The 57,671-nt window shown below is 68.7% G+C and carries 47 protein-coding genes, 1 tRNA gene and 1 pseudogene (1 of these 49 running past the window's edge); 12 read left to right on the top strand and 37 right to left on the bottom strand.

Going from position 1 to position 57,671, the window contains the following annotated elements:
• The 3 genes from VF632_RS14465 to VF632_RS14455 form a co-directional block, all read left to right on the top strand.
• A protein-coding gene (locus tag VF632_RS14465) for a hypothetical protein (RefSeq protein ID WP_331023619.1) crosses the window boundary here: on the top strand, window positions 1-14 show its 3' portion. The gene continues 2,089 nt to the left of window position 1, outside the view; only the last 14 of its 2,103 coding nucleotides appear in the window; its start codon lies beyond the left edge, outside the window; its stop codon occupies window positions 12-14.
• Window positions 15-46: 32 nt separating this feature from the next.
• Window positions 47-4,336: a DUF6603 domain-containing protein gene (locus VF632_RS14460; RefSeq protein WP_331023618.1), complete on the top strand. Its 4,290-nt coding sequence runs from the start codon at window positions 47-49 to the stop codon at window positions 4,334-4,336.
• An 87-nt stretch (window positions 4,337-4,423) separates the two neighbouring features.
• Window positions 4,424-5,125: a hypothetical protein gene (locus tag VF632_RS14455; protein WP_331023617.1), complete on the top strand. Its 702-nt coding sequence runs from the start codon at window positions 4,424-4,426 to the stop codon at window positions 5,123-5,125.
• A 449-nt stretch (window positions 5,126-5,574) separates the two neighbouring features.
• Here VF632_RS14455 and VF632_RS14450 read toward each other — a convergent pair whose 3' ends face one another.
• The 12 genes from VF632_RS14450 to VF632_RS14395 form a co-directional block, all read right to left on the bottom strand.
• Entirely contained in the window at window positions 5,575-6,438 is an 864-nt protein-coding gene (locus VF632_RS14450) for a hypothetical protein (protein ID WP_331023616.1), read from the bottom strand.
• A 56-nt stretch (window positions 6,439-6,494) separates the two neighbouring features.
• Window positions 6,495-7,640, bottom strand: coding sequence for a sensor protein KdpD (locus VF632_RS14445; RefSeq protein ID WP_331023615.1), 1,146 nt, complete (start codon window positions 7,638-7,640; stop codon window positions 6,495-6,497).
• Between the two features lie 16 nt (window positions 7,641-7,656).
• Complete coding sequence (locus VF632_RS14440; RefSeq protein ID WP_331023614.1) at window positions 7,657-8,748, bottom strand: porin; 1,092 nt, start codon at window positions 8,746-8,748, stop codon at window positions 7,657-7,659.
• Window positions 8,749-8,803: 55 nt separating this feature from the next.
• On the bottom strand, window positions 8,804-9,412 hold the full coding sequence (kdpC, locus tag VF632_RS14435) for a potassium-transporting ATPase subunit KdpC (RefSeq protein ID WP_414682898.1): 609 nt from the start codon (window positions 9,410-9,412) through the stop codon (window positions 8,804-8,806).
• Window positions 9,413-9,440: 28 nt separating this feature from the next.
• Entirely contained in the window at window positions 9,441-11,570 is a 2,130-nt protein-coding gene (gene kdpB / locus VF632_RS14430) for a potassium-transporting ATPase subunit KdpB (protein ID WP_331023612.1), read from the bottom strand.
• Window positions 11,570-13,288, bottom strand: a complete 1,719-nt coding sequence (gene kdpA / locus VF632_RS14425; RefSeq protein ID WP_331023611.1) for a potassium-transporting ATPase subunit KdpA — start codon at window positions 13,286-13,288, stop codon at window positions 11,570-11,572. Before kdpA ends, kdpB begins: the two co-directional genes overlap by 1 nt.
• A gap of 1 nt (window position 13,289) precedes the next feature.
• The gene (gene kdpF, locus VF632_RS14420; protein ID WP_331023610.1) at window positions 13,290-13,379 is read right to left on the bottom strand and encodes a K(+)-transporting ATPase subunit F; all 90 of its coding nucleotides are present in this window, start codon (window positions 13,377-13,379) and stop codon (window positions 13,290-13,292) included.
• 187 nt (window positions 13,380-13,566) lie between these two features.
• The gene (locus tag VF632_RS14415) at window positions 13,567-14,088 is read right to left on the bottom strand and encodes a hypothetical protein (protein WP_331023609.1); all 522 of its coding nucleotides are present in this window, start codon (window positions 14,086-14,088) and stop codon (window positions 13,567-13,569) included.
• 247 nt (window positions 14,089-14,335) lie between these two features.
• On the bottom strand, window positions 14,336-14,557 hold the full coding sequence (locus VF632_RS14410) for a hypothetical protein (RefSeq protein WP_331023608.1): 222 nt from the start codon (window positions 14,555-14,557) through the stop codon (window positions 14,336-14,338).
• A gap of 97 nt (window positions 14,558-14,654) precedes the next feature.
• Window positions 14,655-16,220, bottom strand: a complete 1,566-nt coding sequence (locus tag VF632_RS14405) for a sensor histidine kinase (RefSeq protein ID WP_331023607.1) — start codon at window positions 16,218-16,220, stop codon at window positions 14,655-14,657.
• Window positions 16,221-16,224: 4 nt separating this feature from the next.
• Window positions 16,225-16,920, bottom strand: a complete 696-nt coding sequence (locus VF632_RS14400; RefSeq protein ID WP_331023606.1) for a response regulator — start codon at window positions 16,918-16,920, stop codon at window positions 16,225-16,227.
• 12 nt (window positions 16,921-16,932) lie between these two features.
• Window positions 16,933-18,831 carry a potassium transporter Kup gene (locus VF632_RS14395; protein WP_414682897.1) on the bottom strand — a complete coding sequence of 633 codons (1,899 nt, stop codon included), beginning with the start codon at window positions 18,829-18,831 and terminating at the stop codon, window positions 16,933-16,935.
• An 823-nt stretch (window positions 18,832-19,654) separates the two neighbouring features.
• Here VF632_RS14395 and VF632_RS14390 point away from each other — a divergent pair.
• Window positions 19,655-20,860 (top strand): hypothetical protein, encoded by a 1,206-nt coding sequence (locus VF632_RS14390; RefSeq protein ID WP_331023604.1) that lies wholly within the window; start codon window positions 19,655-19,657, stop codon window positions 20,858-20,860.
• 17 nt (window positions 20,861-20,877) lie between these two features.
• Here the strand turns inward: VF632_RS14390 and VF632_RS14385 are convergent, their stop codons facing one another.
• The gene (locus VF632_RS14385) at window positions 20,878-21,153 is read right to left on the bottom strand and encodes a hypothetical protein (RefSeq protein ID WP_331023603.1); all 276 of its coding nucleotides are present in this window, start codon (window positions 21,151-21,153) and stop codon (window positions 20,878-20,880) included.
• A 361-nt stretch (window positions 21,154-21,514) separates the two neighbouring features.
• On the opposite strand from VF632_RS14385, the gene VF632_RS14380 reads away from it, so the two are divergent.
• Genes VF632_RS14380 through VF632_RS14365 form a run of 4 tightly spaced genes read left to right on the top strand, consistent with a single transcriptional unit; the run spans window position 21,515 to window position 24,433 of the window.
• Window positions 21,515-22,858: a hypothetical protein gene (locus tag VF632_RS14380; RefSeq protein ID WP_331023602.1), complete on the top strand. Its 1,344-nt coding sequence runs from the start codon at window positions 21,515-21,517 to the stop codon at window positions 22,856-22,858.
• 22 nt (window positions 22,859-22,880) lie between these two features.
• Window positions 22,881-23,957, top strand: a complete 1,077-nt coding sequence (locus VF632_RS14375) for an HNH endonuclease (RefSeq protein WP_331023601.1) — start codon at window positions 22,881-22,883, stop codon at window positions 23,955-23,957.
• Complete coding sequence (locus VF632_RS14370) at window positions 23,941-24,252, top strand: hypothetical protein (protein ID WP_331023600.1); 312 nt, start codon at window positions 23,941-23,943, stop codon at window positions 24,250-24,252. The genes VF632_RS14375 and VF632_RS14370 overlap by 17 nt, the downstream gene beginning before the upstream one ends.
• A gap of 4 nt (window positions 24,253-24,256) precedes the next feature.
• Window positions 24,257-24,433, top strand: a complete 177-nt coding sequence (locus tag VF632_RS14365) for a hypothetical protein (RefSeq protein ID WP_331023599.1) — start codon at window positions 24,257-24,259, stop codon at window positions 24,431-24,433.
• Between the two features lie 598 nt (window positions 24,434-25,031).
• Here VF632_RS14365 and VF632_RS14360 read toward each other — a convergent pair.
• The 6 genes from VF632_RS14360 to VF632_RS14335 form a co-directional block, all read right to left on the bottom strand.
• Entirely contained in the window at window positions 25,032-26,756 is a 1,725-nt protein-coding gene (locus tag VF632_RS14360) for a serine hydrolase (RefSeq protein WP_331023598.1), read from the bottom strand.
• A 230-nt stretch (window positions 26,757-26,986) separates the two neighbouring features.
• Window positions 26,987-27,901 (bottom strand): LytTR family DNA-binding domain-containing protein, encoded by a 915-nt coding sequence (locus tag VF632_RS14355; protein ID WP_331023597.1) that lies wholly within the window; start codon window positions 27,899-27,901, stop codon window positions 26,987-26,989.
• A gap of 308 nt (window positions 27,902-28,209) precedes the next feature.
• Window positions 28,210-30,063 (bottom strand): glutamine--fructose-6-phosphate transaminase (isomerizing), encoded by a 1,854-nt coding sequence (gene glmS / locus VF632_RS14350; protein ID WP_331023596.1) that lies wholly within the window; start codon window positions 30,061-30,063, stop codon window positions 28,210-28,212.
• Between the two features lie 119 nt (window positions 30,064-30,182).
• Complete coding sequence (glmM, locus tag VF632_RS14345) at window positions 30,183-31,550, bottom strand: phosphoglucosamine mutase (protein ID WP_331023595.1); 1,368 nt, start codon at window positions 31,548-31,550, stop codon at window positions 30,183-30,185.
• Between the two features lie 80 nt (window positions 31,551-31,630).
• Entirely contained in the window at window positions 31,631-32,617 is a 987-nt protein-coding gene (gene yedA / locus VF632_RS14340) for a drug/metabolite exporter YedA (RefSeq protein WP_331023594.1), read from the bottom strand.
• Entirely contained in the window at window positions 32,614-33,084 is a 471-nt protein-coding gene (locus VF632_RS14335; RefSeq protein WP_331023593.1) for an Lrp/AsnC family transcriptional regulator, read from the bottom strand. Before VF632_RS14335 ends, yedA begins: the two co-directional genes overlap by 4 nt.
• A gap of 196 nt (window positions 33,085-33,280) precedes the next feature.
• Between VF632_RS14335 and VF632_RS14330 the strand changes: the two genes are divergently transcribed.
• Both VF632_RS14330 and VF632_RS14325 read left to right on the top strand, forming a co-directional pair.
• Window positions 33,281-34,447, top strand: coding sequence for a cystathionine gamma-synthase (locus VF632_RS14330; protein WP_331023592.1), 1,167 nt, complete (start codon window positions 33,281-33,283; stop codon window positions 34,445-34,447).
• Between the two features lie 848 nt (window positions 34,448-35,295).
• Window positions 35,296-35,793, top strand: a complete 498-nt coding sequence (locus tag VF632_RS14325; protein ID WP_331023591.1) for a nuclear transport factor 2 family protein — start codon at window positions 35,296-35,298, stop codon at window positions 35,791-35,793.
• A 159-nt stretch (window positions 35,794-35,952) separates the two neighbouring features.
• Here VF632_RS14325 and VF632_RS14320 read toward each other — a convergent pair.
• The 5 genes from VF632_RS14320 to VF632_RS14300 form a co-directional block, all read right to left on the bottom strand.
• Window positions 35,953-36,025 (bottom strand) — tRNA-Lys (locus tag VF632_RS14320).
• 46 nt (window positions 36,026-36,071) lie between these two features.
• Complete coding sequence (locus VF632_RS14315) at window positions 36,072-36,521, bottom strand: nuclear transport factor 2 family protein (protein WP_331023590.1); 450 nt, start codon at window positions 36,519-36,521, stop codon at window positions 36,072-36,074.
• Window positions 36,522-36,695: 174 nt separating this feature from the next.
• The gene (locus tag VF632_RS14310; protein ID WP_331023589.1) at window positions 36,696-37,268 is read right to left on the bottom strand and encodes a DUF4126 domain-containing protein; all 573 of its coding nucleotides are present in this window, start codon (window positions 37,266-37,268) and stop codon (window positions 36,696-36,698) included.
• A gap of 152 nt (window positions 37,269-37,420) precedes the next feature.
• Window positions 37,421-39,031 (bottom strand): hypothetical protein, encoded by a 1,611-nt coding sequence (locus VF632_RS14305; RefSeq protein WP_331023588.1) that lies wholly within the window; start codon window positions 39,029-39,031, stop codon window positions 37,421-37,423.
• A complete protein-coding gene (locus tag VF632_RS14300; RefSeq protein WP_331023587.1) occupies window positions 39,024-42,290 on the bottom strand; it encodes a serine/threonine-protein kinase in 3,267 nt (1,088 codons plus the stop codon). The genes VF632_RS14305 and VF632_RS14300 overlap by 8 nt, the downstream gene beginning before the upstream one ends.
• Before the next feature lie 217 nt (window positions 42,291-42,507).
• On the opposite strand from VF632_RS14300, the gene VF632_RS14295 reads away from it, so the two are divergent.
• The gene (locus VF632_RS14295) at window positions 42,508-43,566 is read left to right on the top strand and encodes a PA0069 family radical SAM protein (protein WP_331023586.1); all 1,059 of its coding nucleotides are present in this window, start codon (window positions 42,508-42,510) and stop codon (window positions 43,564-43,566) included.
• A gap of 263 nt (window positions 43,567-43,829) precedes the next feature.
• A complete protein-coding gene (locus VF632_RS14290) occupies window positions 43,830-44,708 on the top strand; it encodes a hypothetical protein (protein ID WP_331023585.1) in 879 nt (292 codons plus the stop codon).
• Between the two features lie 107 nt (window positions 44,709-44,815).
• On the opposite strand, the gene VF632_RS14285 is transcribed toward VF632_RS14290, so the two are convergent.
• From VF632_RS14285 to VF632_RS14225, 13 genes and pseudogenes are all read right to left on the bottom strand, one after another.
• The gene (locus VF632_RS14285) at window positions 44,816-45,592 is read right to left on the bottom strand and encodes a hypothetical protein (protein ID WP_331023584.1); all 777 of its coding nucleotides are present in this window, start codon (window positions 45,590-45,592) and stop codon (window positions 44,816-44,818) included.
• A 595-nt stretch (window positions 45,593-46,187) separates the two neighbouring features.
• Entirely contained in the window at window positions 46,188-47,333 is a 1,146-nt protein-coding gene (locus VF632_RS14280; RefSeq protein WP_331023583.1) for a PQQ-binding-like beta-propeller repeat protein, read from the bottom strand.
• A 581-nt stretch (window positions 47,334-47,914) separates the two neighbouring features.
• On the bottom strand, window positions 47,915-48,466 hold the full coding sequence (gene frr, locus VF632_RS14275; protein WP_331023582.1) for a ribosome recycling factor: 552 nt from the start codon (window positions 48,464-48,466) through the stop codon (window positions 47,915-47,917).
• A 52-nt stretch (window positions 48,467-48,518) separates the two neighbouring features.
• On the bottom strand, window positions 48,519-49,262 hold the full coding sequence (pyrH, locus tag VF632_RS14270; RefSeq protein ID WP_331023626.1) for a UMP kinase: 744 nt from the start codon (window positions 49,260-49,262) through the stop codon (window positions 48,519-48,521).
• Complete coding sequence (tsf, locus tag VF632_RS14265) at window positions 49,262-49,861, bottom strand: translation elongation factor Ts (protein ID WP_331023581.1); 600 nt, start codon at window positions 49,859-49,861, stop codon at window positions 49,262-49,264. Before tsf ends, pyrH begins: the two co-directional genes overlap by 1 nt.
• 198 nt (window positions 49,862-50,059) lie before the next feature.
• On the bottom strand, window positions 50,060-50,938 hold the full coding sequence (rpsB, locus tag VF632_RS14260; protein ID WP_331023580.1) for a 30S ribosomal protein S2: 879 nt from the start codon (window positions 50,936-50,938) through the stop codon (window positions 50,060-50,062).
• Window positions 50,939-51,150: 212 nt separating this feature from the next.
• On the bottom strand, window positions 51,151-51,543 hold the full coding sequence (rpsI, locus tag VF632_RS14255; RefSeq protein ID WP_331023579.1) for a 30S ribosomal protein S9: 393 nt from the start codon (window positions 51,541-51,543) through the stop codon (window positions 51,151-51,153).
• A gap of 5 nt (window positions 51,544-51,548) precedes the next feature.
• The gene (gene rplM, locus VF632_RS14250; RefSeq protein ID WP_331023578.1) at window positions 51,549-51,977 is read right to left on the bottom strand and encodes a 50S ribosomal protein L13; all 429 of its coding nucleotides are present in this window, start codon (window positions 51,975-51,977) and stop codon (window positions 51,549-51,551) included.
• Window positions 51,978-52,204: 227 nt separating this feature from the next.
• Complete coding sequence (locus VF632_RS14245) at window positions 52,205-53,062, bottom strand: RNA polymerase sigma factor RpoD/SigA (protein WP_331023577.1); 858 nt, start codon at window positions 53,060-53,062, stop codon at window positions 52,205-52,207.
• A gap of 201 nt (window positions 53,063-53,263) precedes the next feature.
• Complete coding sequence (gene lepB / locus VF632_RS14240) at window positions 53,264-54,043, bottom strand: signal peptidase I (protein ID WP_331023576.1); 780 nt, start codon at window positions 54,041-54,043, stop codon at window positions 53,264-53,266.
• A 136-nt stretch (window positions 54,044-54,179) separates the two neighbouring features.
• The gene (locus VF632_RS14235) at window positions 54,180-56,678 is read right to left on the bottom strand and encodes a BamA/TamA family outer membrane protein (protein WP_331023575.1); all 2,499 of its coding nucleotides are present in this window, start codon (window positions 56,676-56,678) and stop codon (window positions 54,180-54,182) included.
• Window positions 56,679-56,743: 65 nt separating this feature from the next.
• Window positions 56,744-56,911, bottom strand: coding sequence for a hypothetical protein (locus VF632_RS14230; protein WP_331023574.1), 168 nt, complete (start codon window positions 56,909-56,911; stop codon window positions 56,744-56,746).
• 154 nt (window positions 56,912-57,065) lie between these two features.
• A pseudogene (locus tag VF632_RS14225) lies at window positions 57,066-57,671 on the bottom strand (hypothetical protein); the annotation flags it as partial.

The raw sequence follows: 57,671 nt of genomic DNA, 5'->3' as shown, positions 1-57,671 counted from the left end.
ACGCAGGGACTTGAACGCATCGGAAAAACCGCCCCAAGGAACCGATATGACCATCCTCGAGCTCTACGGCCAACTGCTCCCCTACGCGGGAAAAACCCTGGACATCCCCGGTCCGGTTTTCCCAGCGTCCCAGAACATCGCCGGATTCTGCGCCAACCTGCTCTCCGGCAATGCCATGGCCGTAGACGTGGACGCCGATGGCGTGGTCCTCTCCCAGGATCAGCAAACCGTATCGCTTTCGGGCACGACCGCTTCTTTCGGTTTCGGGACCTTCACGGTGGGCATGGTCTTCACCCTGGCTCTGGAGCAATACTCGGCAGACATATCCATCGATTTCGCCTCCCAGCCGCTCACCCTTCCCGGGATCGACTGGTTCACCTTGTCGGATCCGGGTTTCACCTTCACGGTGGGGAACGCCCCCGTGCCGGTCGTCGGGACGATCGGCGGGAACGTCGCCATCAACGGAGTCACCTCTCGCCTGACCATGGAGGTGCCCGTCGCCGCCGGTTACTGGCATTTCAAGGCCACGTTCGTCGATCCCCTCACCATCGCCGAGGTTTTCACGTTCATCGGCAGCGTAAACATCGGCGACGCCCTGCAATCCCCCTTCAAGGATATCGTGTCCACCGTGGGGGTGAAGCAGGTGGGATTCGTCTGCTCCCTCGCGCCACCCGGGCTCGTGAGCACCCAGATCCTCATCGGCACGCCCGACGGCTGGCAGGGCTGGAACTTCGCGCCCGGGGTGGGCATCACCTCGGCCGATCTGTCCATGGTTATCGGCGGATCCGGCGGGATCACCTATGACGTCGCCGGCTCGATCGTCGTGGGAGGGATCGAAATCGATCTTTCCGCGATGTTTCCCGGGGCGGGCCAAGGCTGGACTTTCGCAGGGCAGACCCAGGAAGGCGAACACCTGCCGCTGACGGGGCTGATCGCGGAGTTGTGCAAAGACTGGGGTGTCACGCTTCCGGACGGGTTCCCCAGCATCGATTTCATGAACCTGTTCTTCTCCTTCAACGCCGACGCCGGTTCTTTCATGTTCGGGGGAGAGCTGGATATCGGAAACTCCGAGCCGTTCTCGATCGCCGGCAACGAGTTCCAAATCCAGTTCGCCCTGCAGGTCGGAACCCAGGTGGCGGCGGGTGTCCGAGGCTACAACGGCTTCCTTTCCGGCACCCTGACGATGGGAACGGAACAGGTCGGGGTCGAATACGATTTCAGTTCCGACGACAAGCGTTTGATCGGCTACTGGACGGAAACGGGTCAGGGCTCGGTGGGGCTCGCCGACATCGCGAAGACCTTCGGGAACGCCGATCTCGTCAGCCTCCTCTCGGACATCCCTCCCGACATGGACCTGGGCCTGACCAGCCTGTCCTTCGCCTACGATTTCACCCGCACGGAGCTCATCCTCACCGCCGTTTCCAAGAATTACGGCGCGCTGGTGTTCACGGCCAGCAAGCCGGCCACGCAATGGATCTACACCTTCCTCGTGGCGGTCGGCCGCTTCGACCTGACCGGCCTTCCCCTCATCGGCGAGGACGTGGGCGCCCTGGGCCCGTTCGAGATCGACGATTTCAACCTCCTGGTCTGCTCCGGCCCGCTCGCCGCCGATGATGTCGGCAATCTCAACGCGCTCATCCAGGCCGCCGGGGCCGCCACCGGCGCCACCCTGCCGACCCTGCCCGACAACCCCGCCGGCCTACAGCGGGGCGTCAACCTCAGCATGACCTTCCAGGTGGCGGGCTATACGGCGCCGGTCGCCGTGGGCACGGCCACACCGTCTTCGGGCTCTGGCTCGCAATCCCTCGTCTCGCTGCCCACCCCGCAATCGCCGGCGTCCCTCGCCCCGGCCTCCGGAGCCGGCGATGCGGGCAATAACCTGCAGACCCAGAACGGGTACTGGATCAATCTCCAGAAGGCATTCGGGCCGGTCTACATGGACAAGATCGGCTTCGCGTATAGCCAGGGCGTCCTCGATATCTCCTTCAATTTCTCGTTGAAGCTGGGGGCCATGACCCTCACTTTGGACGGCCTTTCGGCCGGCTCCCCGCTCACCACCTTCGCCCCCGTGTTCGGCTTGCAGGGGCTGGGACTCACCTTCAGCTCGGGGGCGGTGGAGATCTCGGGAGGATTCGTGCGGCAGGAGGTGACGGGCCCGAACGGGGAGGACCTCACCGAATACAATGGCCAGGCGCTGATCAAGACCGGGGACTTCGCGTTGTCCGCCCTGGGCAGCTACGCCAGGGTCGACGGTGAGACTTCGATGTTCATCTTCGCGACGGTCCTGGGCCCCTTCGGCGGGCCCCCGGCTTTCTTCATCACCGGCCTGGCGGCCGGGTTCGGCTACAACCGCGGCCTGGCCCTGCCTTCCATCGATCAGGTCGCCACCTTCCCCCTGGTCAGCGGCTTCGTGCCGGGCCAGAGCAGCCCCTTCAGCGGCAGCGATCCGAACCAGGCCCTGCAGGTCCTGGTCTCCCAGAACGTGGTGCCGGTGTCCATCGGCGAGAACTGGCTGGCGGCGGGCGTCCAGTTCACCTCGTTCCAGATGCTGCAGTCCTTTGCCCTGGTCTCGGTGGAGTTCGGGAGCTCCCTGGAAATCGCGTTGCTGGGCCTGACCACCGCGTCGATCCCCACCGGCGATCCCCGGCCCCTGCTCTTCGCGCAGCTCGCCCTGGAAGTGCGCATCCTTCCCGACGACGGCCTCGTGGCGGTGGATGCCAAGCTCACCTCCAATTCGTACCTGCTCGATCCGTCCTGCCATCTCACGGGCGGCTTCGCCTTCTACGTCTGGTTCGGGAACAACCCCAACGCGGGCGATTTCGTGGTCACCCTGGGCGGGTACCATCCCAACTTCAACAAGCCGCCGTGGTATCCCGACGTGCCCCGGCTGGGGTTCAACTGGGTGGTGACCCCGGAGCTCACCATCAAGGGGGGCATGTACTTCGCCCTCACGCCGGTATGCCTCATGGCGGGCGGCAGCCTGGAAGCCCTGTGGCAAAGCGGGGACCTGAAATGCTGGTTCGACGTCGGGGCCGACTTCCTGATCATGTGGAAGCCGTACCACTACGAGATTGACGTCTACCTTTCCTTCGGGGTCTCGTACACCTTCCGCATCAACCTGCTGTTCACCCATGTCACCGTGACCATCTCGGTGAGCCTGGGCGCCGACCTCAGCATCTGGGGACCGGCCTTCTCCGGCGTCGCGCACATCCACCTGTGGATCGTCTCTTTCACCGTATCCTTCGGGGCGAGCTCGTCGCAGAAGCCGCCGCCCATCCCCTGGTCCGAGTTCGAGCAATCCTTTCTGCCGCCGGCCGCGCCACCCGATTCCCTGCTGCAGCAGACACGGCTGGCAAAACGGACGGCGAACGCAGAAGCGCTCCGGGCCGCGCCGTCGTCTCCCATGGCCACGGTTTCCGCAAGGCCATCATCCCTGAAGGCGACGGCCGCGAAGGCGGCGCCCATGGCGGACGCGTTCTTCCTGGCCGACCCGCCGGCTCCGCCCGCCCCGGACCCGGCGCCCACGCCGTCTCCCGCGCCCGTCACGTCCACCCAGTTCCAGGTCTGGAACCTGAGCGCACCCCTGGGGCTCATCCAGAACGTGGCCCAGGGCGCGGAGAATCCGGACGACATCGACTGGATCGTGAGCCCGGACGGGACCCAGCTCCAGGCCCTGACCACCATCCCCGCCAAGACCTACACCCTCGTCATCGAAGGCACGGATCAACAGGGGAACCCCGTCCCGGTGGACCCCGGGCAGGTCGTCATCACCAACCAGGCCGATCTGGACGCCCGCAATGTCAGCTTCGGCGTGGGGCCTTCCAGCGTACACCCGGACGATTTCTCGTCGGCCGTCACCTTGACCCTGTCCTATTGGGACGCGCCCATCGGGGACAAGCAGGTCTTCTACGTCACCGCCCTGATCCAGAACGCGCCCAAAGCCCTGTGGATTCCCGGGGAGCCGGATATCGGGGCCGATTCGACCCTGGTCCCGGACGTGCTGCTCGGCTTCCAGATCACCGCCAGGGAGGTCCAGCCCGAGGAGACGCCATGGGCCGACCTCGCGCAGCTCGGATTCAACGATTACGGCTACGTACCCTCCCTGGACTGGTCGGGCGCGGCGCCGGTAGCCGGGCCCGATGAGCCGGCCGATCCGATGGGGCGGCTGCAAGCCACCATCGCCGCCGCGCCCTCCCGTGCCGGGATCGTGGAGGCCCTGCTCGCCAACGGCGTGGAAATCGATCGCGACATCGACGTGCAGCACATGGCTATGGAGGCCGGCGACGTCCTCCTGGCTCCCCCCATCTTCGCCTATGAATACGCCCTCCCCGCCTGAGCGGATCGGGGAAACGGCGGGAGGCGCGGATGCAGGGCGCGGACGGGCCCCCGCCGCGATCCGTCACGCAAGAAGGAAGGAGTCGGCATGAATATCCCGAGCATCCGCACGGCCGCAGTCATCGCATCCCTGTTCGCGCTCGCGCATTGCAGCGAGACAACGCGGCCGGAAAAAAAAGGCTGCCCCTGCCTTTCGGCGCGGCAGGACCTGATCGCCGACACCCTGGGAGGGCTGCTCGCGGGGATCGTCCGCACCGGCACGGCCAACGGGTTCCCCGGGGGATTCGCGCGCAGCTGCGATTCCATCCGCTATACGTACTTCACGTGGTTGTCGATCGCGACTCCGGCGCGGCCGGATTCCCAGATCACCCTGAACAACCCGCCCGTAGATGTCCGGATCGATCGGGCCGGCGGAAGCCTGATGTATGAGGCCCGCATGGAGGGGGGGGAACTTGCCAAGGACACGGTGCCCACGAGGTGGATCGGCAACCCGGCCGTGTGCCTGCCCAACGTGGAGAAAGTCGTCGTCGACTCCATCGACGCGCGGCTCCTGTCGTTGCTGAATTTTCCGGCCTGGAAGCTGCAACCCTCGGTGGCGAAGGTCTCCGCTTCCTGTACTACCCTGGATGCCGAACTCGCCCTGGCCGATCCGTCCCATCCCCGCAAACTTTCCTTCGGCATCTCGGCGACGGCCCATGGGGACTCGCTTGCGGTGACGGCCAGTCTGGGAGGGCAATCCTTCCCGCTCTTCCAATCCGGCGCCTGGTGCCAAACGCTGGGCGTCCGCTGAAGCCCAGCCCCACAAATGCGAGACGCCGCCTCTCTTTCCGAGTGGCGGCGTCTCCGTCAGCAGCCGAGTTTATTTTTGAGCAGCCGACTTTACGTACCAGTAGCCGAGTTTACTTCGGGCAGGCGAGTGTTCGATCTCCGAACGCGGTTCGTTGCTCCTGCTGCCATCGCCTACCAAGGCGCCGGAAGGCCGCTTCAGCCAAGCGATGGCAGCGCCAGCCCGGAGTCCTGTCGCCTGGTTGGTGAAGTTGCTTCCGGCAAGTCCATGTGTGCCCGATCCAACTGAGATGCCTCCGCCCAGACCCGGGGAGATCCACTGCCCGGTCACCCGGAGAATCCGATCACCCGGGTAAGGACCGAATCAGTTGTGTCTTTTCGGATCGAACAACGCTCGAGACAATTACGGCGGGTCCCGCATCAGTTCGCACGGAGCTCCACCGGCCCGTCGGGCTAACGACTCACCGTACCGAGGTGGATCTCTACCATGCCGGCCGAGGCGGCTACCATACCACCCTGCAGGTGCAACAGTCGCTGAGCGAGCGGAAACGCCTCGTCCAAGTACAGCGAGGCATCCTGAATCCGCAGGTGGACAACCCCGTCCCGCGACTCTGCCGTGAGGTGCACGCAGGTGCCGCGAGGCACCCGACCCACCACGCGATTCAGGATCGATGACAGCGCCTCGCGCGTTAGGCGCGGATCGACATGCACGTGCGGGAGCGTCGGGGGCAGGTCGGTTTCCAGCGTCGCGCCGGCCCGCTGCAGGCGCGGCTCTACGGCGGCGAGCACGGGATGCACTAGGTCGCGCAGACGGATGGGCTCGGGTCGCGACTCCACGCGGTCAGCATCCAGCTCCACGATTCGGCCGATGAAGCGCAGAGCCTCATCAGCGTTCTCGGCGGCTTTCTGCGCGGCGCCGATCATCTCTTCCTGGTTGTCGTTCAACTCGCCGAACGGGCTGGAGAGGAGGATGTGAAGCGGAATACGCACTTCGTCCAGCTTGCCGCCGACGGTGGCGGAGGCGTCCGCGAGGAGGCCGGCGTACTCCCGCACCAGCGCCTCCGCGGCCTGTTCGCGCGTTTCCCCGCGCCGTTCCGATTCCACGATCCGGCGCTCGATCGAATTCAGCTCGTCGTCCATACCCACGTCAGCGGGCGACTCGCGGGCGGGGCGGGAGAGCGCCTCGATCCGGCGCGCCACGTACCGCGTGTTGCGCCACGCCATCGCCAGGGTGGCGACGGCCGTCATGATCCCCGCCATCAGCAGCCATTCGGGAACCTGCCGCCCGCGCTGCCCCCAGTACGCCAGGCCCGCCATCGCAAGGACGCCCAGCACCGCGGGAAGCACGGCGACAAAGAGACGCTGCCCGACCTTCATCCCCCCTCCTCCCCTTCCGCGAACGACACGACGAGCACGTCCAGCGCCGCGGCCCGCTCGATTAGCCGGTCGATCACAGAGCCTCTGAACGCGCGGTGGAGCCTGGACCGGTGGGTACGTCCCACCACGATCATCGACACGCCTTTCTCTCGCGCAAACCGAACGACCGCGTCCGCCACGTCGGCCGATTCCAGCTTGACGACCTCGGCGCCCATGCGTTGCGCGAGTTGGATGTTGTCGACCAGATGCCGCTGCACGGAGGAGTCGATCCGTGTCGCGCTTTCCTCCGGCGTCTGCACGTAGACGCAATACCAGTCAGTGTTCAGCCGCCCCGCCAGCCGGCTCGCCTTCTGGAGGAGAACGTCCGTCCGCGGCGGCATGCTGCTCATCGCGACGAGCACGCGGTCGGCGGAGCGAGGAACGCCCTCCTCGCGGCTCACGAGCCCGGTGCGCAACCGGTCCACGCTGCTGGCCACCTCGCGGAGCGCCAGCTCGCGCAGCGTGGTCAGGTTCTCGAGGGTGAAGAAGTTGGCGAGCGCGGCGGGCACCTTGTCCGCGGCGTAGATCTTTCCGTTGATCAGCCGCTGGCGCAGCTCCTCTGCCGGGAGGTCGATGTTGACCACCTGGTTGGCGCGCGCCACGGCCCAGTCGGGTACCATCTCGCGGACGTTGACGCCCAGCGTCTCGGCGACCACCCGGTTGAGCGATTCCAGGTGCTGCACGTTGACGGTGGAGATGACGTCGATGCCGTTGTCGAGCAGCTCCAGAACGTCCTGCCAGCGCTTAGCGTGGCGTGCGCCGGGAACGTTGGTGTGCGCCAGCTCGTCGACCAGCGCTACTCGCGGCCGGCGCGCGAGCACGGCCGTCGTGTCCATCTCCTCCAGCACCACGCCGCGATACTCCACCCGTCGACGGGGGACGGCTTCCAGGCCATCCACGAGCGCCGCCGTTTCCGCGCGGCCGTGCGTCTCCACGTATCCCACGACGACGTCCACGCCGCGCCGCTTGAGGTCGTGCGCCTCCTGCAGCATGCGGAACGTCTTCCCCACGCCGGCGAACGAGCCCATGTAGAGCTTGAAGCTCCCCGGACCCTCACCCCGGACCAGGTCCAGGAACGGAGCGGTGCTGCTCGCGTCAGTCATGCGCGGCCGGGCATGCTCAGAAGCGGACCGAGAGCGACGTCACCACCGCGGTGGACGTCTTCGCCACCCCGCCATCGCCATCACGGTCAGGGAAGATCGCCTCCTCCGCGCCGAAGAAGGTCCTCAATTCCGTGCGCCACACCGCAGGGCCCCGCTGGACGTCGAGGCCGACGGAGGCGCCGTTCGTCACCAGCCCCGGTGCGACCGCCATGCCGGTGGTGGAGACCACGCCGCGCTCGTCGTCGAAGCGCTCGATCCGGCCGTTGATCCCCATCGCCGGCGTCAGCCACCAGCGGCCGACCACCGAGGCGGCCAGCCACTCGCTCTCGTGCTGCGTGCCGAAATCCACGGTGCCGATCAGCAGCGCGCGGCCGCTCGGCGCCCAGCGGGCGATGAGGTCATGGAAAACCCGCACGTCCTGCTCGCCCGTCGCCGCGAGGGGCTCGCGACCGATGTAGTTGGAGTACGAAAGCGTGAGCGGGACCACCGGCGTCCAGTCGATGCGCACGCCAACGGCTTTGTCTTCGTTGTTTTCGGAGATGAGCTGCCAGCCGTTCACCACGTTGAACTGCGCGCTCAGGTTCGGCAGCGGCTGCCAGGTGGCGCGCACACCGGTTTCGTAGTAGGGGCTGAACTCCGCCGCCAGCGAACGGGTGTAGGTGGGGTTGTCGATGGAGATCCAGCTCTCGCTGCCGACGTGCGACAGCATGATTCCCGCGTCGATCCACAGGTTGGGCGCCACGCTGACGCCAAGCATGGCTTCCTGCACCAGCGGCAGGTAGTTGGGCTGAGTGCCGGCCAGCGCGTCCGGCTCGCCGGCGTAGTTGAACTGCACGCTGGTCCCCGCCTGCAGCGCCACCCGGCCGCGCACCGTCGGCGAGGCGTAGCGCGCCTCCACGTGCGCCAGGTTCAGGCTGAACTCGTCGTGCCGCGCGGCCTGCGTGGTGAACGGCCGGTCGTGCGAAGCAGGCCGGCCGAAGTCGTACGCGTAGTAACCGTCCACGAACGCGCCGAAGGTGATTCGCGGGGTGGAGTCGTTTTCCTGCCCCAGCAGCACGGCCGGCCAGGCGAGCGCCGCGGCGCCCGCCAGGATGAGCATCTTTTTCATCAGTCCGTTTATCTCCAGGCGAGTCGGATCGCCGTCGAAAGTAGTGAAACAGGGGTCAGGGCCTGGTCGGAGCCGGAGCCGCCGCCGGGCGTTCCGTCTCCCGATCCAGCGCCAGGTTGAGCAGCAGCACATTCACCTGCGGCTCGCCCAGGAGGCCGAGCGTACGGCCTTCCGTGTGCCGCGCTACGAGCGCCTGAACGCGCGCCGCGTCCACCCCGCGGCTGTGGGCCACGCGGGCCACCTGCAGCGCCGCGTTGGCGGGCGAGATGTGCGGATCCAGCCCTGACGCGCTGCGCGTGGCCATGTCGGCAGGCACGCGGCCGGGCTGCGCACCCTCCGCCTCGACGGCTTGCGCGACCGACTGCGTAATCAGCGTGTCGGCCAGTTTGCGGTCCGTCGGGCCCTTGTTGGTGCCGCCGGACGCGCCGCCGTCGTAGCCGCTCCCTGCGGCGGACGGGCGCGGGTGGAAGTAGGCGGGCCCGGCAAACGGTTGGCCGATCAGCTCGCTCCCCACCACCCGCCCGTCAGCTTCGACGAGCGAGCCATTGGCCTGCCGGGGAAAGATCACCTGCGCCAGCGCCGTGACGACGCCGGGGTACAGCGCGCCCGTGATCAGCATCAGCACCAGCGTGCCGACGACGGCGGGGCGGATCTGGTTCTTGATCATCGTCCGTCTCTCTGTTTCAGGGCCGTCACGCCAGTCCGAGCACGGACAGGATCACGTCGATCAGCTTGATCCCCACGAAGGGCACGATCAGTCCGCCCAGGCCGTAGACGAGCAGGTTGCGGCGCAGGATCACGCTCGCGGGCGCCGGACGATACTTCACGCCGCGCAGGGCCAGCGGAATGAGCGCGACGATGATGAGGGCGTTGAAGATCACACTGGCCAGGATGGCCGACTGCGGGCTGGCCAGCCGCATCACGTTCAGTGCGTCGAGCTCGGGATACGTGGCGACGAACATCGCCGGGATGATGGCGAAGTACTTGGCCACGTCGTTGGCGATGCTGAACGTCGTCAGGCTGCCGCGCGTCATCAGCAGCTGCTTTCCGATCTCCACCACCTCGATGAGCTTCGTGGGGTTGGAATCCAGGTCCACCATGTTGCCGGCTTCCTTGGCCGCCTGCGTGCCGCTGTTCATCGCCACGCCCACATCGGCCTGCGCCAGCGCCGGCGCGTCGTTGGTCCCGTCGCCCGTCATGGCCACCAGTCGTCCGCCCTGCTGCTCGCGGCGGATGACCTCCATCTTGTCCTCGGGCCTGGCCTCGGCCAGGAAGTCGTCCACCCCCGCCTCCTGGGCGATGGCGGCGGCGGTGAGCGGGTTGTCTCCCGTAATCATGATGGTGCGAATCCCCATGGCACGGAGCCGCTCGAAGCGCTCGCGGATGCCGCCCTTGACCACGTCCTTGAGGTAGACCACGCCGAGCGCCTGCGCGGCCCCGCCGTTCTTCTCGGCGACGACCAGCGGTGTGCCGCCCGCGCGGGAGATGCACTCCACGGCGGCGTCCAGCTCCGGCGGGACCTCGCCACCGTGTTCGCGCACCCAGCGGGCGACGGAATCGCCCGCGCCCTTACGGATGCAGTGGCCGTCCAGGTCGATGCCGCTCATCCGCGTTTGCGCCGTGAAAGGGACGAGCGCGTGCTCACCCTCCGCCAGCGTGCGGCCACGGATGCCGTACGCCTCCTTCGCCAGCACCACGATGCTCCGCCCCTCCGGTGTCTCGTCGGCGAGCGAGGCGAGCTGCGCGCGGTCGGCCAGCCGCTCGGCCGTGACGCCCGCGACGGGGATGAACTCCGCCGCCTGCCGATTGCCGAGGGTGATCGTCCCCGTCTTGTCCAGCAGCAGCGTGTTGACGTCGCCCGCCGCCTCTACCGCGCGGCCGCTGGTGGCGATCACGTTGTGCTGGATCATCCGGTCCATTCCCGCGATGCCGATCGCCGACAGCAGCCCCCCGATCGTCGTGGGGATCAGGCAGACGAGCAGGGCGATGAGGACGACCGTCGGCACGGGGCCGCCGCTGTAGACCGCGAACGGCTGAAGCGTGGCCACGGCCAGGAGGAAGATGATGGTCAGTCCGGAGAGGAGGATGGCCAGCGCGATCTCGTTCGGCGTCTTCTGCCGCGTGGCGCCTTCCACCAGCGCGATCATCCGGTCGATGAAGGTTTCGCCGGGGTTGCTGGTGATGCGGATCACCAGCCAGTCGCTGAGCACCCTGGTGCCCCCCGTCACGGCCGAGCGATCACCGCCGGATTCGCGGACGACGGGCGCGCTCTCGCCGGTGATGGCCGATTCGTCCACCGACGCCACGCCCTCCACCACCTCGCCGTCCGAGGCGATCACGTCGCCCGGCGTGCACAGGATCAGGTCGCCTTTGCGCAGCGCCGTCGCGGAGACGGACTCCGTGCGCACCCGGTCAGCCGGGTCGACCAGGCGCTTCGCCATCGCCTCCGTGCGGTTGCGGCGCAGCGTGTCCGCCTGGGCCTTGCCGCGCCCCTCTGCCATGGCCTCGGCGAAGTTGGCGAAGAGCACCGTGAACCACAGCCACAGCGCGATCTGGACGGTGAATCCGATCTTCTCCCCCTCCGCCACGTCGCGCAGAAGCAGGAGCGTGGTTGCCACGCTGCCGATGAGTACGACGAACATCACGGGGTTCCGCACCATGTGGCGCGGGCCGAGCTTGGCGAACGCATCCACCGCGGCACGCCGGACGACAGGCCCGTCGAAGAGCGGCCGGGCCTTCGCGCGCCGGCCCTGGGCAGAGGGTGGCGCCGTCGGCGGCTCCGCCCTGCGTAACTCCGCGCGGTCCTTTAGCGGTGTGCTCATCAGAACACCCACCCGGCGTTCATCATCAGGTGCTCGACGACAGGGCCCAGCGCGAGTACCGGGAAGTACGTCAGCGCGCCCACGATCAGGATCACCGACACCAGCAGCCCCACGAAGAGCGGCGTGTCGACGGGAAAGGTGCCCGCCGTCTCCGGCGTCACCCGCCGCTCGGAGAGGAAGCCGCCCAGCGCGAGCGCCGGGACGACCAAGGCGAAGCGGCCGATCAGCATCGCCATCCCCATCATCGTGTTGTAGAAGTAGGTGCCGCCCGTAAGCCCCGCGAAGGCGCTGCCGTTGTTGGAGCCTGCGGAGGTAAAGGCGTACAGCATTTCGCTGAGCCCGTGCGGGCCGGCGTTGTTGCGCCCGGCGAGGCCGGCATCCATCACCGATGCGCCGGCGGTCATGATCAGCACCACCGCGGGAAACGCGAGGACGTAAAGCATGGTCATCTGCACCTCGCGGCTCCCGATCTTCTTCCCCAGGTACTCCGGGGTCCGCCCCACCATCAGACCCGCCAGGAAGACGGTGAGGACCACGAAGATCAGCATCCCGTACAGCCCCGCGCCCACGCCGCCGAAAATGACCTCGCCCAGCTGCATGTTGACCATGGGCACCAGCCCGCCCATGGGCGTGAAGGAGTCGTGCATGGCGTTCACGGCGCCGCAGCTGGCCGCTGTCGTCACCACGGCGTACAGCGCGCTGCCCACGATGCCGAACCGCGTCTCCTTCCCCTCCATGTTCCCCGCGGAGTGGCCTTCCACCACGCCCGCCACGTCGATCCCGCGAGCGGCGTGGATCGGGTTGCCGGCGGACTCGGCCGCATAGGTCACCGCCGTTCCGGCGACGAAAAGGATGAACATCGCGGCGAGGATGGCCCAGCCGTGGCGCGGCTTCCCCGCCATCCGCCCGAACGCGTAGACGACGCCGGCGGGAATCAGGAAGATCGCCAGCATGGAGAGCAGGTTGGTGAACGGCGTGGGATTCTCGAACGGATGCGCCGCGTTGGCGTTGAAGAAGCCGCCGCCGTTGGTGCCCAGCTGCTTGATCGCCTCCTGCGACGCTACCGGCCCCATGGCCAGAGTCTGCTGCACGCCCTCGACCGTCGTCACCACGTCGTAGGGCTTGAAGTTCTGGATGACGCCGCGCGAAACCAGGACGAGCGCCAGGATGATGGAGAGGGGGAGGAACAGGTAGAGCGTCCCGCGGACGAGGTCCGCCCAGAAGCTGCCCAGCCGTCCGGCCGAGCGCCGGACGATGCCGCGCGCCAGGGCGAACGCGACGCACATCCCCGCGGCCGCGGAGGCGAAGTTGTGAAAGGCGAGCTGCGTCATCTGCGAGAAGTACGACATCGTGCTCTCACCGCCGTAGCTCTGCCAGTTGGTGTTCGTGGTGAAGGACGCCGCCGTCTCGAACGCCTGCCGGTCCGGCACGGCCGCCATCCCCTGCGGGTTGAGTGGCAGCACGGCCTGCAGGCGCAGCACGGCGTAGGTCGCCAGCATCGACACCACGCCGAAGAGCAGCATGCCGGCCGCGTAGCGTGTCCAGTGCTGGTCTTCATCGGGGTCCACCCCCAGCGCGCGGTAGATCCCGGTCTCCGCCGGGCCCAGCCACCGCCGCCGCCCCTCGTAGACGGCGTGGATGTAGATGCCCATGGGCTTCGCCAGCAGGAGCACGAGGGCGCAGTAGAAGAGGATCTGGAGCCATCCGTTGGCGGTCATCTCAGAACTTCTCCGGTCTCAGCAGCGTGTACGTCAGGTAGGCGAGAAGCGCGGCCGCCAGCACCAGTCCACTCCAATTTTCGGCGGTCATTTCGGTCCCTCCGCCTCGCCCGCCTGGCGGCCCAGCGCCTCGCACCCGCGCACGTACGCGAGCATGGCGGCGAAGAATCCGGCGCTGGCGAGCAGGTAGATCACGTCGAGCATGATCCTGTCGGGTTGATGCCGGACGATCCGGCGGCGCCCTCGCGCCGCGCCGCGCCCGGCGTGATGTGCGTCCGTTATGGGCGGCGCATGGTGAACCGCCCGGAGCTGCGCCCCGTCGTCCGGCCTCCACGCGTCCACCACTGCCCCGTCAGCGAATCGCCCGCGAGCACACCCCGTCCCGCGAACGGGTGCCCCTGCCCCGGATCGAAGGCGAACTCCACGGAGTCACCGCGGGCCAGCCGCGCCATCAGCGTGGGCACCTGCGCGGTCGCGGGCAGGTCCAGCGACCGCAGATCGGCGGAGTAGACGCCGTAGTGCGTGGCGGGGCCGGACAAGCCCTCGATGCGGCGGTGCCGTGAATCCTCGAGCAGCACCACACTTCCGTTCACGGGCGGCGGGCCGATGGTGTCGCGAGTGAGCGTTGCGCGGTGCTCCAGGTGGAACTCCACCGTCCACTCGCCGTGCAGCCGCTCCGGATGCGCGGCACGTGTCGTATCGGCCCCACGTTCGCACGCCGCGCCGGCGAGGAGCAGGAGCGCCGGCAGCACCGCGTGCAGGACCACGTGGGCGGTTCGGGAAAGTCGCGCGTTCACCATGGGTCGACGCCTGGAATGCCCGATCCCGATCATCGCGGGCTCGCCGCGAGGGGTTCGGAACGTTACGCGTCGAAGGTAGGCAACAAGCCGTAAAGGCCGCACAAAGGCAGGGCGCCTTTGCGTTCAGATCTCACAAAGACCACCGCCCGGCGCGGGGAGCACCGGGCGGTGGTCGACAGGACGACATCCACTGTTCGGTCACTGAGAACCGCAACGTTGACCGGGACGTTTCCAACCGCAAGGACGCCTAACGGCGGTACTCTCCGTCGGGCCAGCCCCGGTACGTCATGCAGGCTTTCTGGGCCGGTTCGGCGTCGGAAATGGACTCGCAGTGCTGCTTGTCGGCCATGTATTTCTCGCGGCCGAGATCCGGTGGCGGGTCGCCGCCGCACCCGCTCAGCACCACCACCAAGGGGATCACGCGCCGCACGAACCGCCCGTGGAACTGTTCATGTACCCTGCTGGCCATCGTGCACGCTCCCTCATCGTAAGTTTGCACGGTGCAATCTGGTTCGTCGCATCCCAGAAACAACGACATCAGCCGCAGCCCGCACCGCAGGCCTGCCTCATCGGCCCGCCGCCTCATCCGGAAGGGTCGCCGTGGGTACCGTAAAGATGAAGACGCTTCCGCCGCCGGCGCGGGTCTCGTGCAGGAGCGAACCACCCTGCACCTCCGCCAGCCGCCGTGCGATGGACAGGCCCAGTCCCGCTCTATCGGCGTCGGGCACGGCCCCGCGAGCGCGGTAGAACGGCGCGAACACATGCTCCACCTCGGAAGGCGGGATCCCCGGTCCGCGGTCCGCGATCTCGAAAGCGAGACGATCCCCCTCTCGCGTCGCGACAAAGTCGATGGGTGTGCCCGGCGGAGCGTACTTGTGCGCGTTCTCCAGCAGGTTCACCAGGACGCGCAGCGAGTGGACGAAGTCGAAGCGTCCCAGCAGCAGTGGATCACCCGGCTCTACGCTCGCCCGCACCTCGCGGTCGTGGAGGGGACCGGCGACGCGTTGGAGCGCCGCGCCGACGAGATCCTCCGCCGCGACCACCTGGGCGTCGACCCGCAGCTCCCCCGCGTTCAGCCGCGACAGGTCCAGCAGGTCCGCCACAAAGCGGTTCAACCTGTCCGCCTCTTCCTCGATCATCACCGCGCGCTCGTCCCCGGTGCCGCGCATCTCGTGGGCGAGCGCCTTGATCGTCGTGAGCGGCGTGCGCAGGTCGTGCGACACCGACGCGAGCAGCGCGTCCTTCAGCCGGTCCGCCTCGCGCAGCGCCTCCGCCCGCTCGGCGTCGGCGATCAGCCGCACCCGCTCGGCGCCCAGCGCGGCGTAGTACGACAGGGCCGCGAAGAACCGCCGCTGCGCCGCGTCCAGGGTGATCCCGCCTTCGCGCGTCACACGGAGCACGCCGACGGTGCGGCCACGAACGCGAAGCGGGAGGGAGAGGCCGCGCGCGTCATCCACCGCCGGCACCAGGTCGCCACCGTCCGGCAGCATCCGAACGGTTCCATCCAGCCGCTCCACAACCGGAACGACGCGGTCGTCCGCCAGCGCCGCGGCCGTCGCGCCCTTGCCAGGGGCATCCGGGCCTGCTTCGGCTTCGCCGCCTGCGCGGGCGCCTGGACGGACGCCGCCGGAATCGTCCCGCAGCCAGATCTCGCAGGCTCCCATCCCCAACGTAGACCGGATCACTTCCGCGATCGCGTGCAGCGCCTGGTCCGCCCGGCCGGCGTTCAGCGTCTCGGCCCCGAGCGTGGCGAGACGGTCGATCTCCGCGGCACGGCGCCCAGCCTCTTCGGCTTCGCGGCGTGCGCGATACAGGAGCTGGGTCGCCACCGTGGTCACGGCGAGGTAGCTGAACAGCACCAGCCAGTCCAGCGCCCTGTGGATGACGAAGGTGCCGTATGGGAGAAGGAAGAAGAAGTTGAAGCAGAGGAACGAGAGAAGAGCGAGCGCCAGCCCGCGGGCGCGGCTGCCCCGGGCGCTGGCCGCGAGCACCAGCAGCAGGTACGCCAGGGCCACGTGCGCCTTGTCGAGAGATGGACGCACGGCCACCAGCCCTGCCGTGAGCGCGCCCAGGGCGGCGATCCAGGGCGCCCACGCCAGCGCCTCGCGGACATCCTCGCGCGATCTAGGCACGCGGTCAGTCCAGCGCCCGGAAGCGGTAGCCCACCCCCGGCTCCGTGATGATCAGCCGCGGGCGGATGGGGTCCTGCTCCACCTTGCGCCGCAGGTTAGCCACGTGCACCCTCAGATACGCCTGCGCGTCGCCACCGGAGCGACCCCACACGGCGCGAAAGAGCTGGTCGTGCGTCATCGTTCCGCCCGCGTGGGCGATGAAGGCCCGCAGGAGGTCCCACTCCGTGGGGGTGAGGTGGATCTCTTCCCCGGCTCGCGAGAGCACCCGGCGGCCCAGGTCGATCGTAAGCCCATCCGCCTCGACCGCCCCGGCGCCGCCGGGACGAGGCACGCTTCGCGCACGCCGCAGCTGCGCGCGCACCCGTGCCTGCAGCTCTGCCGTACCGAACGGCTTCGTGATGTAGTCGTCCGCGCCCGCATCCAGCATCCGCACCTTCTCCGCCTCCGAGTGGCGCGCGGAGAGCACGACGATGGGTGCCGACGTCCACCGCCGGAGTTCGGTGCATATGCTGATCCCGGGCACATCGGGCAGACCGAGGTCGAGCACCACCAGGTCCGGGCGCTCGGAGGCCGCCTGGTCCAGCCCCTCCTTCCCCGTCGCCGCCTCGATTACGCGGACGGTGTCGTCCTCCAGCGCGCGCCGGACCACCCGGCGAATCTGCGGCTCGTCGTCGATGACCAGGATCGTGGAATCACTCATCGGTGACTCGCCCTAGAGCTCGATCTGCGCACCCAGCTCCACCACGCGGTTGGGTGGCAGGCCGAAGAACGACGTGGCCGTGCGTGCATTCCGGCTCATCACCGCGAACAGGTGCTCCCGCCAGGGTGCCATTCCCGGGTTCGTCGACGGGATCAGCGTCTCCCGGCCCAGGAAATACGATGTTTGTCCGGGACGCAGGTCGAGCCCATCCGCCTGCACGGTGGCCAGCGCGTCCGGCACGCATGGATCCTCCATGAAGCCGTACGCCAGCACGATGCGGTAGAACCCGTGTCCCAGCTCCTCCACCGTCACGCGCTCCGCCTCGGGCACGTGCGGCACCTCCTGCGTCTCCACGCTCAGCAGGACGACCGTCTCGTGCAGCACCTTGTAGTGCTTCAGCGAGTGCAGCAGCGCCGGGGGGGTGCCGCCGCGGTTGCCGTACATGAATACCGCCGTCCCCGGGACCCGCTGCGCCGTGCGCCCGCCCGCGTCCTTCAAAAAGAGATCAATCGGCAATGTGCCCCGCTGCAGGCGCTCGGCCAAGATCCCGCGCCCCGTCTTCCACGTCGACATCAGGGCGAAGATGATGGCACCCACCACCAGCGGAACCCACCCGCCATGCGGGATCTTGACGATGTTCGCGCCCCAGAACGCCAGGTCGATGGTGAGGAAGAAGCCCGTGAACAGCAGCGTGGCCCATAGCGGCCACCGCCAGCGCTCGCGCTCCACGGTGAAGAGCAGCAGCGTCGTCACGACCATGGTGGTCGTCACCGCCACCCCGTACGCCGCGGCCACGTTGCTGGAGCGCTGAAAGCCGAGCGTCAGTCCGATGCAGGAGATCATCAGCAGCCAGTTGACGCTCGGGATGTAGATCTGCCCGCGCTCGCGCCCCGAGGTGTGGCGGATCTCCACCCTTGGCATGTAGCCCAGCTGCACCGCCTGCATCGTGAGCGAATACGCGCCGGTGATGAGCGCCTGTGACGCGATCACCGCCGCCATCGTGGCGATCACGACCACGGGATACAGGGCCCACTCCGGGACCATGTGGTAGAACGGGTTCTCCACCGCGGCCGGGTCGCGGATCAGCAGCGCGCCCTGGCCAAAGTAGTTCAGCAGCAGAGCGGGAAGCGCGATGTAGTACCACGCCAGCCGGATCGGCTTTCTGCCGAAGTGCCCCATGTCGGCGTACAGCGCCTCGCCGCCCGTCACCACCAGGAAGACCGAGCCCAGCACCAGGAACCCGCTGTAGCCGTTCTGGATGAAGAAGCGCGCGCCGTACAGCGGGTTCACGGCCGCGAACACGCCCGGAGCACGCACGATGTGCATCACCCCCAGGACCGCGATCAGGACGAACCAAAGCAGTGTGACCGGGCCGAACAGCTTTCCCACGCGCTCCGTCCCGTGGCGCTGGATCAGGAAGATGGAGACCAGGATGGCGATGGTAATTGGGACGATGTACGGCTTGAAGACGGGCGTCGCCACCTCCAGCCCTTCCACCGCCGAAAGGACGGAGATCACGGGAGTGATCATCCCGTCACCGTAGAGGAGAGCGGTCCCGAAAAGGCCAAGCATGATCAGGACCCAGCGCGGGCTCCTGCGCGCCGCCGATACGGGAGTCACCAGCGAGGTGAGCGCCAGGATGCCACCCTCCCCGCGATTGTCCGCGCGAAGCACGAACACGGCGTATTTGAAGGAGATCACCAGCACCAGAGCCCACACGATCAGCGACAGCACGCCAAGGACGTTCTGCGGCGTAGGGTGGATCCCGTGCGTGTGGTGGAACGACTCGCGGACGGCGTAAAGGGGGCTGGTCCCGATGTCGCCGTAGACCACGCCGAGCGCGGTGAGGGAGAGGAGCGCGAGGTACCGCCCGCGTGGCTCACCATCCGTATTTGTATGGTCCGACACGATCGCTTTCCTGGCGGAGTGCGGAAATCCACTACCACCGTGAAAAAGGCCAAACAGGATGACCTCCCCGACGTGGAGGGAAGTCGCACGCCTCAGCCGGCTTGCGCGGTAAGAACCTCGTTCGGGGTCCGCGGCGGCGTCAACGGGTTCTGACGCACTGGGCATGCAACTACGGCGGAATTCCTACATCTTCGTGCAAAGTCTTTGTGGCTTCTTTATGCGTGGGCAGACCGGGGGCGTGAGCCGACGGCGGTAGGCACCTACGCCGCCAACCGTATGCTGCCACGGAACCCACTACCCACCGTAGTCTCAGAAACGCCCGAGCGGCAGGTTGATGCTGGCTTTACCTGATGCCGTCTCGTCGCCTGTAGGTGCGTACCAACCATTCAGTCCCTCAAACGAGATAGCCGGCAGCGATGAAAAACGGCTGGTCCCTTCCTGTAAGGTCGATCCCGGTATGACCGGCCTCGTCACAGAACAACGTTAGTCCCACCCTTTGCCTCCTGTTGCTATTTCGCGCTACCAGGCTCAACGAGAGAATATGACGTGGCAGGCAAATGCCCAACCAAACGGACCGGTTGCGAGGCGAAGGTGATCCTTGACCCACAGCCCGAGGCCGGGGGGATCGGTCGCAGGCTGCTATCCTACGAGCCCGGGCGCGATCACTGGGAACGTCATCCGCTGGCGTCAACTCCGTCAGATCCGTATTGTGTCGTATACTGGCCCCGTCGTCGGCTTGCGCACTACTCCAAAGTCCCACACCCCGATGGGCGAAGAACGCATCATCCCGGTTCCGCCCCTGCCTCGGCACCGGGAGGGCGACATCTTGGCCGAGCTGCCCAATGCCGTCGGCCTTGTGCTTTGGCAGGAGGTTCGGCACCTGCGGGACTGGGCGGAGTCGCCCCCGCCGGTGCGGGCCCGGCTGTTCAGCGCCCCTTCCAGGGAAGCGCTTGCAAAGCAAAAAGAGGCTCGCGCGTACGCGCCCGAGCTGATCGGTCCGCTGGACACGTTCGCGGCCCTGCGGCGTGACCCGCTGGGGATCAGCGGTGCCGATGTCGGTACGGCCTGCGAAAGGGTGGTCGAGTGGGCACAGGAGCACGATCATGCCCAGGCCGCGATCGAATGGGCAGAGATTGCCGCAATGGTGGACCCAGCCAACCCCAAGCTCGCAAATCTGGCCGGGCGCGTGACGCGCAACGCGAACCTGTACGACCGATCCGAGCTGTGGTTCAAGCGGGGCCTGGGCTTCGCGCGGGACCAGGGCATGACGGTCGAGCTGATCCGGGGACACCTGGGCTACGGCACGTTGTGCAAGGAGATGGGCCGGGTGAACGGCGCACGCCATCACCTGAACGCCGGTGCGAACCTGGCCTGGCGGGAAGGCCCGCCGTCGCTGGCGGCGGAGGCGCAGCACGACCTCTGCGCCATGCTGATCGTGCGGGGCCACCTGGCTGAAGCCGCGGAGCGCGCGCAGAAAGCGCTCGCCTGGTATCCCAAGAGCCACCACAGGATCCCGTTCTTCGCGGCCGACGTTGCGCTGATGCTGGTGCTTGGACGCCACTTTCTTTCCGCCGCAAGGCTGGTGCGGCTAGTGCTGCGCGCTGTCCAGCAGCCGAGTGCGCGAGCGACCATCCTCGCGCTTGGCGCACGCGCATTCTCTGGTGCCGGCGAGCCGGAAGAGTCAGCGGTACTCCGGCGCCGCGCCGTGAAGCTGCTGGACAATCACCGCGGGATGGAGCCGGTCACCCGATGGCACCTGGCTGACGCCCAGCGGCTGGCCGGAAACTGGGAAGTCGCTGAGCGGGAAGCCGAGACCGCGCTGTCCGTCGCCCTCGACCAGAACGACCGCGAGATCGAGCGCCTGACCCGCATCCTGCTCAAGCTCATTCGAACCAGGAAGGCCGCCCCGCTCAAGACGAGGGGAAGCAGGGAACTCCAGGCCTTCCTGAACGAACTGGCGGGGCGGGTCTCGGGCTGGTCCCCACGGCGCGGCGACTGGCCCGGGCCGTGGGGCAGTAATTGGGCGGCGTAGGACCGCCCTCACAATCCTCAGTTGCCGGAGCCGAACGTGGCTCCGCCCCTGGCCGCCGATCCCGTATCGGCGGCCGTCGTGTTTTCCACCACACTCGTGGTCTCGGCGGTCGTCGTCGTGGTGGTGTCGTCCGTGGTGCGGTTGCCGGAGCCGAAGGTGGCGCCGCCATTGAAGCTCTCCGACGCTGGCCGCACGGTCGCCTGTGTGGGATGCTCACCCTTGCAGCCGACAGCAGCGGCAGCGGAAACGGCGATCACGGTGGCGGCGAGGGTGCGGCGAATGGCGGTCTGCATGGTAGGAACTCCGGGAAAACAGTAGGGATGCCGCGTCAGGAGGACGCGGGTCAACGATAGGCGGGACACTCCATTTCCGCCAGCAGCTTGGGGTCTACTTTGGGCGCTTCCACCCCGACCCGGCGGCGGTTCGAGGTTTGGCGCTTAGGGCGTGATTGGCTTTGATTATGTCGCGTTGCGTCTGAGTGGTCGCGGGCAGGTCTGGCCCTGCCCTGGTAGGCAGCGGGACTGGCCGATCGACGGTCGATGAACGGGATGTGCGGCCGGACGCGCTTGGTCAGGGGCGTCTCGTGCAGCGGCAGCCCGCCGTCCGGCACTCTCAGATGCAGTCACGGCGTGAATCACCCCTGCATCCGGGAGCATGTCCAAGCCGCCGATCCGCCACGGTCACCGTCCGCGCCAGAGGCGTAGCACCACGTCGCGGCGCTGGCATGTCTCCCTCGCGCCGAAGCGCGATCCCGCCGTGCCGGAGCCAGCGATGGAGGGCACGCCGATCCTGGAGGAGTCGCCCGGCGACCTGGGCGTGCTCCTCTGGCAGAGCTACCGCGACGTCGTCTTGTGGGGGGATTCGGAACCGGAACACCGCACACAGCTCTTCGCGCCTGGCTCTCTCGAGCGACGAGAGGCGCTGATCCGCGGCAGCAACCTGGTTGGCGAGGTTCGCGTCGCCATTGAGCTTCTTACCGCGGCGCTGCGGGAGTCTCCCCCGTCGAAACCCGCCGAAATCGTCTACTGCTGCAGCCGAGTCGCGGAGTGGGCCGCTGCTGCTGGGAAGCGATACACGGCCTTCGCGATGGCGCTGGCGGCCGCGGGCCTTGAGCCGAACGACGCGGCCATCGCGTTGCGAGTCGGGCAGTACGCCGCCTCAGGAAGGCTTTTCATCGCCGCGGAGGCATGGTTCCGACGCGTGGTCGGGCTTGGCCGCCGCGCCAGGGACTACGCGTCGTATGCCGATGCGTGGGTAGAACTCGGGCGTGTCTGTGCTGCCCGCGCGGCGCTACGCCCGCCGACTTCCCTGACCATCGAAATCGATCCTGCACAGGCCTCAATCGAGGAGGTGAACAGGCACCTCGATCCCCGCATCTCACCTGAAATCCACTCGGGGGCGGATCACGCCGCTCGGGCGCGGCAGTGTTTCATCACTGCGGCCCGCACGGCTCGCCGGCATGGAATGCGAACGACTGGTGGCGAGGCGTACCACGAACTGTTTCTCCTCGCGTTCGCGGCTGGCCACTTCGGCATCGCCGACCGCTACGCGAAGAAGGCCCTGCGCCTCCTGGGCAAGCACCACTCGCGGAATCCCTCGCTCCGCCACGCGTATGCGAGCCTCATGCTGCGGCACAGCGAGAATGTCGTCGCGGCGATCCAGATGCTGGAGGCCGTGCTCCCGAGTCGCCGCACCACGCCGGAACGCATCGAGACCCTGCTGCTCCTGGTCGAAGCGGCTGGCCGTGCAAAAGACGAGGAGCGGTTCCAGAAGGGCTGGTACGATGCCCTCAGCACGATCGAGCGCCTGGGAGAATCGCCGGCAGCCGCGAGGCACCTGCTGAGCCTGGCGCAGGTTGGGATGGAACTGGGGGAAGAAACCCGTGCGATCCATGCCGCCCGCCGGGCGTTCTCCCTGGCGGCCCACGTCCGCGACCACGGCCTGAAGGACGAGGTCGAAACGTTCCTCGCTCGGCCGCGTCCCGGGCGCGCCGCGTAGCCAAGGCGGATGATCTCGGGCCGTGGCTTCGGCGGTTTTCGACCTGGAGCGCGCCGTCCGGATCGTCGCAGCGTACAGCGATGGTCCCGAGACGACCACGTTTGTCACCGTTGGGGCGCAGTTCGGGATCAGTGGCGAGCGGGTCCGGCAGATCATGGAGAAATACGAGGAGGTGGCTGGCACGAAGGTCCTGCGGCGCGAACGACGGAGCAGGCATGCACCGGCCGCTCCGCCCGCTCCGAAACCCTCGGCTGCCCAGGCACTGCTCAGCCGGGCGAAGCTGACCACGTGCGGGTGCTGGGAATGGACGGGGCCGAAGACGCCCGCCGGCGCTCCCGTCTTCACGCGAGTCAAGGGGCAGCAGCACGCGCACAGGGCCGCGTTCGTCCTGTGGTGCGGTCCGATCCCGGCCAGGGCCTACGTTGCGCAGACCTGCCGCAACAAACTGTGCATCAACCCGTCGCACCTCGTGGCGCTTCCCCGGAAGGAGGCAATTCGCCTTCACCCGAACTGGGACGCCGAGCGCAACACCTGGCGCACGGGGCGCGAGCGCCTGACACACTGCAGGAACGGCCACGAGTTCACGGTCGAAAACACACGGTGGGTCACCCACGGGACGGCGGCAGCAGGCGGGGGCACTATGACTGTAACGACACGGCTGTGCGCGGTCTGCGCCCGCCAGCGCGGACGTCGGCACGCCGGGACACACCCGCGCCCCCGCAAGCCGCTCCCACCGCTGCCGGCTGATCTAGGGGAGCAGGAACTGGAACGGCAGATCAGGGCAATCGTCCGCGTTTCGCCCGCTTCAGATCGCGCTCCTGAACTCTGGCGCGAGGTCGAGGCCAGGATCGGCCACACCGGGCTGCAGGTGATCTCGACGCCGGTGCGCGTCCTGGTCCGGTGCGCGGCGCTGCCGAATGAGACCTGGGCCGCGTACGCGAGACGGACCGCAGGCCACGGAGAGTACGAGGAGTGGTTCGTAGCCCGGATGCTGGCCGATCCAAGGATACAGAAGGTACTCAGACGGGCGGGTTCCGTTTTCATCATTTCTGATCAATGGCCGGGGCATCATGAACACACCGATGATCGCGCCGCGTGACGATGTATCCGACACCCATCTGCTGCACCGGTGGCTCAGCGAGGGGGACGAGGGGGAAACGTTCATGGCGATCTACGCCCGGTACCGCGAGGATGTGCGAAAGGTCATGGAAGACGCGGGTCTGCAGCCGATGGACGCCGAGAACCGCGTCGGTTCCGTGTTCGCGCACGCCCGTCACGCGCTCCCGCCTGAAACCCCGCTGCGCGAACGCTTGGCGTCCGCCGCGCGCACCCTCGCGGCCGTCCCCCACCAGATCCCCGAACCATGTGAAAGAGAAGCCACGCGTGGACGCTGACCGCTTGGCCGCCCTTCTGGACGGGCGGCTGCGCGGTCCTGAACGCGCAGCCGCCATCGCTGAACTTGCCGCCCTGCCGGACGCAGACTTCGGCGTGTTCGCCGAGGCGACCAAGGGGTTGCGGGAACAGGAGGAGGAGCGCAGTGCGGCACGGGAGCCCCGCACCTCAACCGCCAGTTGATTTCACGGACAGCGCAGAACCGGGCGAGTCCGCGCTGATTCCATGAGACCGCCCTCCTCTTCTACACACATGTACAGAACACCCCCGCCCAGCTTCGGCCCGGGAATTCGATGCGTCCATGCAACGGTCTACGCAGAAATGAACACGCACCGGAACCACCGTCGCTGAAGACTCAGGGCGTAAGCGCCGCTGACCTGCAGAGGTTTCTCACCGGGATCAGCCTGGGAGTGGCGCCAGCGGCACGGCCCGCCGGCGTGGTACAAGCTGCGAGGGGGGCTCGCGCGTCCCGGGGGCGAGAACACCCCTGAGTGCCGCACCAGGCATTTAGCCCCCACAAGTGCGAGACGCCGCCACTCTTCCGAGCGGCGGCGTCTTCGCGAGTAGCCGAGTTTATTTCCGAGTAGCCGACTTTATTTCGCGGTAGCCGAGTCTATTTCGGAGTAGCCGACTTTAACAATCGCGGTCGGCTTCCCCGTGCGTCCCCTACTCCACGGTGACGCTCTTCGCCAGGTTCCGCGGCTGGTCCACGTTGGTGCCGCGCAGCACGGCGATGGGGTACGCCAGCAGCTGCAGCGGCACGCTGGCCAGGATGGGCTGGTCATTCGATGCGGTGTGCCACGACGTCCGGCTGCCCGGGCCGCCGAAGCAGAAACTGCGATGCGTGCTGGCCGGCGTTCGCGGAAAAGATCAGTTCCGCATCCAGTTCCGTGGCCGTGAACACAGTGGGCGTCCGCGCCCGCAGCACCAGCCGGCTCAACCCGGGGGCTTCACCGAAGAGCGTGCCTCCCTCCCGAGTGACGGTGACCACGAGTCCGTCGGGCAGCCTGTACCTCCCTGTGTAGGCGGCGAGGACCCGCTCGTCCACCTGCACGTCCCCGCTCGGGCGGGCGGCGACGCCCGCGTCCTCCACTCGCTCGTGCCGAAAGGGGCCGTTATCCATCGCCACGATCCGCCCGGCGGAATCGGCGCGGAAGGCCACGTACATCTCACCGTAGTCCAGTTGCCCGTTCATCAGCCGGAACAGCAGCGGTTCCACCTGCCCCCACTCACCCCCCCAGAACGCGATCGTGCTGTCGTCGGAAACCGTGACCTCCAGCGTCCGTGGGACGTAGCCCCGTTCACCGGTGCAGCTATGGCACCATGCGTCCCAGCGGTAGCGGCCGGCGAACCGGCCCATGTCGTCGCGCACCCGCGGCCGGGTCCAGGGGGTGTCCTCCGTCTCCAGCCCGTCCACCCGCGGCAGCATCCGCGCGGCGACCCGGCGCACCACTCGCTGCTCCAGGCTGGCGACCTCGCGGTTTGCCGCGATGAACACGCCCGTGCCCTGCTCCGGCCACAGCCACATGCTGGCGGCATAGCCGTTCATGCTGCCGGAATGCCAGATGGCCGGGTGCCCGTTCAGGCGCCCCTCGAAGAAGCCGTACGCGGTTCCGAGCAGCCGCGGATGGTTGCGGGCGTGGGTGCGGTGCATCCGGGCCGCGGCCGACTCCGAGAGGATGCGTCCGCGGCCATACCGCCCGCCCTGGAGGTGGGCGATCATGAACTTCGCCATGTCGGCCGCGGTAGCGTTCACGTCCGAGGCAGGATACGTGTGAAAGTGCTCCCACTCTTCAGGGGCGTACCCGCCGGGGCCGTAGGCGTATCCCACGGCCGCGTCCGCGCGTAGCGCTTCCGGCACCAGGCCTACGCTGCTCCTGTGCATCTCGAGCGGCGTGAATATCTCCCGCTCCATGTAGGCGGACAGCCTGTCGCCGGATACCTGCTCGACCAGGTGCCCCGCCAGGGCGATGCCGTAGGTGGAGTAGCTGATGTGCTCGCCTGGCGCAAAACGCGGCACCAGTCGTTCTCGCAGGAACTGCGAGAGGGGAAGAACGTCCTGGGGGCGGGCTGCCTTGCGGCCTGGGTTGATCTCGTCGAAGCCGGCCGTATGGCCGAGCAGGTGCTCGGAGGTCACGGGGCGGCCGTGCGGCGCCGGGACCTTCCATCCGGGCAGGTAGGCGTTCACGTCCTCGTCCAGGCGAAGGCGTCCGCGGTCGGCCAGCTGCACCAGCGCGGTCGCCGTGAACACCTTCGAGATGGACCCGATGCGGAAAATCGTTTGCTCAGGATCCACGGGAACGCTGTCCCGCAGGTCGGCGTACCCGTAGCCCTTGCTGAGATACACCTCGCCGCCGCGCACCACGACGACGACCGCGCCGGGGATGTGCGATCGCGACATCTCGTCGATGATCACCGAGTCGAGAGCCGCCTCGAGCGCGGTGGGGGAGGAGGGCGCGAAGCGGGGCCGAGTGGCCGCTCCGGGGGCGCAGGCGGCGGATGCCATCAGACCGGCGAGCGCACCCGCCCCGAGGATGGCGATCGAACGGGATCGGGAATCTGGAGAGCGGAGCATCTCTGGTACCGGTGCGCGTCGTTGACGGGACGGGACCCCGAAAATTTTCGAAGGCCCTGCCCCTAAACTTCGCGGTGTGCACCGCGGACGAACAACGCCTGCGGCGCTACCGGCGGCCGCAACGGCGCGAGCGGCCTGGAGCCTGGCGCAAGCGGCGGCTTTCAGGCGCTGCCGAGCACCCGGTGCAGCCGTTCTCCATACCGCCTGCTCATTCGCAGCTCCGTACCGTCGCGCAGCAGCACGAGCGAGTCGCCGGCGAACCAGGGGCGCAGTTCCCGCACCTGCTCCAGGTTCACCAGCGTAGACCTGTGTATGCGAACGAACCCGGCGGGACCCAGCCGCCCCTCCATGCCCCGCAGGGTCTCACGGACCATGTGCGTCTGCCCCCCGGTGGTATGGACGAGGACGTAATGGCCGTCGGCCTGGATCCAGCGTACCTCGGCGGGTGACACGAAGATGGCGCGGTCCGCAAGCTTCAGCATCAGGTGCCCGGCAGGCGACGGCCGCGCCGCCAGTGCCCTGGCCTGGCGCTTCCGGGCGCGTCGCAGCGCCGCCCTGAACCGTGCCCGCAGCCGCGCAGCCCACTCCTCGCGAAGCGACTCCGCCTGGTGAGCGCGCGCCGCGTGCGCGCTGGAAAGCCGGCGGGCGTCCAGCAGGTGTGCCGCGCCCACGATTACGACGTAGTTCGTGAGTCCCTCGTGAAACGTGGATGCCAGCCACCGCGAGAGAGGAATCGGTTCCAGGGCTCCCACCGCCACGTCGAGCAGGTAGATGATGCTGAGCGCGCCCACGCTGATCGAGGCACCGGCCGCTGCGTGAATCGCCAGGTTTCGGCCGGTGCGGCCGGTTCCCAGTGGAAACCGGCGCGCCAGGTACACCACCGCCGGGGTCAGGACGGCGGCGGTGTAGGGCCCCAGGAGCCGCCGGAACACCATGGGCCCGCTCAGCCCCGTCGCGAGCGCCTGTTGCACCAGGTAAAGCACGCCCACGGTACTCCATCCGCCCAGCACCAGTACGAACGGGCGCCACCCGGCGAAGGAAATGGAGGCGCGCTGGCCCTCGGTCGATGCTTGCATGAGAGGTGCAGGGAGGTCCAGGTGGAGCCCGGGACGGGCGGGATGAACGAGGCGGCACGGGCGCTGGCTGGGCCTTCACGATCGCGAGCGGACGGAGCACCCGGAGCGAGCTGACGAGCCCCGGCGCTGCGCGCGGAACGTAAGTGCCCGGTGCGCTCCGGCGACACCGCGTTTCGCCCGGGTTGAGCCCTGCGCAGCGGATGTGGGAGGTCACACGCGTAAGCGGGCAGGCACGTGTCCGCTGCCTGCCCGCCCCCTTCGTACCACCGGGTTCCGGCCCTTGGTTCCAGTTCTTCGTTGCCGAGGCGCTACTCGACGGTAACGCTCTTCGCCAGGTTCCGCGGCTGGTCTACGTTCGTCCCGCGCAGCACGGCGATGTGGTACGCCAGCAGCTGCAGCGGCACGCTGGCCAGGATGGGCGTCAGCGCGTCGTGCGTGCGGGGGATGCGGATCACGTGGTCGACGACCTCCTCCAGCTCGGTGTCGTCCTGGCTGACGACGGCGATGATGCAGCCGCCGCGCGCCTTTACCTCGTCGATGTTGCTGCGCACCTTGTCGTACACCGCGTCCTTGGGCGCGATGACCACCACGGGCATGTTCTCGTCGATCAGGGCGATGGGCCCGTGCTTCATCTCGGCCGCGGGATAGCCCTCGGCGTGGATGTAGCTGATCTCCTTGAGCTTCAGCGCGCCTTCCAGCGCCGCCGGGAAGTTGTAGCCGCGCCCCAGGTACAGGAAGTTGCGGCTGTCCTTGTACTGCTCGGCCAGCTTCCGGATCTCATCCTCGGTCTTCAGGATTTCCGCCACCTGCTCCGGCAGCTGCCGCAGCGCGCGGACGATCTCGCGCGCCCGCGACTGGCTGAGCGTTCCCCGCAGCCGGCCCAGGTGAATGGTGATCATGGCCAGCACCACCACCTGGCTGGTGAACGCCTTGGTCGAGGCCACGCCGATCTCCGGCCCCGCGTGCAGGTACACGCCCGCGTCGGTTTCGCGCGCGATCGTGGAGCCCACCGCGTTGACGATGCCCAGCGTGGTGGCGCCCTGCTGCTTGGCCTCGCGCATGGCCCACAGCGTGTCGGCCGTTTCGCCGGACTGCGAGATGGGGATGGCGATGGTGCCCGGCTCCACCACGGCGCGGCGGTAGCGGAACTCCGACGCGTACTCCACCTCGGTGGGAATGCGGGCGATGTCTTCCAGCAGGTACTCGCCGATCACCCCGCTGTGCCAGCTGGTGCCGCAGCCCAGGATCACCACGCGCGTCGCCGCGCGAAGCTCGTCGTCCATCCCCGTCAGCCCGCCCAGCTTCACCGCGCCCTCTTCCTCCAGCAGGCGCCCGCGCATGGTTTCGCGCAGGGTGGTGGGCTGCTCCGTGATCTCCTTGAGCATGAAGTGCGCGTAGCCGCCGCGCTCCACCTCGCTGAGGTCCCAGTCCACGCGGTTCACGGGGCGGTCCACCGGGCCCTGCTTGGGGCGATGGACCACGTAGCCGGACTTGGTGATGGTGGCCATGTCGCCGTCGTCCAGGTAGATGACGTCGCGCGTGTGGGCGATCACCGCCGCCGCGTCGCTGGCCACGAACGTCTCGCCGTTCTCGCCCACGCCGATCAGCAGGGGGCTTCCCAGCCGGGCCGCGACGATCTTGCCGGGGTCGCGCGTCGACACCACGGCGATGCCGTAGGTGCCCTCCACCTGGGTGAGCGCGATTTCCACGGCGCGCTCCAGCGACTCGCCCGCGCGGCCGGTGCCGGAGTTGTAGATCTCCTCGATCAGGTGCACCAGCACCTCGGTGTCGGTCTCGGAGCTGAAGACGTGCCCGCGCTCCTGCAGCAGCTTCCGCAGCGTCCCGGCGTTCTCGATGATGCCGTTGTGCACCACCGCGAAGTCGCCCTTTTCCGACAGGTGCGGGTGGGCGTTCTTCGTGGTGGGCGGGCCGTGCGTGGCCCAGCGCGTGTGGCCGATGCCGTACCAGCCCACGGCGGGCTCCTTCACCAGCAGCTTCTCCAGCTCGGCGATCTTGCCGGCCTCCTTGCGCACTTCCAGGTGGCCGTTGTTCGACACCACGATCCCCGCCGAGTCGTAGCCGCGGTACTCCAGCCGCTTCAGCCCCTGGATGAGCATGGGGGTAACCTGCTGCTCACCGATGTATCCGACGATTCCGCACATGGCTCTTCGATCGCGTGTGTGATTTCGGGATCGGGATCCGCCGGCCTGACGATCATTCGCCACCGCCCGACGCTACCGCCCCGGCCTTCGTTACCGTTGTTACCGTCGTGACCCGCCGTTCAGGGAAGCGCCGCCCGCAGCGTTTCCACCAGCGCCGAGGCATCTGCCCGCGTGGGCGCCTCGCAGATGATGCGCACGATGGGCTCCGTCCCCGAGGGGCGCAGGTGGGCCCAGCGCTTTTCCGCCGCCCACGAAAGCCGCAGCCCGTCCTGCCGGTCGGCGTGCGCCTCGGGAAAGCGGGCCGCCAGCGCGTCGTAGACGGCGTCCAGAGGCTGCGAGGGGCGCGGCACCTTTTCCTTGACGATCTCGTACCGCCCGATCTCCGCCGCCAGCTCGTGAAGGGGCTTGCCCGTTTCGGCCAGCAGCTGAAGCACCAGCGCAGCGGCCACGGGCGCGTCGCGCGTCAGGTGCACGTCGGGAAGGATCACCCCGCCGTTGCCCTCGCCGCCGATGGTGGCGTTCTCCGCTTGCATCCGCCGCGCCACGTTGATCTCGCCCACCGCCGCGCGGACGAGAGGCACCCCCGCGCGCTCGGCCACGTCGTCCATCACCCGGCTGGTGGACAGGTTGGTCACCAGCGGTCCCGGGCGATGGCGCAGCACCAGCATGGAGGCCAGCGCCAGCGTGTAGTCCTCGCCGATGGCCCTTCCCTCCCCCGACACCAGCGACAGCCGGTCGACGTCGGGGTCCGTCGCCAGCCCCAGGTCGGCGCCGCTGGACCGTACCAGCGCCTCCAGCTCGCCCAGGTTCTCGGCCACGGGCTCCGGCTCGCGCGGAAAGAGGCCGTCCGTTTCCATGTGGATGGCGCTCACCCGGCACCCCAGCGCCTCCAGCAGCTGCGGAAAGATCCGGCCGCCCGCGCCGCGCACGCAGTCCAGCGCCACGTGGAACTTCTTCGCCCGGATGAGGTCCACGTCCACGAACGGGATGGCCAGGATGCGCTGCAGGTGGCGCTCTACGGCGCCCTCGTCCTGGCTGAAGCCGCCCAGGTCGCTCCAGATGGCCCGGGGGATGTCGCCCTCCAGGAAGGCGCGCATCTCGGCGCCCTCGTCGGCGTCCAGGAACATCCCCGAGGGGCCGATGAACTTCAGCGCGTTCCACTCGATGGGGTTGTGGCTGGCCGTCACCGCCAGCCCGCCGGCCGCCTTCAGGTCCTCCACCGCCAGCTGCACCGTGGGGGTGGGCGCGATGCCCACGTCCACCACGTCGCACCCCACGGACTGCAGCCCCGCCGTGGCCGCCCGCGCGAACATGGGGCCCGACACGCGCGAGTCGCGGCCCAGCACCACCGTCTTGCCGGGGCCGCGCTTGATGGCGTAGGCGCCGAACGCCGCCGCGAAGCGGGCGATCACTTCGGGCGTCAATCCCTCGGCCACGCGCCCCCGCACGCCGGAGACGCTCACCATCAGGTTGGAGGTATCGATCACGGGCAGCCCGGGTTTGCGGTACGTCGGATCGCCGGGGGACCCCGGCGGGGGCGCCAATGTCACGCCCGCGAAACAAGCCGTCAAGCAGCCTGGCGGCGGCGCCTGGAACGGGCCTTCGAGCCCGGCGGGCCCGCCGCCCCGGCCAGCGCTCCCGGCTCGGCCCGCGGCCGAGGGCCGGTGGTGATCACCGCCACCGCCGCCACGATCACCGCCGCGGCGATCAGCACCCGCGCCGTCACCGCCTCGCCCGCCATCGCCCATCCCAGGAACACGGCCACCACCGGGTTCACGTAGGCGTAGGTCGACACGCGCGCCGGCGTGCTGACGCCCAGCAGCCAGATGTACGCGGTGAAGCCCACCAGCGAGCCGAACACCACCAGGTAGGCGAGGGCCGCCAGCGACCGTCCGGTGAACGCCGCGGGATCCAGCCCCGCCAGCTCGCCCCGCGCGGCGCCCGCCACCAGCAGCAGCACGCCCCCGCACAGCATTTCCATCCCCGTCGCGACGAACGCGTTGGCCGGGAGCGTCGCCCGGCGGGCGTAGATGGAGCCGATGGACCAGGCCAGCGAGCCGCACAGCACCAGCGCCGCCCCGCCGAAATCCACGGCGCCGGCGCCGGCCAGCTGCGACGGGCCCACCAGGATCACCATCCCCGCGAAGCCCACGGCCAGCCCCACCGCCACCCGCCCCGTGGGCCGCGTGCCGCCGGGGCGAAGCCACTCCAGCAGCACCATCCACAGCGGCACCATCGCCACCAGCAGCGCCGCCACCCCTGAGGGCACCGTGCGCTCCGCCAGCGTCACCCCGCCGTTGCCGCCCACCAGCAGCAGGGCACCGATCAGGGCGGCGCTCTTCCAGTGCCGCCGCGTGGGCGCGGGCTCCCCGCGCAAACGCATGAACGCGTACAGCACCGCGCCCGCAAGCAGGAATCGGACCCCCGCCATCAGGAGCGGGGGAAGCGTCTCGATGGCGAAGCGGATGGCCAGGTAGGTGCTGCCCCACAGCAGGTACACGGCGGCGAACGCCGCGATCACCCGCCCCATCGCGGGAGCCCGGGACTCGCTCATGCGGACCCTCCCGCGCGAGGCGGATGGATGGCCGTGGTCTCCTTCACCGTGTCCATCACGATGGTGGAGCGGGTGGAGCGGATGGTGTCGATGGCGCCGAACCGCTCGCGCAGCAGCTCGCCCAGCTCGCGCGTTCCCGCCACGCGAAGCTTGGTGAGAAAGCAGTCCTCGCCCGCCACGTGGTGCACCTCCAGCACCTCGGGGATCTGCGCCAGCCGCTCGGCGGTGGTGATGGCGCCGGCGCGTTCGTCGGCCCGCACGAACACGTACGCCGTCAGCTTCAGCCCCAGGGCCTCGGGGTTGATGCGGGCCGTGTAGCCCTCGATCACCCCGCGCTCCTCCAGCTTGCGGATGCGCTCCAGGATGGCCGAAGGCGCCATCCCCACCTGCCGCGCGATCTCGGCGTTGGAGATGCGGGCGTTGTCCTGGAGAATGGCCAGGATCTGCCGGTCGATGTCGTCTATCATTCTTGCGTTCTCCTTCTGCACTGACGATACTTCCGCCAGAATGCTCCGTCAACGGCCGGTCGTTCAGCAGAGTGCGTGCCGCGCCGAACGATCAGCTCCGTGGCCGCGGAGAGGTGACGGGCGGTTGCCGCCGGCTTCGGGCGCGGGCTATGTTGGCGCCGCCGGGGCGTCTGAAAAACATGAAATCACGAGACCGATGAAAGACGAGATGAACATGGCGGGGCTGGGGCTGGGCACCATCGCCATCCACGCCGGCCAGCGGCCCGACCCCACCACCGGCGCCATCATGATGCCGGTGTACCAGACGTCCACGTACGTGCAGCCCGAGCTGGGGCGCCACCTGGGCTACGAGTACGCGCGCACCCACAACCCCACGCGCGAGGCGTACGAGCGCAACGTGGCCGCGCTGGAAAGCGGAACGCACGGCATCGCCTTTTCGTCCGGCCTGGCCGCCACCGACACGATGGTGAAGCTGCTGAGCGCGGGCGACCACGTGATCTGCGGCGAGGGGGTGTACGGCGGCACCTATCGGCTGTTCAACCAGGTGATCTCGCGGCTGGGCATCGAGTTCAGCTTCGTCGACAGCAGCGACCCGGCGGCGGTGCGCGCGGCGGTGAAGCCCAACACGCGGCTGATCCACCTGGAAACGCCCACCAACCCCATGATGCGGCTGAGCGACATCGCCGAGGCGGCGGAGATCGCGAAGGCGGCGGGGGCGCTGCTGAGCGTCGACAACACCTTTGCGTCGCCGTACAACCAGCGCCCGCTGGAGCTGGGGGCCGACATCGTGCTGCACTCGGTGACCAAGTACGTCAACGGGCACAGCGACATGGTGGGCGGCATCATCGTGGTGCGCGGCGACGAGCTGCACGAGCGCCTGCGCTTCCTGCAGAACGCGGCGGGCGCGGTGCCCGGGCCGTGGGACTGCTGGCTGGCGCTGCGCGGCACCAAGACGCTTCACCTGCGCATGGCCGCGCACAACGCGAACGGGCAGCAGGTCGCGGAGTGGCTGGATGCGCATGCCAAGGTGGAGCAGGTGTACTACCCCGGCCTTCCCGCGCACCCGCAGTATGAGCTCGCCCGCCGGCAGATGCGCGGGTTCACGGGAATGATCAGCATCGAGATGGGCTCGCTGGAGCGCGCGGCCGCGTTCGTGAACCGCGTGCGCATCTTTGCGCTGGCCGAGTCGCTGGGCGGGGTGGAAAGCCTGATCGGCCATCCGGCGATGATGACGCACGCCTCCATCCCCCGCGAGCGCCGCTACGCCATGGGCCTCACCGACGGCCTGGTGCGGCTTTCCTGCGGCGTGGAAGACGTGCAGGACCTGATCGCCGACCTGGAGCAGGCGCTCGCCGCGGTGTGAGGGAGGGCTGCGGCCACTTCGTGGAAGTGCCCCGGCTGGGGGATAGCCCAGGCCTGCACGGGCGAATGAATTCGCTGCAACAACCACACGAAGTCCGCCTTCGCGGACTACCCTGTTGCGGATGCACTCTGCGCATGGGTGGCGCGCCCCCGCATGGGTGTCATCCCGACGGAGCGGCCACGGTGAGCCCTACCTGACACCGCAGACCGCGACGACCGAGGGATCTTGAGGACCCTGGCGCGCCTGGGCCTCTGGATGACAGGCTGTGGGGTGCACCCAGTCGGGGTGGTGCACCATACTGGCTCCTTTCCCCCGCGCAGTTTGCGGGGGAAGGGTTGGGGATGGGGGGCGGCCGAGGCATGCGCCGGCCCACGTCGAAACGCCACCACAACTGAAGTGTACCCCCTCTCCCACGCTGTTTGTGGGAGAGGGTGGACGAGCATAAGCGAGGACGGGTGAGGGCCCCACGGCAACCGAGGTCTCGGCTTCGGTAACCGCTGCCGCGCCCGGGCTTGTACGTATCCGCAGCCGGATCCTTCGGCCCGCACAGAGGCGTGTGCGGGCCGGTTCAGCGCGCCTGGGCCTCATGACAGGCTGTTGGGTGCACCCGAGGCGGGGTGGTGCACCATACTGACTCCCTTCCCCTGCGGGGTTTGCGGGGGAAGGGCTGGGGATGGGGGGCGGCCGAGGCATGCGCCGGCTCATCTCGTCAGCGCTAACCGGACCTTAATCGCCACAGCCAGGCCTGCACATTGTCGGACAAGACGCCTGGATTGTATCGTCTCCAGCACGGCTTGGCGCCTAGCGGTGCGGCCGCATTTCCGAGCGTGAATCCACAGGAGAGATCAATGAAGAACGTGCTGATGCTTGCCCTTGCCGCGGCGGTGATCGCCACACCCGCCGCCGCGCAGGCCCCCGCCCACGCGCACGCGGGGCACGCGGCGCACAGTGCCCATCCCGCTCCCGAGCGCGCCGTGTCGGCCGAGGAGGCGGAGGTCCGCGCCGCGCTGCAGCACTACCTGAATGGCCACGCGACGGGGCTGGGCTCGGAGTTCGCGGCGGTGATGCACCCCGAGATGAAGATGATGTTCATCCGCGACGGACAGCTGACCCAGCGCACGAGCGCCGAGTACATCGCGGGCACCAGCGGCCGTCCCGCGGCGGACGAGTCGCAGCGCCGCCGGTGGATCGAAAGCGTGGACGTTACGGGGAACGCCGCAGTCGCCAAGATCGTCCTGGACTATCCCACGACGCGCCTGACGGACTACTTCACCCTGCTGAAGATCGACGGCGAGTGGAAGATCATGAACAAGATCTTCCACGCCGAGCCGAAGACGGGGAACTAGCGCGCTTCAGGGCCGGGCGTGGCGAACCAAGCGGCCAGCGGTCACGACAGCGGCACGGTGCGAAGCATCGAATTTTCGATTCGGTGATGGACAGGGAGCACGGAAAAGGGCACCCCGCAAGAGGTGCCCTTCTGCCGTAGCCGGCGTTGTGAAACGACATGGGTCGGCTGGGACTCGAACCCAGGACCAATCGGTTAAAAGCCGAGTGCTCTACCAACTGAGCTACCGACCCGCGCCCCAAAGATAGGGCACTCGGGCCGCGCGCTCAACCCACGGGGTCACAACACCGCGATCATCCCCGGCGTGTCGACGTACGACTCCATGCGGATCACCTTGCCGCGGCGAAACTCGTACACGTGCGTGGCGCCCAGGTCGAACGCCGTGCCGGTGCGCCGGGCGATCCCCCGCGTGCGCCCGCTGACGATCACCCGTTCCCCCGCGGGCAGCACCTCCTGCACCTCGAACCGCGAATCCACGTGTTCCATGAGCGTGTCGAAGAACCCGCGCGCCTCGTCCACCCCGCGAAACGTTCCGCCCCAGGGAAGGTGCGTGCTCTGGCGGATGACGACATCCGGCGAAAAGCACGAGAACACGTCCAGCAGGTCGCGGCGCGCGTAGGCGTCGTACATCGCGCGGATCATGGCGGCGTCCGCGCAGGAGTCGCACGCGGCGGGGAGCGGCCGCGGCGTGGCCGCGATGGTGGGGGGCAGCACGTCCGTCGCAACCATGGCCGGCGATCTCCTGTACGGGTTCTGTCGGATGTCGTGTGAGCGTGTGGTGAATCTGCTCTCCGACATCCTGTCCGGCATGGGTAGAACGCACCAGGAGGCATAAAGAGGTCTGCCCGGGGAAGGGCCGATCCCGAGCGCCCGCGATTTCTGTCGATCCGGAACCGAGGCGATTCAGCCCGGCTGGCGTCGCGCCAACCGGCGGATGCGGCGCGCGAAGCGGAAGAGCGCGAACAGCAGCACCGCCACCAGCAACAGCGCAAGCAGCGGCGCCAGGAACGCGAGCACGATGGCACCCACCGCCGCGACGTCCTCCAGCATGCTCAGCACGGGGTTCCCCAGCCCGCCCGTGGTCGCGGTGCTTCCCACGCGCGCCGTGGCCTTGGCGCCGTGCACCCCCAGCGCGAGGGGCGCGCCCAGCACGATGCCGATGCCCACCGCGAACTCCGGCGACACCTGGTACAGGAACGGCGTCGCGGCGAGCGCGGCCAGCACGGGCTTGCTCACCACCTGCACCGAGTCCAGCACGTGGTCCACCAGCGGCACCTTGTCGCCCAGAATCTCCAGCAGCGTCGCCACGCCGAAGATCACCATCGTCTGCGGCTGGTCCAGCCACTCCATCGCGGGCGGCAGCGGCATCTCCGACATCCAGGCCGCCACGCTGGCGCTGAAGATGGGAAGAAAGGCGCGCAGCCCGGCGCAGGCGGCCAGCACCAGGCCCAGTGCGGCGGCGGAAAGTGCTTCCATGTAAGATCGACGGCAGGGGTTCGGGCGCGGCGGGCGGCTTCCTGATTCTCACGCGCGCAGCACCGAAGCACAATGGCGAGCACGGCGGAGGAGCGGACCTGGGCCTTGTACAAGGAGCAACTCGGAGGGCCCCGCCGGCGCGCCGGACAAGCTCATGGTCGACGTGGCGTCTTGATCGAGTACCCTGCCCGCGCGAGGCGGGTGGCATTGTCCTCACGTTCTGGCGGTGCCAGGGAGGAAGTTTCAGCAACGTACGGCTGGTTCTCGGGAGGTACGCCCAGCCGCTGCAGGAATACGGAAGCCGCCTCGTCTATTTTCTCCGGAATTTCCAGGTACAGCCCCGTTTCCTGGCGCAGGGGCCGCTTCGGATCCCCCCGGAACGAGAGCCAGTTGAAGCTGGTGATCACCATGAACTTTCGATCGGAGAGCAGCACCTTTTCGTGGGTGTCGCCAAGCCTGGTCACATGAAGCTTCCCCGGATGGCGCTCCTTTGCCATCCGCTCCAGCTCGCGACGCATTGACTCGTTCAGCTCTGCCTTTACCGGGTTTTTCGCATCGTCCGGGTACCCCCAGCCGATGTAGATGTGAACCGGCCGTTCAAGCGCCTTGCGGATCGGCTTCAGCAGGTCCGACATAGCCAAGTCCCGCAGCCATGGGGCGATTACGATCACCCGACTTCGGGATTCCTCGATCGCCTTCACGAGCAACGGCCGGTGCTCGTGCACCTCGATGCGGCGAACGGAGGCAAGCCTGGCGGAAACTTCCTCGTACTGCCGCCTGAGTTCGGAGAGTTCGGCACGCACCGCCTCCAGCTGCATGCGCGTGGTTGCGGGCTGGATTTCGGCCCGATCAGCGCCCGCTTCGGCAATGATCACGGCGGTTTCGGCGATACGGTTCTGGATTTCCGCCGCGGAGTCGTGGAGCCCATCCACCTCCGTCAGGATCGCTTCCGCGAACGCACGACTGGGTTCGGCTTCGAGAGGGGCCGGCGCGGGAGCCTCCGTAAACGGAAGGATCTCCGGCATGCGGGGGAACAGCGCGTTCAGGACGGCTTCGTGCTCCGTCATCCGCCTGCCGCCCTGCAGCACGCGGAAGATCACATGCGATGCGTCGTTCGAATCGAAGGCAGCTACGTCACACGGCAGGTACGCCCGGAACGCCTGAAGCACCTCGACGACATCGTGGAGGTCCGCGTCGGGAACGGCCTTGGCGTTGTGCTTCCGCGACTCCTTGAGTGCCTCGCCCAGGGCGCCGCGGTCGATGTCCGCCACCCCGGGCGAGGAAAGCTTCGCCGGAACGACGTGCAGCCCCCGACCGGCCGCGTCGCCAGGATTCAAATAGTCCAGGCGGCTGGGCGGCACCCAGTCCCCGGTGAGCGCGTCGTACAGTGCGCGAACCCGCAGCGACTCCGGTCGCAGCACGCTCGCGCGGTCATGCCCTTCTCGTCCCTTTTCAGTCAGGGAGAACCGGTGCGATTCTCCTGCCGAGCGCGGCTGGATGAACTCGCCATTGTGGAGATCGGCGAGGGTGTCGGTGACCATGCCGTGCTCCAGGCCCAGCACGAGCACCATCAAGTCTACTTCGTCCACTCCGGTAGCAACCGCCGAAAGCACCACCATTTCCAGGGGCGTGAGCGGGTGGCGCACCATCATCCGTACTTCCAAGATACACTCGTAGAACGGGAGCGCTGCCTCATAGGGGGGAAGTGCCCCGTAGCCGCTCAGCCCTTCGGCTAACGCCCGGACCTGCTGCGGATCAAGCATCGTCCACCTGCACCATCGGACGGCGAACGGGGTCCTTGCGAAAAAATTCGGTCACGGAGCGGAACGGGTTGTAGCCGAAGCGGTGGTGGGCTTCGCGAAGGGATTCGTTGTTTCCGACGATGGTCAGCGCCTCCCGCGCGCGGGAAAGCGCCACATTCAGGCGGCGCTCGTCCGCCAGGAACCCCAGCTCGCGCCCGGGATTGGAGCGAACCGCGGAGTAGAACACCACGTCGAACTCCTTGCCTTGCGACGAGTCGACCGTCATCACCTGAACGTCCATTCCCGTCCAGCTATCGCCTCCCTCCGCGGCAATGGCGCTGCGCAGACGTTCCGCCTGGGCGGCGTACGCGGTCAGGATCCCGACTGTGAGCCGGGAATCACAGCCACGCGTCTTGTCGTCCAGCGCCTTGAGTTCGCGCACAATGACACGTACTTCAAGGGGGTTCATCCGGGACGGGCTCGCCTGCCGTTCGGCGTTGTCGCGCGCCTGCGAGGTGTCGAGCCAGCGAACCGCACTGCCGAGGAGGGCGGCGCCTCGCGCACGATCCGCCTCGGAGACGCCGTGCTGGAGCCCGTCGGGATAGAAGCTCGAGGAGATGAGCTCGCCGATCTCGGGATGCATCCTGTACTGGCGCACCAGGCGCACGCTCGCCTCGGGGTGCACAGCTTCGAACAGCTCCTGGAACAGGCTCGTCCTCAGCAGGTCGTCTCCCCCGCCGACACGCTCGGCGACCAGCGCCGCGACCTCGTCGTCCAGCACCGGGGGAAGCTGCCGGTGGTCCCCCACCAGGACGAAGCGTTGTCCGCGGACCAGGGGAACCAGGAGTTCGGGAGCGCTCGCTCGCCCCGCCTCGTCCACGATGACCCAGTCGTACGGGAGGTCGGCGGCCGTGTGGTTCCGCATGAACCCGACGCAGGTGCCCGCGACGACTTGGGCGCGGCGCAACAGGTGGCGCTCCAAATCCAGCGCGCCGCGAGCACGGTCCATCCACGTCAACTGCAGCGTTGCGCAGGCATCCAGGTGGGCCGGCCCGGAAGCCAGGAGCCGTTGCGCGGTTCGAAGCCGCGCCACCAGTTCGCGCCGTGACGCACCTCCAGCGCCGACCAGGGCCGTGGCCCGGCGCTCGGCGTCGAGGACTGCGTCACGATTTCCGTCGGGTTGCTCCAACTCTCCGACGAGCACCTCCAGCCCGGCTGTCCCCAGTTCGCGCAGCCGACCGAGCCGTTCGTGCGCCCGCTCGGCACAGGAGAACACGTCGGCGGAGAGTGCGTCCAGCCGGACCTGCAACTCCAGCGGACGAGACGTGCTCGCGATGGCGCCGGTTCGTCCCAGCCGCACCATGCTGACGTCGGGCAGCAGGTCCTGCAGCCGTTCGAGCACGTTGTCTACGGCGACGTTGGACTGCGACACCAGCAGGATCTGCGCGCCGGGGCTCGCCTTGCAGATTTGGCCGATCAGTTCCGAGATCACCGTGGTCTTTCCAGTGCCGGGCGGCCCCTGGATCAGGCAAAGGCTGTCGGTCCCGAGTGCCACCTCCACCGCCCGGCGGTTGCTCTCGTCCAGGCCGGGCCGGAGCGGGTCGATGGAGCGGCGCCGGGGCGGAATCACCCGGCCGGGGTCGGCGAGCAGGTCGGCCAGGCCGCGGCGCCGTGCGTTGTCTATGCGCAGCGTGCGCAACGCGTCCTCCTGTCGGCGAAGCGTCCACTGCTCGCCGGAAAGATCCAGCAGGAGCCGCCCGCCCGCGGGGAAGTCGCGCTGTTTGGCCACGTTGTCGTGGGGCCTTACCTGCAGGTCGCGGCCCCGCACGTCCACCACCACGCCCACCTTCACGCTCTTGCCGCCGGCGGCTACGTAGCAGACTGCCGGCTCCCGCTCTTCCAGCAGCGCCGCGGCGGGCAGCTGCCGAAGCCGGAATCGGAAGCGGTCGCTTCCGGCCCGGTACTCGCTTTCGGCCACCTCGCCCAGGAGCTCGGCACGGGTTTGCTGCTCACGGGCGATCTCCAGGTAGGCCTCCCAGCGCGCCAGGTGTGCCCGCCGGGTGCGCGACGCATCTTCACCCGCGCCGTGCTCCTGGACCGCCTGCGCGTGCAGGTCGGCCAAGAGTGCCACGCAGCGGTTGCGTGGCGGCCGGTCGGTGGGCGCGACCACCACCGCTCGCGCGGTGATCGGCACCGCCCCGGCCCGCGCGACGTCCCGCCGCTCCGGAGGGATGAGAACCAGTCCGGTAACCGTCAACGCCTGGGTTTCCGACGCGTCGTCTCCCGGCACGGCGAAGTAGCGGAATCGCCTGCCGATCAGCACGTACTGCTGGCGTCCCCGCTTATCCGGCCGCATCTCGGGCTCGACGTGGAGCAGGCCGTCCAGGTCGGCACCGAGGGCATGCAGTGCCTCAGCGATGGGCATTCCTGGCAGCGCCTCGCGGATAAACTGGTCGAGGGCGCGCGGAACTGGCTGGAGGTACACGGTTTCCGTGTGCTGCGACAGCTCCACGAGCGCACGAAGCTCTCCGACCACTTCCGCGGCGGTCGGACGCTTCGGCTCCGCCGGGAGCAGCATCTTGTCGACGATCCCGCGCAGGTCGCCGCCGAAGGCGGAGGCGCGCACCCTTCGGCGAACCTCTTCGTGATCCTCCGTGAGTTCGCCGAGCATCAGTTCCGCGGCGATCAGCCCCAGGGCATAGACGTCGCTCCGCTCCGTGGCGCCTTTGCCGGCACGCTGTTCGGGAGCGGCATATTCCCAGGTGAAGTGCTGCCGGACCGTGGAGAGTGAAAACGCCCGCCCCAGCAGCTTGGCTACGTTGAAGTCGGCGACGAGCGGCCGAGCCGCCCCATCAAAAAGGATGTTCGCCGGCTTGAGATCGCGATGCAGGATGTTCTCGCGGTGCGCGTGAAGCACGGCGGAGGTGCACTGCAGGAGCAGCTCGACAAGGGCCAACTCGTCGCGGTAGCGCGCCCGGACGGCCGGGTCGGCCAGCGAGCCCCCGTCCGCCCATTCCAGCACCAGCCACGGACCCGCGTCCGGGTCGGCACCGGAGTCGCGGAGCTCGATCACATGCTCATGCCGCAGCCGCTGCAGGCTTGCCGTTTCGCGCGTGAACGCCTCGCGAAGCACCTCGCTCAACTCGCGGGTACCGGCCACCTTCACCGCCACCGGGCGGCTGTCATCGTCCAGATCGACCGCCTGCCACACCTCGGCGAGCCCCGCGCCGACCTTGCGGACGAGCATGTAGCGATCACGCAGACGAAATCCCGGCTTCATTTCCGTCATAGCAGGTCAGGCAAAGGCGTCGATCGATCAATCGACAGTGCGGGCTGGTCGTTTGGGGTGCTCCCCGAAGCGGGCGGCTCCCTGATTCTCACGCGCGCCGCGCCGAAGCACAATGGCGAGCACGGGCCAGGGGGATTGCTTTCGGTGTTCATTCGGTGTACATTGTGTGCGAAAGAAGCTCCCCCCACACCAGCCGGACGGTCCCGAGATGCAGCTGGTTCAGCTCCGCGGGCGCGGCACCGCGCACAATCCCAGGAACCGGTTCGAATCGGCTGAGTTCGTTCCCGACGACGAGGCGTTCGATCCGGACGAGCCCGGCCCGCGCACGCAATTGATGCGAGACCACACGCGCGGCATCATCACGCGCAACGACAGCCCCGACATCCCGTTCGACGCCAGCCTGAACCCGTACCGCGGCTGCGAGCACGGCTGCGTGTACTGCTTCGCCCGCCCCACGCACGAGTACCTGGGCTTCTCGTCGGGGCTGGACTTCGAGACGAAGATCCTGGTGAAGCACGACGCGCCCGAGCTGCTGCGCAAGGAGCTGCAGTCGCCCCGGTGGAAGCCGCAGCCCATCGCCATCAGCGGCGTCACCGACCCATACCAGCCGGCGGAGCGCAAGCTGGGCATCACCCGCCAATGCCTGGAAGTGCTCGCCGAGTTCCGCAACCCGGTGGGCATCGTCACCAAGAACCACCTGGTCACGCGCGACGCCGACCTGCTGGGCGAGCTTGCCTCGTACGGCGCCGCCGCGGTCAACATCTCGGTAACCACGCTGGACGAAAAGCTGCAGCGGGTGATGGAGCCGCGCGCCAGCACCCCCGCGCGCCGGCTGGAGGCCATCCGCGTGCTCTCCGCCGCCGGCATCCCCGTGCGCGTGCTGATTGCGCCCGTCGTCCCCGGGCTCACGGACCACGAGATGCCGGCCATCGCCGCCGCCGCCGCCGAGGCGGGCGCCACCGCGGCCGGCTACATCCCGCTGCGCCTGCCGTTCGCGCTCAAGGAGTTGTTCGAAACCTGGCTTGCCACGCACTTCCCGGATCGCAAGGACAAGGTGCTCAACCGTATCCGCGCCATCCGCGGGGGCAAGCTGTACGATCCGCAGTGGGGCACCCGCATGCGAGGCGAGGGGATCTTCGCGGTGCAGATGGGGGCGCTGTTCGCCACCGCCTGCCGCAAGTCGGGCCTCACCGAAGAGCTGCCTCCCCTGTCCACGGCCGCCTTCCACCGGCCGCATCCGGCTGGGCAGATGGGACTGTTCGACTGACGCGTACCCGCCTCGCCCGGACCGGCCCGCTTCCGAGCGGCGTACGGAATCCGGACATGGGGAATTTGGTAGCCACGGCGCGGCGTTTCGGCGGATCGCGGGCGACGCCGTACGGAATCCGGACACAGACTGGTGTGCCCTCCGCCCGTCGACAATCTCCCAACCTGCTCTGCAACAACGACTTACGTCATAGGCGCTTCACGGCATCCGGCTCGCACAGGGAGAGGTCACACCGCCCCGCCTCCCCTGCCTGGATACCCATCATGTACGCCGCCGCCCTGAAGTCCGCGCCTCCGTCGCATGCGCAGGTGACTGTGTCCCCGCCGCGCCTGACGCTGGTGCGCGATCAGCCCGCCGTCGCCGCGCCGCCTCCGCCGGGGGGACGGCACCTGGCGCACGTGGCCACCCTGCTCCGCGTCCTCGCACAGCACCGCGAGCAGGGCGCCGCCGCGCAGCCCGGGTCCCCCTCGCTCTTCCTGGTGCGCGAGGAGGAGGACGCGTTCTGGGAGCTGGTGGGGCTGCGGGTCCGGGGGCTGCCCCACCTGCTGGTCTCCGCGGTGCGCTTCGCCCGGCAGGCCGCCGCGGGGCAGCCGCACGCGCGCCGGTCACTGTGCCACTACCTGTGCGCGCCCCCCAAGGACCTGGGACTCTCGCGGATCGCGCGGCCGTCGCACCTGGTGGAGCTGCTGATGCCGTCGGCCGACGAAACCATCCCCGAGTTCCAGGCGCGGATGCGGGCGGGTGAGACGCCCCGGTCGATGTTCCTGGACGTAGACTCGGTGGACTACGCGTTCGACTTCCGCACGGCGAACCCCTCGGTAGACCGCGGGCGCCTTCCGGGCAACCACGCCCCCGAGTCGCACCTGTTCCGCACCTCCGAAGGGCACGTGCTGTCGGGGATGTCGCACGGGCTGCACGCCAAGCTGCACGGTGACCAATCCTTCGTTGTGCTGCGCGATGCCGTGCAGCACGGCCCCGGCGGCGACCGCGTGCTCCCCACGCTGGTGCTTCACCGCCGCCTGGTGAGCGCCGACGCGCGGCTGGACGCCGAGGGGCCGGCGCCGTGGCTGCAATCCGTTCCCCCGTTCGTGCGGAGCATGGCGCACCCCCGCTTTCTGCTGGCGCCCGACGCCCGCCCCTGACGGCGACGCACGAGACGACGAGACCCCGGACGGCCGCGCCGCCCGGGGTCTCGCCTCCTCCGCACTCCCGCACTCCCGCACTCCCGCACTCCCGCACTCCCGCACTCTCACGGAGGCGCCTGGTTCACGATCACCAGCTTCTGCCAGATCTTGGCGCACAACCCGGTGGTGAGCGTTTCCACCTCGTCCACCGCCGCCAGCACCACGGGGTCGTCCAGCGTCTGCGCGTACAGCGCCGCCAGCTTGCTGTTCAGCGCCAGCATCTCGCTGCAATAGTCCAGGTACCGGGCCAGCTCGAACCGCGTCAGCGTGCGGGTGGGCGACGATGGAGTGTCCTGGGCGGGGCTGCCGTGCAGGTGGCGGTCTGGGTCCTTGGTCAGCTGGTGCATGTCGACGATGTGCGCCAGTGCGCGAAGCTCCCGCAACGCCTGCAGCGCGCGCCGCCGCTTGATCCGTCCCTCCACCGTCACCAGGAACAGGACGGCCGCGCCCAGCAGGATCAACTCGTTGATGACGGCTTCCGTGGCCTGCAGCAGGTCCAGCGTGCCCGCTCCCTCGGCGCGCACGTCCAGCCGCATGGCGATGCCGGCCAGCAGCGCCATCAGCAGCAGGATCACCAGCCCCACCGCGAAACGCACCCACAGGATGGGCTCCTGCACCCAGCGCACGTTCTCCACCGTCCGCTGGGCGATCCCCAGCATCTGCATCGCCAAGCGCGACAGCCCGCTCCCCGGAAAGCGTTCGCTCACCCGGTCGCCCAGCGCCCGCACCGTCTCGATGATCCGCGCCGGCTCCAGCCCCGGCACCCCGGCGTCCACCGGCAGCGCCGAGTTCGCAGGCGCGGTGCCCGAGTTGGAGGAGATCGGCGGAACGGAAATCGACATCGGGAAGCGCGTGAGGGCTGTCTCTGGATCGCGGCGGACGGACGACAGGATAGGCAGCGCAACCGACCGACGGCAAGAACGCAGCGCGGAAAGGCTGACGGGGGCGCACGATCACCCGTGCGCCCCCGTCCGCCCCGGAGCCCCGCCTACCACCTCGGCGAACGCGGCAGCGTACCTTCGAGGGTTTCGCCAATTACCACTCCAACGACGGCGCCACCGAGAATCCCGCCCAGGTCGGCCATCTCGCAGGACCGGTTCGCGCACGCGATCCGCATTACCACGAATCCGACGACCGCGCCCACCACACCCCCGATCACCGGAGCCACGCCTTTCGGCAGAGCCAGCCCATCCACACGGGCATCGGGCCGACGGACCGGCATCAACGGCGCCGGTTCGCAGAGCAGACACGTCATGGGTATCGGGAGCGTCGCGGACGCCGCTGGCGCACTCACGGTCACTCGTTCAGGGGGAGAATCGGCCTGCGCTGCCGCGGGCGCGGCGAGGCAGAGCACAAGCAAGCCCGCCACGGCGCCCGCCGCCCGAACGATCCGTTCCATCGCATCCTCTCGCGCGAGAAGGTGGCCGCCGCCCAAGCCTACTCCGGGCAGCGATAGCCGTACGCGAACCGGTTCCCTAGCACGTAGGCGTGCCGGCCATCAGACGCGAACTTGCTGACCAGCAGCGTGCTGTATCCCGGCGTGTCCTCCGTAACGACTTTGAGCAGCTTACCGGTGGTCCTGTCCAGCACGTGCAGCACCATGTCATGCGCCAGAACCCGGTTTCCACACAACGTGATTGCGTCCACGCTGCCCCCCAGCCGGGTTGCCCACAGCACCGCCCCGGTTCGCAAGTCCATCGCCGTCACCCAGCGGTCGGCAGAAGCGGCGTAGACGGTGTCACCCGACACCTTGGGCGCGTCCAAGGCGCCGAAGTACCGGTCCTGGTCTCCGGGTGTCTTCCAGCGCAGCTGTCCCGTCATGCGGTCCAGCGCAACCCACACGTTCCGCTCATGGTCGCTCAGCAGAATGTACTGCCCGGCCACCACGGGCTCGTTCAGGAACCAGTGCCGGTCGGTGCCGTCGCCTTCCGTGTACTGCCACAGGATGGCACCCGTACGGCGGTCCAGGGCGAAGACATGGCCCACGGCCAAGTGGCCGTTCTCCGCCAGGTACTGCTCCACGTTTGCGTACACCGTATCGCCCGAGGCCGACACCCCCCGCACGATGCCCCGGTAGCGCCATCCCGGCCCCACCTCCGTCCGCCATAACAGGGAGCCGTCCTGTACCGAAAGGCCGAAGATGAATCGGTCGGTGCCGAAGTAGAAGCCGCCGGCATGCGCACTGGCTACCCCAAGGCTGGCGTTTCCGCCCACGTCATAGCGCCACAACTCGTGCCCGCTGGCGGGATCGAGCGCAATGGCGTACGAACCAGCAAACAGCACTCTGCCCTGGTGGATAGACACGCTCGCCGGGCCGCCGAACGGGCGGGCGTAGCGCCACACCTCTTCGCCCGTAGCCCTGCTCAGGGCTACAATGGGCCCGCCGCCGTCGTAGTCCGCGTAGAGGCGTTCGGTGTCTATGGACGGCAGTTGGGAACGAAACTGAGCCCTTACGGGCGTCCGGAATAGCTGGTCGACCCCGGAGTGTGATCCTGGCCCCGACTTGGGGGTCGTTCCACCCTCTGTGCAGGCACCACACGCGGCCCCCACAAGGAGGGCCGCGGCGGAAAAGCGCAGACTCATCGCAAACCGACTCCCATAGCCTGCATCGCGTTCCTGATGCGTGTGTACCGTGCAGGGCGGGTCGTTTCGCCCGTGTGGCTGTCGGCCTCCATTCACCATCCGGGCTTTGGCCGCTGAACACCCGGGTACGTTCCGTTCGAAAGTCGCCGAGGAGCCTCATCAACGACCAGCGGTTGCCCGCGTCCACCTCGATGCCGGCCCGCAGGAACGGTTCTACGTGGAGTTCAGCTGGTTGGTGAACTCCAGGTAAGGGGGAACGGATGCTCTTTCACCGGGGGGACGACGCTCCTTCCCGGCAGTTACACGATAATGTAAGGTTCGTAAGGAATCAACAACTTCGTTCCGGGTATTCTTGCGGGAACAGACAATGCCGTATTCACTTTTTGCTGTGTAGAGAAACGGTGTTGCAGAACATTCACTTGCGAAGAACGACCCAGAACGCATCCAAAAGATCGACATGAGGCGCAGGATGCGCAGCAACGCACGGTACCGGCGATGCGAACAAGCAGGAGAGGAAACGAAACGGGGGCGCACGATCACTCGTGCGCCCCCGCGCCGCCTATCCGACCCGTGGACCCGGATCAGACCTCCATCACGTCGGCTTCCTTGTGCTTCAGCAGCTCATCGACCTTGGCGATGTACTGGTCGGTCAGCTTCTGCACCTCGCCCTGCTCGCGGCGGATGTCGTCCTCCGACAGCCCCTCCTTCTTCTGGCGCGCCTTGACCTCGTCGTTGGCGTCCTTGCGCACCTGGCGGATGGAGACGCGGCCCTCCTCAGCCAGCTTGTGAAGCATCTTCACGTATTCCTTGCGCCGCTCCTCGGTAAGGGCCGGCACGGGCACGCGGATCAGGTTGCCGTCGTTTGACGGGTTGTACCCCATGTCCGACTCGCGGATGGCGTACTCGATCTTCTTGATGAGGCTCTTGTCCCAGGGCTGCACCGTCAGCATGCGCGGCTCGGGGGCGCTCACCGTGCCCACCTGATTCAGCGGCACCATCGAGCCGTACGCCTCTACCCGCACGCTGTCCAGCAGCGCCGGGCTGGCCTTGCCGGTGCGCACGTTGGCGAACTCGCGGCGCAGCGCCTCCAGGGCGCCCTCCATCCGCTGCTTGGCTTTCTGCTGGCTCGACATGTCGTCCGTCCGGGGATGCAAAAGTTCGTGAAAACCGCGCGAAAGCCGGCGGCTACGAGTGAACCAGCGTGCCGATCCGCTCGCCGCGCACCAGGCGGGCCACCGCGCCCTCGTCATCGAGGTTTAGCACCACGATGGGAATGTCGTTGTCCTTGCACAGCGACAGCGCCGCCGCGTCCATCACCCCCAGCTCGCGCGAAAGCGCCTGCATGTAGGTGATGTCGGGGATGAACTCGGCGCTGGCGTCCTTCTTGGGGTCGGCCGAGTAGATGCCGTCCACCTTGGTGGCCTTGACGATCACGTCGGCGTTCATCTCGATGCCGCGCAGCACCGCCGCCGTATCGGTGGAAAAGTACGGGTTGCCGGTGCCGCCGGCAAAGAGCACCACGCGCCCCTTTTCCAGGTGGCTGATGGCGCGGCGCCGGATGTACGGCTCGGCCAGCTGCTCCATGCGGATGGCCGTCAGCACGCGCGAGTGGATGCCCCGGCGCTCCAGCGAGTTCTGCAGGGCCAGCGCGTTGATGACCGTTGCCAGCATGCCCATGTAGTCGGCGCTCACCCGGTCCATCCCCGCGGCGCTGGCGGTGGTGCCGCGGACGATGTTGCCGCCGCCCACCACCAGCCCCAGCGCCACGCCCATCTCGTGGACGATGCGGATCTCCTCCACCAGGCGGTCCACCACCGGCGGGCTGATGCCGAACTTCTGCTCCCCGGCCAGCGCCTCGCCGGAAATCTTCAGGAGAACGCGGCGGTAGAACAGCTCCCCGCCCTGCCCGGCCTCGCCGGTGTCGGCCATCACTCGCCCAGCGCGTAGCGGGTGAACCGGCGAACGTCGATCTTTTCGCCGGTCTTCCCCGACACCTCGGTGATCAGCGCGCCCACCGTCACGTCGGGGTTCTTCACGAAGGGCTGCTCCAGCAGCGCCTGGTCGGCGAAGAACTTCTCCAGCTTGCCGTCCACGATCTTGTCCCAGATCTTCTCGGGCTTCCCCGACTCGCGCATCTGCTCGCGGTACACGCCGCGCTCGCGCTCCACCAGCTCCGAGGGAAAATCCTCGCGGCGGATGGCCACCGGGTTGGCCGCGGCGATGTGCATCGCCACGTCGCGCACCAGCTGCTGAAAGGCGTCGGTCTTGGCCACGAAGTCGGTTTCGCAGTTCACCTCCACCAGCACGCCGATCTTGCCGCCCATGTGGATGTAGCTGCCGATCACGCCGTCGCGTGCCTCGCGGTCGGCGCGCTTGGCCGCCTTGGCCGCGCCGCGCGCGCGCAGGATGTCGATGGCCGCCTCCATGTCGCCGCCCGACTCCATGAGCGCGTTCTTGCACTCCATCATCCCGGCCGCGGTGCGGTCGCGGAGCTCCTTGACCGCCTGTGCGCTGATCGCGTTGGACATCGTCTTCTTTCCGTCCCGAAGGATTGGTCGTGTAGGTCAGTGGCCCGCGGACGAAAGCCGGGGCGCCGGATTTTCGGGCCTGCGGGGCGCGAGCGCAACCCCGCCGGGCAAACGCGCCGCACGCGGCGCGGAAACAAAAGGGGGCGCCGGCAAACGCGCGCCGGGCCCCCTGCAAAGCTTCCGCCGTCGGCGCGGTGACTACTCGGCGTCGCCGCCCTCGTCGGAGCCGCCGCCGATCACCCCGGCGATGGCGTCGGTGCGCGGCCGGCGCTTGCGGCGCGGGCGGCGCTTCTGGCCCCGGTCGTCGCCGCGGTCGGCGGGCTGGCTGGCGCCCGTCTCGCTGCTGTACGTGGTGGCCTCGGGCTCTTCGGCGCGACGGCGGTCGTCGGCCGGCATGGCCGCGCGGGCCTCGAGCACGGCGTCGGCGAGCGCGTTGCTGATCACCTCGACCGAGCGGATGGCGTCGTCGTTGCCCGCGATGGGCACCGTCAGCAGGTCGGGGTCGGCGTTGGTGTCGGCGATGGCGATCACCGGGATGCCCAGCTTGCGGGCCTCGGAGATGGCGATGTGCTCACGCTTGCTGTCGACCACGAACAGAGCGCCGGGAAGCCGGGCCATGTCCTTGACGCCGTTCAGGTACTTCTCCAGGCGCTCGCGCTCCCGGTCCAGCATCAGGCGCTCCTTCTTCGTGTAGTGCTCGAAGGCGCCCTCGTCCACCCCGCGCTCCAGCTCGCGGAGGCGGCGGATCTGCTTCTTGACCGTCGTGAAGTTGGTGAGCATGCCGCCCAGCCAGCGCTCCGTCACGTAGAACGAGCCGCTGCGCTCGGCCACGCTCTCCACCACGGCCTTCAGCTGCTTCTTGGTGCAGACGAACAGGATGCGGTCGCCGCGCGAAACGACCGTGCGCACCAGCTCCTGCGCAAGCTCGATCTGGCGGACCGTCTTCTTGAGGTCGATGATGTAGATGCCGTTGCGCTCCGCGAAGATGAACTTGCGCATCTTCGGGTTCCAGCGGCTGGTCTGGTGCCCGAAATGGACACCGGCCTCGAGAAGTTCCTGGATCTGGGGTACGGCCATCGGTTTTCGTCCTGACGGTATGCGGTTTTCCCTGCGGCCCCACCCCGGGGCCCGGGCTTCCACCGCCGTCGTTCGCCCGTCCGACCGCTCCTCTTACGGGGCGGCACCCGGACGTGGGCGTCGGGCGGTGTGCTTGATGAACCGGGATTTCGGCAAACGCGCGTGCCGGGACGGCCCAAGGCCACCCCGGCACCGCATGCCGGCGCTCCCGATCAGCGCTTGGAGAACTGGAAGCGCTTGCGGGCGCCCGGACGTCCGGGCTTCTTGCGCTCCACCTCGCGCGGGTCGCGGGTCAGCAGGCCCTCGGCGCGCAGGGTGCGGCGGAAGTCCTCGTTGATCTTGAGCAGCGCGCGGGCCACCCCCAGGCGAATGGCGTCGGCCTGGCCGCGGACACCGCCGCCCACCACCGTCACTTTCACGTCGTACTGGCCTTCGGTCTGCGTGGCCACCAGCGGGCGGGTGGCCGACTGGCGCAGCACGTGGCGGGGCAGGTGCGCCTCCAGCGTGCGGCCGTTGACGTCCCACGCGCCGTTTCCGGGGCGCAGGTACACGCGCGCCACCGAGGTCTTGCGGCGTCCGACTGCGTTGAACTGTTCCGTCGCCATGATGGTCAGAAAGTGAGGGGCTCGGGATTCTGGGCCTGGTGCGGATGCTCCGCGCCGGCGTACACCTTCAGCTTCTTGCGAAGCTGCTTGCCCAGCGCGTTCTTGGGCAGCATGCCCTTCACCGCAAGCTCGATCACCCGCTCGGGGTGCTTGTCCAGCATTTCACGGAAGGGGATGAACTTTTCCCCGCCCATGTAGCCGGTGTGCTTGAAGTAGGTCTTCTGGTCGGCCTTGTTGCCGCTCAGCCGGACCTTGTCCGCGTTGATGACCACGACGTAGTCGCCGGTGTCCAGGTGCGGGGTGAAAATCGGCTTGTGCTTGCCGCGCAGCACTCGCGCGATCTCCGTCGCCACGCGGCCGAGGATCTTGCCCCCCGCGTCGACGACGAACCACTTGTGCTCGATTTCCCCCGCCTTAACGGAATACGTCTTCATCGTACTCACTTGCGCGCCGGGAGCACTCGGGCTGATCCGGGCGGCGACTGGTTGTTTGACAGACAAAAATCCCGCCTCCGGCACCGGCCCGAGGCGGAGTGGCGTGGTCGGGACAGACCGCTACGATACACAATCCGGGGCGTCCTGTCAACCCGTGGCACCGGACGAAAACGAGAGCGGGGGCGCACCCCGGTGCGCCCCCGCCCCCAACTCCCCGGGCCCGCCCGTCAGGCCAGGAAGGTTTCCAGGAACCGCGCGCGCGACTGGTGCCGAAGGCGGAGCAGCGCCTTTTCCTTGATCTGCCGCACCCGCTCGCGCGTGATGCCGAAGTTTTCGCCGATCTGCTCCAGCGTCATCGGGTCGGTGTCGCCCAGGCCAAAGTACAGGCGCAGCACCTTGGCCTCGCGCTCCGTCAGCGTGCCCAGCGCGTCGTCGATGCTGCGCTTCAGGGCCGATTCGTACACCTCGTCGTCGGGCCCCGGCGACAGGCTGTCCTGCAGGTAGTCCAGCAGCTGCCCGTCTTCGCCGGGCACCAGGGGGGCGTCGAGCGAAAGGTACACCTGCGACATGGCCAGCGCGTGGCTGATCTCGTCTTCGGGCACCTCCAGCTCCGAGGCGATCTCCTGCAGCGTGGGCTCGCGCCCCAGCTCCTGCGTGAGCGCCGAGCTGCGCTTGCCGATGCGGTGTACTGCCCCCGCGCGGCTCAGCGGCACGCGCACGATGCGCGACTGCTCGGCCAGCGCCTGCAGGATGGCCTGGCGGATCCACCAGACGGCGTAGGAGATGAACTTGATGCCCTTGGTCTCGTCGAACTTCCGCGCGGCGCGCATCAGCCCGATGTTGCCCTCGTTGATCAGGTCGGCCAGCGACACGCCCTGGTTCTGGTACTTCTTGGCCACCGCCACCACGAACCGCAGGTTGGAGCGAACCAGCCCTTCCATCGCGTCGGGCTCGCCGTCGCGAATGCGGCGCGCCAGCCGGCACTCCTCGTCGCGGTCGATCAGCGGAAAGGCGCTGATCTCGCGGAGGTACTGGTCCAGCGATTCGGATTCGGCCTGGAGTTTCTTGGCGGGGCTGAACGACATCGGCGTGCTCCGGGAGACGGAAGCGGCGGGCCGTGAGGGCGGGCCCGGGAAACGCGCATATGAGAGCGGCACTGCGGAGAGGCATGCGGTCCCGCGGGGTCGCGGGGCTGCTACGGAACATGGAAAGGCGGCCCGAAACTGTCAACCCCTCCGGGAAACTTTTTGTCGAACGTGACGGGAAGCGTGCGTCGCCGCGTCTGCCTAGTGGATGACCTCGCCGATGCGCGCCCAGCGAACGCCGGTCAGCCAGTCGAACTGCTCGGCGATGTCGTCCTGGAACGAGTAGTACACGAACATGGGACGGCCCTTGATGGACGTGGCGTCCAGAAACCCCCAGTAGCGCGAGTCTTCCGACCGGTCGCGGTTGTCGCCCAGGGCAAAGAACTTTCCGGGCGGAACCCACAGCGGGCCCCAGTTGTCGCGCGAAGGACGGTAGGTGCGGTAGGTCTGGCCGGGATCGGTCAGGAACTCCAGCTGCCACTCCATGCGCGGGTCGGCCGGGTCGCCCAGCGGGTCGGTGTGCCGCGCGAACGGCTCGTCCTGCGGCTGGCCGTTGCGGTACAGCACCTTGTGGCGCATCTCCAGCGTGTCGCCGGGCATCCCCACGATCCGCTTGACGTAGTTCTTGTGGGGGTCGTGCGGGGGCAGGAACACCACCACGTCGCCGCGCGTGGGGTTTGCGAAGGCCGGCAGGCGCCGGTCCGTCAGGGGAATCTCGGCCCCGTATACGGCCTTGTTCACCAGCAGGAAGTCGCCGATCAGCAGCGTTCCCTCCATCGACCCCGTGGGGATCTTGAAGGCCTCCACGGCAAAGGTGCGCACGGCCAGGAAGAGCAGGATGGCCGTGCTGATGGCCTTGGTCCACTCCCACACCCAGCGCCCGGTGCTCATGGCGTGCTCGGCCTCGGCCGCCGCGCGGGGCGGCTGGGCCGGCGCCGGTCGGGGCGCGTCGTCGGGCAGGTCGTAGCGGGAATGATCCATTCGGGTTCCGCGGGCGTGGATGTCGCGGGCGTGGGGGGCCCCGCACGCGTACACGTGATGACGGGCGCCGTTCCCGAACCGAGGGCGGCGCCCCCTCCGGCCGGGGGCGGACCGGCCGGAGCGGACACGGGCCCGCCTAGAACGGCAGCCCGAGCCCGGCGTACACCTGAGTGCCGTCCCCGCGCGCCCAGGTGAGCGTGGCCACGCGGCCCAGCGATTCGAACCAGAGCCCCCCGCCCCACGAGGGGTTCCAGTCCCCCGGCGAGGCGTCGTCCACGTACACGCGCCCCGCCTCGCCGAAGCCGAACACCCCCAGCCGGCCGCGGACCAGCACCCGCACCTGGCCCAGCGGCTGCCGCAGCTCGGCCGTGCCGAAAACGGCCGCGTCGCCGGCGAACCGCTGGAAGGGGTAGCCCCGGAGCGACCCGTATCCCCCCAGGAACGCCGCCTCCTGGAAGGGCACCCGGCCGGCGTTCACCTCGCCGCCGGCCCGCAGCGCCAGGATGGGGCCGGGCCCCAGCGGCAGGTAGGCCCGCGCCTCGGCGTCCACCCCGCCGAAGGTGCCCACGTCGGCCCCGTACGCCGCGGCACCCGCGCGCAGCCACCAGCCGCGATGGGTGATGGGCAGCGTGTCGCGCCCGTCCACCACCACGTCCCCCGCCGCGCCGGCCTGCGCCAGTCCATCCCCGCCGCGCACGTCCTCCAGCAGGGGGTGGCCGCCACGAGGGTCGCGCCAGCGCACCACCGGCCCCAGCGAGTACGACGCGCGCCGGCCCATCCGACCGTACCACGCGGCTTCGGCGATCAGCTCGTCGTGGGCGGCCTCGTAGTCCACCTCCTCGTCCTCCGGCGAGTCGTTGCCCAGGCCGTGGAAGCGGATCACCTCGAAGTTGCGCGCTCCCGCGCGAAGGCGGAGGCCCGTGCCGGGAAGGGACGTGCGGCGGAAGTCCGCCAGCGCCTCCACCCCCAACCCGCTCTCCAGCGGCGCGTACAGCCCCCGGACCGCCAGCTGCCGCGCGTACGGCTGGCGGCGGAACCCGTAGCGGGTCCACACGGGACCGGCGCCCAGGATGGGTCCCACGTTGGTCACCCACCCCGCCCAGGGCGCCACCGGGGCGAAGGAAGAGCCCCAGTCGCGGGGGGCCGGCGGGTTGCCGAACATCGACCGCGGGGGATCGGGATCGTACTCCCGCGTGTCGATCACCGTCCCCGGGCCCCGCAGCAGCCGGTCGTCGTCGCCATGGTCGTGAAGCACCGTCATCCGCGCCCCGGCGCTCGACGAGTCGGCGAGCACGTCGTCGCCCCCGCCGCCGATGAGCCGCACCTGGATGGAAGGCGCCGCCGCTCCCCGCGCCGCCGCGTGGTCGTCGCCGCCGTGCAGGAACACGCGGACCTCGCGCGTCTCGCCGGCGAGGAAGCGGCGGCGGAAGTACGGATCGTTCGACCCGGGGGAGGGATACAGGCGCAGCTCCACCGAGCCGTCGGCGCGCCGGTCCACCTCGGCGCGCTCCGCCTGGTCGGTGGCGTGGACGTCCACGTCGCTCGCCAGGATCTCGTAGAAGCTGCGCGCGGCGGAGTGCAGGCTGTCGCGCCGGGCTCGCAGGATGGCCGACAGGCCGGGGGCGCTCAGCGGCTGGTACTCGGGGGGCATGCGGCGGACGGCCTGGCCGATCGCCTCGTCCGTCACCCGCTGCTGGATGAAGCGCGCGGCCGAGTCCCACGCGGGCCACTCCAGCTCCGACAGCAGCCGGCGGTCCAGGTCCGAGGCGTGGATCACCAGGCCGAAGACGTCGTCGTACCGCGGTCCGAAGCGGGTCAGCTGCGGGAAGGCGGCGCGCACCGGGGCCAGCAGCAGCCCCCGGTTGTCGTTGAAGGCGTTGTCGCGGTCGCGCGGCACGGTGCGCCAGCGCCACCGGTCTCCGCTCTCGTACCCGGCCCACCGCCACTGGTCGGCGTGCCGGTCCCAGTCGCCCAGAAGCACGTCCATCAGCCGCGCCGTCAGGTACTCGCGCGCGTCCAGCCGCTCGGCGGGCGATTCTTCCAGCCGCTCCAGCAGCCGCTCCGTGCCCACCACCCGGTCCGCCCCGGCGAACGACGTCCCGCCCTCCTCGCCGTCTTCCGGCCGCACCTCCACCTGCCCCAGCCGACCCGCGAACCGGCGGAACTCGCCCAGGAAGGGGTGGGCGGGCATCACGTACAGCGCCGGCCGGGGATGGAGCAGCCCCACGGCGGTCAGCAGCGGCTCGACGACCAGGGCGGCCGCGGGATGCTTGTTGGCCACCTGGTCCTGGGCGATGGATTCGACGGGCCCGTCGCGCAGGTCCGGCGGAAGGCCGCGCTCGGGCGTCTTGTTCACCGAGCGGAACGTGTACTCCCGCCCGTCTGCCCCACGCATGCGAAGCGACTCGGTCGCCAGGCCGCCCCCCGCCTCCAGCACGCGCAGCCCGCCCGCGAAGGTGTCGGGGTTCAGCACGGGAACGCGCACGGGGGTGGTCCACAGGTCGCGATAGGCCCCGCCCCAGAGTGTGCGATGGAGCGGGCCGGCGCCGTAGCGCGGGCCCGCCACCACCGTCGTGTCCTGCGCGGCGGCGGGCGCGCCCGCCAGCAGCGCCACCCCCGCCAGGAGCATCGCCATCGGGCGCGGCACCGAGCGCCTCGCCGGACCCCCCGTTCCCATGCGCGGGACCCGCCCGGGCGTGCTCAGCGCACCCCGCGGCCGAACCCGCCGCGCCGGATGGCCGTGTACACCAGGAAGAGGATCACCCCGATCACCACCAGGTGGATCACGGCGTTCAGGATCTTGAAGACGATGGAAAGCACGACCCATGCGGCCAGCGCCAGGAGTGCGATGCGGAGCCACTTGTTCATCGTGAGGTGAGTGGATGAGTGGGGTGCAGCCCGCGGCGCCCTGCCGATCCGCGTTCCCACCCCGGAGATGCAAGTGCGAAGCCGCGCCCGGGTACGACAAAAAAGGAGGGGCGCCCGTGGGCGCCCCTCCCGTTTGGAGCCGTGCGGGGGAGGATTACTCCTCGCCGCGCACCGCGCCGGCCTTCACCTCGAGCTGGTACGGCTGGAACTCGCAGCCCGTCCGCACCGGCACGTACACCACTTCCGGAGTGCCCGTGGCGCCGGCCTCGGCGAACACGCTCACGCCCTGGAACTCACCCGTGCGCGTGACCTCGGTGACACCGAGCACCCGCGGCAGGCCGTACTTCACGTAGCGCCGGCCGTTGATCGTGATCGGCTCGGTGTTGATGTACCACGTCGCGCCGCCGGCGTAGCCGGTGGTGGCCGGGAACGCCTCGTTGAAGCGGCGGCCCTGGTACATGGTGTCGGCCCGCTGCGTGTTGTACGTCGCGGTCACTTCGCGCAGCATACCACCCTCGACCACGCACACCCGGATGTCGCGGTCGTTGTTCACGACCGGCGGCGGCGGCGGCGGCGTCTGATCGACGACGACCGGCGGCGGCGGCGGAAGGATCGGCGCGGGCGGCGGCGGAATCAGGTTGCCGAACGCCGCCTTCAGCCCCAGCACCAGCCGCGGCGTGAAGGTGAACTTGTCCTCACCCCGGAGGGTCGAGTTCTCGTCGGGGGCGTGCGCGGGCGAATCGTACCCGTGCACCGCCAG

The sequence above is a fragment of the Longimicrobium sp. genome, assembly GCF_036388275.1.
Lineage (GTDB): Bacteria > Gemmatimonadota > Gemmatimonadetes > Longimicrobiales > Longimicrobiaceae > Longimicrobium.
The sequence above is the reverse complement of the archived record's forward strand: the minus strand, read 5'-3'. Positions and strand labels throughout refer to the sequence as shown.

Bases quoted from the DNA above. Each gene is read 5' to 3' on its own strand.
- rplM (WP_331023578.1), bottom strand. From the start codon at position 51,977: ATGAAGACGTATTCCGTTAAGGCGGGGGAAATCGAGCACAAGTGGTTC.
- VF632_RS14400 (WP_331023606.1), bottom strand. From the start codon at position 16,920: ATGAGTGATTCCACGATCCTGGTCATCGACGACGAGCCGCAGATTCGC.
- VF632_RS14280 (WP_331023583.1), bottom strand. From the start codon at position 47,333: ATGAGTCTGCGCTTTTCCGCCGCGGCCCTCCTTGTGGGGGCCGCGTGT.
- VF632_RS14380 (WP_331023602.1), top strand. From the start codon at position 21,515: ATGTCCAAGCCGCCGATCCGCCACGGTCACCGTCCGCGCCAGAGGCGT.
- VF632_RS14330 (WP_331023592.1), top strand. From the start codon at position 33,281: ATGAAAGACGAGATGAACATGGCGGGGCTGGGGCTGGGCACCATCGCC.
- VF632_RS14360 (WP_331023598.1), bottom strand. From the start codon at position 26,756: ATGGCATCCGCCGCCTGCGCCCCCGGAGCGGCCACTCGGCCCCGCTTC.
- frr (WP_331023582.1), bottom strand. From the start codon at position 48,466: ATGTCGAGCCAGCAGAAAGCCAAGCAGCGGATGGAGGGCGCCCTGGAG.
- VF632_RS14445 (WP_331023615.1), bottom strand. From the start codon at position 7,640: ATGACTGACGCGAGCAGCACCGCTCCGTTCCTGGACCTGGTCCGGGGT.
- kdpA (WP_331023611.1), bottom strand. From the start codon at position 13,288: ATGACCGCCAACGGATGGCTCCAGATCCTCTTCTACTGCGCCCTCGTG.
- kdpB (WP_331023612.1), bottom strand. From the start codon at position 11,570: ATGAGCACACCGCTAAAGGACCGCGCGGAGTTACGCAGGGCGGAGCCG.
- VF632_RS14455 (WP_331023617.1), top strand. From the start codon at position 4,424: ATGAATATCCCGAGCATCCGCACGGCCGCAGTCATCGCATCCCTGTTC.
- VF632_RS14315 (WP_331023590.1), bottom strand. From the start codon at position 36,521: ATGGTTGCGACGGACGTGCTGCCCCCCACCATCGCGGCCACGCCGCGG.
- pyrH (WP_331023626.1), bottom strand. From the start codon at position 49,262: ATGGCCGACACCGGCGAGGCCGGGCAGGGCGGGGAGCTGTTCTACCGC.
- yedA (WP_331023594.1), bottom strand. From the start codon at position 32,617: ATGAGCGAGTCCCGGGCTCCCGCGATGGGGCGGGTGATCGCGGCGTTC.
- VF632_RS14440 (WP_331023614.1), bottom strand. From the start codon at position 8,748: ATGAAAAAGATGCTCATCCTGGCGGGCGCCGCGGCGCTCGCCTGGCCG.
- VF632_RS14415 (WP_331023609.1), bottom strand. From the start codon at position 14,088: ATGGTGAACGCGCGACTTTCCCGAACCGCCCACGTGGTCCTGCACGCG.
- VF632_RS14325 (WP_331023591.1), top strand. From the start codon at position 35,296: ATGAAGAACGTGCTGATGCTTGCCCTTGCCGCGGCGGTGATCGCCACA.
- VF632_RS14305 (WP_331023588.1), bottom strand. From the start codon at position 39,031: ATGCTTGATCCGCAGCAGGTCCGGGCGTTAGCCGAAGGGCTGAGCGGC.
- glmS (WP_331023596.1), bottom strand. From the start codon at position 30,063: ATGTGCGGAATCGTCGGATACATCGGTGAGCAGCAGGTTACCCCCATG.
- VF632_RS14335 (WP_331023593.1), bottom strand. From the start codon at position 33,084: ATGATAGACGACATCGACCGGCAGATCCTGGCCATTCTCCAGGACAAC.
- rpsB (WP_331023580.1), bottom strand. From the start codon at position 50,938: ATGGCCGTACCCCAGATCCAGGAACTTCTCGAGGCCGGTGTCCATTTC.
- VF632_RS14370 (WP_331023600.1), top strand. From the start codon at position 23,941: ATGATCGCGCCGCGTGACGATGTATCCGACACCCATCTGCTGCACCGG.
- VF632_RS14460 (WP_331023618.1), top strand. From the start codon at position 47: ATGACCATCCTCGAGCTCTACGGCCAACTGCTCCCCTACGCGGGAAAA.
- VF632_RS14450 (WP_331023616.1), bottom strand. From the start codon at position 6,438: ATGGCGGGCCTGGCGTACTGGGGGCAGCGCGGGCGGCAGGTTCCCGAA.
- VF632_RS14230 (WP_331023574.1), bottom strand. From the start codon at position 56,911: ATGAACAAGTGGCTCCGCATCGCACTCCTGGCGCTGGCCGCATGGGTC.
- VF632_RS14410 (WP_331023608.1), bottom strand. From the start codon at position 14,557: ATGGCCAGCAGGGTACATGAACAGTTCCACGGGCGGTTCGTGCGGCGC.
- kdpF (WP_331023610.1), bottom strand. From the start codon at position 13,379: ATGACCGCCGAAAATTGGAGTGGACTGGTGCTGGCGGCCGCGCTTCTC.
- VF632_RS14355 (WP_331023597.1), bottom strand. From the start codon at position 27,901: ATGCAAGCATCGACCGAGGGCCAGCGCGCCTCCATTTCCTTCGCCGGG.
- tsf (WP_331023581.1), bottom strand. From the start codon at position 49,861: ATGTCCAACGCGATCAGCGCACAGGCGGTCAAGGAGCTCCGCGACCGC.
- VF632_RS14310 (WP_331023589.1), bottom strand. From the start codon at position 37,268: ATGGAAGCACTTTCCGCCGCCGCACTGGGCCTGGTGCTGGCCGCCTGC.
- VF632_RS14385 (WP_331023603.1), bottom strand. From the start codon at position 21,153: ATGCAGACCGCCATTCGCCGCACCCTCGCCGCCACCGTGATCGCCGTT.
- VF632_RS14295 (WP_331023586.1), top strand. From the start codon at position 42,508: ATGCAGCTGGTTCAGCTCCGCGGGCGCGGCACCGCGCACAATCCCAGG.
- VF632_RS14245 (WP_331023577.1), bottom strand. From the start codon at position 53,062: ATGTCGTTCAGCCCCGCCAAGAAACTCCAGGCCGAATCCGAATCGCTG.
- lepB (WP_331023576.1), bottom strand. From the start codon at position 54,043: ATGGATCATTCCCGCTACGACCTGCCCGACGACGCGCCCCGACCGGCG.
- rpsI (WP_331023579.1), bottom strand. From the start codon at position 51,543: ATGGCGACGGAACAGTTCAACGCAGTCGGACGCCGCAAGACCTCGGTG.
- VF632_RS14285 (WP_331023584.1), bottom strand. From the start codon at position 45,592: ATGTCGATTTCCGTTCCGCCGATCTCCTCCAACTCGGGCACCGCGCCT.
- VF632_RS14300 (WP_331023587.1), bottom strand. From the start codon at position 42,290: ATGAAGCCGGGATTTCGTCTGCGTGATCGCTACATGCTCGTCCGCAAG.
- VF632_RS14235 (WP_331023575.1), bottom strand. From the start codon at position 56,678: ATGGCGATGCTCCTGGCGGGGGTGGCGCTGCTGGCGGGCGCGCCCGCC.
- VF632_RS14290 (WP_331023585.1), top strand. From the start codon at position 43,830: ATGTACGCCGCCGCCCTGAAGTCCGCGCCTCCGTCGCATGCGCAGGTG.